Origin of the sequence: Xenorhabdus beddingii, assembly GCF_002127545.1 — a bacterium.
In the GTDB taxonomy this organism is placed as follows: domain Bacteria; phylum Pseudomonadota; class Gammaproteobacteria; order Enterobacterales; family Enterobacteriaceae; genus Xenorhabdus; species Xenorhabdus beddingii.
This window is the reverse complement of the sequence record NZ_MUBK01000015.1, coordinates 57,672-101,775: the sequence shown is the minus strand read 5'-3', so window position 1 is coordinate 101,775 and position 44,104 is coordinate 57,672. Positions and strand designations below refer to the sequence as shown.

The following is a 44,104-nucleotide window of genomic DNA, read 5'->3' as shown; positions in this document are numbered from 1 at the left end:
GAAGAAGCCGCCCGTCGCGCCGCAGAAGAAGCAGAGCAACAACGTCTGGCTGAAGAAGCCGCCCGTCGCGCCGCAGCAGAGGCAGAACAACAACGTCTGGCCGAAGAAGCCGCCCGTCGCGCCGCAGCAGAGGCAGAACAACAACGTTTGGCCGAAGAAGCCGCCCGTCGCGCAGCAGCAGAGGCAGAACAACAACGTCTGGCCGAAGAAGCCGCCCGTCGCGCCGCAGCAGAAGCAGAACAACAACGTCTGGTCGAAGAAGCCGCCCGCCGTGCAGCAGAAGCAGCAGCAGAACAACAACGTCTGGCCGAAGAAGCCGCCCGTCGCGCCGCAGCAGAAGCAGCAGAACAACAAGCCACATTACCTAAGGAGCAAGAGCGCCCAACCAAAGAGGGATTCTTTTCCCGCTTGAAACGTAGTCTGGTTAAAACCCGCCAGAATCTTGGTTCCGGCTTCTTGGGTTTATTCCGTGGCAAGAAAATTGATGATGATCTTTTTGAAGAGCTGGAAGAACAGTTACTGATTGCGGACGTAGGCGTCGAAACGACCCGTAAGATCATTACCAGCCTGACAGCTCACGCCAGCCGCAAAGAATTGAAAGATGCGGAAGCGCTTTACGCTAAATTGAAAGAAGAGATGTCAGATATTCTGGTGAAAGTGGATAAGCCGCTGGAAATTGAAGGTAAATCTCCTTACGTCATCCTGATGGTAGGGGTGAATGGTGTCGGTAAAACGACCACTATTGGTAAATTAGCGCGCCAATACCAGTCTCAGGGTAAATCAGTTATGTTGGCGGCAGGGGATACTTTCCGTGCGGCAGCCGTGGAGCAGTTACAAGTTTGGGGCGAACGCAACAAAATCCCGGTGGTTGCCCAACATACGGGGGCAGATCCCGCCTCAGTGATTTTTGATGCCATTCAGTCAGCCAAGGCCAAAGGTGTTGATATCCTGATTGCGGATACCGCCGGGCGCTTGCAGAACAAATCTCATTTGATGGAAGAGCTGAAAAAAATCGTTCGGGTCATGAAAAAACTGGACGAGGATGCACCTCATGAAATTATGCTGACACTGGATGCCAGCACAGGCCAAAATGCAGTAATTCAGGCTAAACTATTCCATGAAGCTGTGGGATTGACGGGTATTTCACTGACCAAGCTGGATGGTACTGCGAAAGGGGGTGTTATCTTCGCCATTGCCGACCAATTTGAGATCCCAATCCGCTACATTGGTGTAGGGGAAGGCATTGAAGATCTCCGTCCATTTAAGGCAGATGATTTTATTGAGGCTCTTTTTGCCCGAGAGGATTAACTATCAATGATTCGCTTTGAACAGGTCAGCAAAGCCTATCTGGGAGGGCGGCAGGCGCTGCAAGGGGTGGATTTTCACCTCCTTCCGGGAGAAATGGCATTTTTAACCGGTCATTCAGGGGCGGGTAAAAGTACGCTTTTGAAACTTATCTGTGGTATTGAACGTCCCAGCGCGGGTCATATCTGTTTTGCCGGCCATGACATCAGCCGATTAAAACTCAGGGAGACGCCTTTTCTGCGGCGTCAGATCGGCATGATCTTTCAGGATCATCACCTGCTGCTGGATCGCACGGTGTATGAGAACGTTGCCATGCCGCTGATCATCTCAGGAGCCAGTGCTGAAGATATTCGCCGACGGGTATCTGCGGCGCTGGATAAGGTCGGCTTACTGGACAAAGCGAAGAGTTTCCCCATTCAACTTTCCGGCGGGGAACAACAGCGCGTTGGCATCGCCCGCGCTGTGGTGAACAAGCCAACCGTCCTGCTGGCGGATGAACCGACGGGAAATCTGGATGGCGAGTTATCTGAGGGGATCATGCGCTTGTTTGAAGAATTTAACCGAGTTGGGGTGACCGTTCTTATGGCTACCCATGATGTTACCCTCATTGAACGAAGAAATTACCGCATCCTGACCCTGAATCAGGGACGTATGCAAGGAGGACATCATGGCTAAGAATGTCCGTCATCCGACAAAGAAAGTGCCGCCCCAAAAATCTAAAGCCAAATCCTTGAAAGGGGGATGGCGCGTCCAGTGGCGTTACGCATGGAAAAGCACCCTGTCAGATATGCTGCGCCAGCCACTGGCAACCTTACTGACCATTATGGTCATCGCCATTTCCCTGACCTTGCCGAGCGTGTTTTATATCGTTTGGAAAAACGTCAATCAGGCGGCGGTACAGTGGTATCCCGTCCCACAGCTTACGGTCTATTTGGATAAATCACTGAATGACAACAGTGTCAGGCAGGTGATCGATCAGTTGAAAGGTCTGGAAGGCGTGAAATCGGTCAACTATCTCTCCCGTGAAGAAGCGGTAAATGAATTTCGGGCATGGTCGGGATTTGCCAGTGCCTTGGATCTGTTGGAAGAAAACCCGTTGCCAGCGGTTGCCATTGTTTCTCCCCAACTGAATTTCCAGGACTCACAGCCATTAACGACATTGCGTGATCAAGTGTCTCAAATTACAGGCATTGAAGAAGTCAGAATGGATGATAGCTGGTTTTCCCGCTTGACGGCTTTAACCGTCCTGATTGGCCGGATTGCTGCCGTGATAGGGATCTTGATGGTCGTTGCGTTGCTTTTGGTCATTGGTAATAGTGTCCGGTTGAGCATATTCAGCCGCCGTGAGACGATTAACGTGATGAAACTGATTGGGGCGACGGATGGCTTTATTCTGCGTCCTTTCCTGAATGGAGGCGCTTTGCTGGGGATTCTGGGTGCGATTTTTTCGTTAATTCTCTCCTCCCTGCTGGTGTGGAAACTGGCCAATGTCGTCACGGAAGTCGCGAGTGTTTTTGGGACGAATTTTAAACTGCATGGATTGGGATGGGATGAATCACTCTTGTTGGTCCTCATTTCAGGTATGATCGGTTGGATTGCTGCGTGGTTTGCGACAATTCAGCATTTGCGTCGTTTTAGGCCAGAATAAAGAGAGTGCCCGGTTTTTCAGCGAACTTTTGCGCTGAATCGCTGTCGAAATCACAGTTATAGATTTGTATTGCTATTCATACAATCGAGGCGATTTGAATATGATTTTAACGATGGTAAAATAGACGCCTCTTTGGCTTGAAGAAACCGTATGGGTCGATTCAGGCAAACTTCAAAGACCATCAATTTGGATCTGATTTTGAGAGAATTTGAATGACAAAAGAAATGCAAACTTTGGCATTAGTTCCACAAGGTAGTTTGGAAGGATACATCCGTGCCTCCAATGCTTATCCTATGCTCTCGGCAGAAGAAGAGAAGGAACTGGCAGAAAGGCTGCATTACCAGGGAGATCTGGATGCAGCGAAAAAGCTGATTCTTTCTCACCTGCGCTTCGTTGTTCATGTTGCTCGCAGCTATGCCGGTTATGGTCTGCCACAGGCGGATTTAATTCAGGAAGGTAATATTGGCCTGATGAAAGCGGTTCGTCGGTTTAATCCAGAAGTGGGCGTGCGTTTGGTCTCCTTTGCGGTTCACTGGATTAAGGCAGAAATCCACGAATATGTATTGCGTAATTGGCGTATTGTGAAAGTCGCGACGACAAAAGCCCAGCGCAAGCTGTTCTTTAATTTGCGCAAGGCTAAACAACGTCTGGGATGGTTCAATCAGGATGAAGTCGAGCTGGTCGCCAAAGAACTGGGTGTGACCAGCAAAGACGTCCGAGAGATGGAATCCCGTATGTCAGCGCAGGATATGGCATTTGATATGTCTTCTGATGATGACAATCATGATAGCCAACCCGTGGCTCCCGTGTTGTATTTGCAAGACAAAGCCTCTGACTTTGCCGATGGCATTGAGGAAGATAACTGGGACAACCACGCTGCGGATAAACTTTCTGTGGCGATGGAAGGGCTGGATGAGCGTAGCCAGGACATCATTCGGGCGCGTTGGCTGGATGATGAAAACAAAACCACCTTGCAGGAACTGGCAGATAAATATGGTGTCTCTGCTGAACGAGTCCGACAGCTAGAAAAAAATGCAATGAAAAAATTGCGATTGGCGATTGAAGCGTAATACACGGACTCTTAATGATAAAAAGCGATAATTTATTTATCGCTTTTTTTATGCTGGTGCAATTGTACTTGACCATTGACCGCATGGCAGTTTCTTTCATCTTTGGCGGATTCGGTTTCGCTGGCGAGATATGTCACCGGACATATCTCAAAGATAAAAACATAGAGGAACTCGTTATGAAAATTGTCATTGCCCCTGATTCATTTAAGGAAAGCCTGAGTGCTTTGCAAGTCGCGCAAGCCATCGAGCAGGGATTCCGGGAAATTTTTCCACAGGCGGATTACATCAAGTTACCTATGGCGGATGGTGGGGAAGGAACCGTAGAGTCGTTGGTTGCGGCAACCGGAGGAAAACAGATCACCTGTACAGTGACCGATCCCTTGGGGCAACCCGTTGAAGCCTTTTTTGGCTTATTGGGCGATGGAAAAACCGCTGTGATTGAAATGGCTGCGGCTTCGGGATTGCACTTGGTTCCCATGGAACAGCGCAATCCTCTGGTAACAACCAGTTATGGTACGGGAGAGCTTATTCTGGCTGCGTTGGAGCACGGCATACAAAAATTGATTTTGGGCATTGGAGGCAGTGCGACCAACGATGGTGGTGCCGGCATGATACAGGCACTTGGCGCAAACTTATTGGATGGGGATGGTCGTATCCTGCCATTTGGCGGTGCCGCTTTAACTCGCTTGGAAAGCATCGACTTAACCGCTCTTGATCCTCGCCTCCGTCAAATTGAATTTACGGTGGCTTGTGACGTGAATAACCCGTTATGCGGGGAATTCGGGGCATCAGCGGTGTTTGGCCCACAAAAAGGGGCGACACCGAAGATGGTTAAAGCGTTGGATTCTGCATTGCGTCATTATGGAATGAAGATTGAATCCCTGACAGGCAAAAGCGTGATTGATGAAGCAGGAGCAGGGGCGGCTGGAGGCATGGGTGCTGCTTTGCTGGGTTGCCTTGGGGTAAAATTACAATCAGGTATTGAGATCGTTATCAATACTTTGAAACTGGAAGAGGTCATTCAGGGAGCGGATTTGGTCATTACCGGGGAAGGCCGTATAGACAGCCAGACCATACAGGGTAAAACGCCGATTGGCGTTGCCCGTGTTGCCAAGAAATTTGGTATTCCTGCCATCGCCTTAGTGGGGGGAATGAGCCGGGATTATGGCGTCGTGCATCAACATGGGCTGGATGCGGTATTTTCCATCGTACCGGAAGCCTGCTCCCTTTCTGAAGCCCTTGCCAAAGGAGCAGAAAATCTTCGGGTAACGGCACGTAATGTTGCAGCGGTTTGGGCCATGTCTCATTAGAACGGCTTTATGGCTGATTATGCCGTTGAGTCATAATGGCGGCGATGCTAATAGACAAGGCAAATAACACTGCCCCTGCTAAAAATATCCACTCATAGTGATGATTGAATAACAAAAAACTACCCACCATTGGGCCTACTGCCATGCCGGTGTACCTGATGAAATTGTAAAGCCCAATCACAGTTGCCCGCTCTTCCACAAATTTTGCCAACAGCAAAGTGGTCTGTGTGGGGGTAGATAACCACTGGGTAAACTTGAGGGACAGCATTAAGCAAGGGCATGATGAAAAGACACTCCGTGAATATGGGATCAGTGATTACTCATTGTCTGAACTACATGTGATTCAGTGCATTGGGGCATCGGGTTTATTAAATATCACGGCTATTAGCCAAACGATGGCAATGACCAAAGGTGCAATCTCAAAAATTTGTGCAAAACTTCATCAGCGTTCTATCGTTGAGAAGTTGAAAATGGCGGATAACCAAAAAGAGACTTATTTCAGGCTAACGATTGAAGGGAAGCGGATTTTTGATGCCCATGAAAAACTGCATCAACAAGCGGAAGCAAAGTGGTTGCAACTTCTGGAAAATTATTCGGCAGAAGAACTAAAATTGATCAAACGATTTGTTATGGATGTGGTTGGGATGGTTAAGCACGCATGATAGTGAAATACACACTGTAGAGATACCCTCTGACAAAAGTCAGAAGCCTTAAATTTTAGTATGAATCAGATACATAGCAGGCTTCTGACAAATTTATCTTGCCCCATTTAACAACCATTTTTCCCTATAATTGTTTCAGCAATGGGAATATATTGATCCGTGAGTTTATTAACCGTACTGTCTTCTTTTCCACTGGCGTAACAATCTAGAAAGAACCAATCAATGGGAGTGGCCAATATCCTTGTAATATAAACAAGATGGGCTATGTTAATTCGATTAGTCCCTCTTTCGTAACGCGAGAGTTGTTGCTGGCTGATGCCAATTTGCTTTGCCAACGCTGTTGCCGTGATACCCAACTCTTTCCTTTTGGTCTGAATACGTTGTCCGACTAATAGGTTCACATCTTCCATATCTTATCCTTTATTTTATTAATCAGTAAGTTATGGCGTCACCAAGGATAATTGCCCGGAGCTTAAAAATGGTTGGGTTTTTGCCCTGCCAGTTGCTCGCAAAAAAATAGAGCCTACCTTGACGGATTCACTACCGGTCACGGTATGACTATTGTTACCACCTGATTCGCCGTTTTGTTTTCTGACATGCGCCTTGTTTTTTTAATGACATGACCTTTTTATTAACGTCTGGTAAAAAACAGCCCCCCACCGAGGCAAGGTGTGTTCTTCCATGATACGAATTACGTTTCTCTGTTCTGTTGTCATCTCTGCATCTCTTGGCTGCCGTAGGTTAAACCGCATTTTTGTTCTCCTTGCATGAGAGATAACCCGTATGCTCCTAATTTTTACCTTATAGGTTTTTATGTAAATTGAATATTTTACTTGATTGATTTTTAATGATTTTAAAGACATAAAATAAGATAAATATGCAAATAATAATAAGTTTATCACTAATCTCATATTAATTGACATATCGGCTTCTTATCGATGGCTTTTTTGAGGTTATAAACTGGACAAAATATACCAAACTGTAAACATAATCCTACATAATATAACCTAAGTCAAATTTCATTACATATCACAAAACATTTAGTTTAAGCGTTTATAATATATGAATTTTTTTTGTTATTCACACATTTTGTTGCATTGAAATAGTATCAATGGTTAAAAAATGTTACATGATATTGATCAAGCCCATCAAATTAATTAGAATTTATGTTCCAAAAGCATTACATATCCAAAATTAAACTCCATTTAATGGTAATAATATGGATTATAAATCTAAACTAGACAGTTTGGTATAAAATGTTTTGTTTTTTAATAAAATTTTATTGATTTCACTTATATAAAGAGAATTGAACATTTTTGTGTATTATTATTGCCAAATCTCTATATTTTCATTAAAAATATCACTTAAAATCATTTTTTCCACTAAATAAACTTAAAATCTGCCGAAAGCTGGGTTCTACTCGCACTAATGAATAACGAGAAAAACTCTCTCTGGTCTGATATTGGGTTGTTTTGTTCAATAAAAACAATTAAGTGATTATTTGTGTTTAACAGAGGGTTTTTATCAACTCGCGTTATGTTTTCTTTGATGATTGATTAATTAATAATCACTTTATTGAGCTTTTTAGCGGAGGAATTACAGCCAGGGGAATGTAGTTACAAGGAATGCAGGCTTAAGCCCGAATCTCATCTAATAATGATAAAAAAATAGACATTGTAGAATTGAGTTCCGTGATTTGAATGAGTATAAATCTGTTATTAATATCAAATTCGCATTAATACCTGTCATACTTCAAATTGTCGCTTTGTTGTCTGCATCTTGAAATCTATTGGGTATCCAGTAAGGCAAACTGTTTTATAGGTTATCTTTTGAGATCGGATAGTATCCTGAATAAAAACGCTCAGTAACATGTAGTGTCGCTGTTTTAGGAATAATAGCCCCTTTATACTGGATCACCACTCTCGCCAGTTGATGTCCACCATTAACGCTGAATCGTTGATGGGTTTCCCGTTTAATCGCCCCGCGATAAAGCGGTATTAAAGGCATCACCTGCTGCGGTGGTATCAATCACTGACGCAACAGGTTGCGCTGCAATATGCTGTATTTCAGCTTGACTATTATTATCCAAGATATTCTTACCCAAAAAATTCTCTCCTGAGAAAAGTAAGTCGCGATAAAAACAGCCCTGCGCGCCCGCTTTGATAACCTCTTGTTTGACCCCATCTTTTTCAGGTGCTGAAAACTTTCGTCAATCGAACTCTCTTCTCCCCACAGCCGTGCTTCATCATCGTCAGTCATCAAGGTGATATCGGTGATGGCGTACATTTGCTGATAACACTCACGGGCTTGTGATGCGTTTTCCCATAATGCCGGACGATAATTGCTGTCGAAGAAAATAGTACAAGACAACTTGTTCAACTCATTGAGCAACAATTGACGATCACCTTTGGGTAAAATCGCCAAACTGATCCCACCCAGGTAGCACGCGTCCATACCCTGCAATTGCTGACAAAGTTTAGGGTAGTCAGGATGTCGCAATAGATAACGAGCCGCCGAATTATCACGCCAATAAAGAAACGTTCTCTCACCTTGTGCATCAAGCTGGATCAGGTACAAACCGGATTGATGGGCGTTATCGGTTAATACCAAAGAAGTGTTGATTCCCTCTTGCTGCCAGCGTGAAATCATACCCTGACTCAATGGATCAGTACCGCGAAGCGGTCATCATGCTGGAATTAGAGAACCTGATTGAAGTCCGTCAAGGTTATGGTCGGCATTCGGGGATTTATATCATCAACTTACCGAAAGTAGCCAAATCCTATGCAGAAAATGCGGCAGAACCTTTTGAGTTATTACAGGCTCGCCAATTATTGGAAAGTAATATTGCAGAATTTGCAGCAACTCAAGTTACACCAGTCGATATTGCGAATATGCGCCGGGCATTAGAAAAAGAAAGAAATGATCTGGAATCGGGTGAAGATGAATCCGGCGATAGAGAATTTCATTTAGCCATCGCACAAGCGACGCATAACAGCATGTTAGTTGAATTACTAAAACAGTCGTGGTCATGGCGTGAAAATAACCCAATGTGGGGGAAATTGCATACCCGCATCACGAATACCGACTATCGCAGGGAATGGTTGAATGATCATCAGGCGATTTTAGCCGCGATGATAAAAAAAGATCCGGTGGCGGCGAAACAAGCTATGTGGCAGCATCTGGAAAACGTGAAACAGCGATTGCTGGAGTTATCGGACGTCGATGACCCTGATTTTGATGGGTATTTGTTTGAGTCTTATCCGGTTGGGGTTGGGAAGTGATTTTTTTGTGGTAGTTAAAACACTCAACCGTATTGAGGCGTGACTATTGCGTGATTTCGTTCGTCAAAAACAAAAAAATGGTCTATGGTGATTGGTGGGTTGATAGTGCCAAAGAGGAATAATTTTTTGATAAAAATCATTAATGCAGCAGTAAAATTCTTCTAAAACAATCACGCCTGAGGATCTCTATTGTATTGTTATTATTTAATAAAAATTTGATCGTGCTTCAGGCGCTGAGTTTATTTCTTTAGCAAGGTTTAGGTTAATGTAAAAAATTTCCTTCACCTTGTTTCTTATAATTATGAGTATAATAAGATCAATTAAATGCCTTCACAATAACCTCCTGACTTAAAAAGTATATTATGAACCAAAAATTCAATCGATAGAATAAAAATATAAAATCGATAAAATAGTGGACCTAAATGAAATAATAATGTATATTTAAACAGTAATTAGTAACTTATTGGAAGCGTCATATGTTTGATGTCCAGAATGAATATTTTAGTGTAGAAGTATTGGCTGACATCCTGTCCCAATCTAAAACTACTATTGAATCTTGGGTACGAAAGGGAGAGCTTATGCTTAACCCTAAAACTGGTTTAATCCATCAAGCTCAAGTTTTACACCATCCAGAAATACAAGGTATTGTTAATTCAAGCTGGGATGAGGAGTTAAAAATCACACCAAATCGTGAGTACAACTTAGTTGAACTCTTTGCTGGAGGTGGGGGGTTAGCATTAGGTATGGAACAAGCTGGTTTAAAAAGTATTTTTCTTAATGAATTAGATAAACACGCATGTGCAACACTAAGATACAATCGCCCTAGTTGGAATGTTGTTGAAGGTGATATCGGAAAAATAAATTTTAGTCAGATAAAAGAAACAGTGGATATATTAACCGGAGGATTCCCTTGCCAAGCATTTTCTTATGCTGGAAAGAGTTTAGGTTTTGAGGATACACGTGGAACCCTTTTCTTTGAAATGGCTAGAGCAATCAAGGAACTACAACCTAAAGTTTTTTTAGCCGAAAATGTTCGCGCATTATTAACTCATGGCGATGGTAATACGCTTTCTGTTATCAAAAGTGTAATCGATGAACTAGGTTATGAACTTGTAGAACCTAGGGTGCTAAAAGCGATTTTCTACAAAGTACCTCAAAAGCGTGAGCGACTGATATTAATTGGAATACGTAAGGATGTGGCCTCAAAAGGCAAATTCCACTGGCCATCTCCGTATAAACGGGTAATGACATTAAAAGATGCATTTTTTTCTGGTGAGTTATATAGAAAAGATGTACCTGAATCGTTAGGGCAAGTTTACCCAAAACGTAAGCGTGAAATAATGTCTGTAGTTCCACAGGGAGGCTACTGGAGAGACTTGCCTGATGAATTACAACGTGAGTACATGAAAAAGAGCTACTTATTGGGTGGGGGGAAAACAGGTATGGCTCGTCGGCTGTCTTTAGATGAACCCAGCTTGACATTGACAACATCTCCAGCACAAAAACAAACTGAACGTTGCCATCCAACCGAAACTCGACCTCTCCAAATTAGAGAATATGCCCGCATTCAAACATTCCCTGATGAGTGGATATTTCAAGGTCCACTGACAGCCATTTATAAACAAATTGGTAATGCTGTACCTATTAATATGGCTGCAGCATTAGGCCGAGCTTTAGTTAGACTAATGAATGATATAGAAAATTAGGTTCTAAAAGATTTTTTAATAAATTAAATTTAACTTGACAGTTTCTTCATAAGTAACTGGCAGCTGTCAGGTTATAAAAGAAACCATTTGTAATATATTTCCTTGAAAAATATAGAAGTTTTTAGTGGGATATTTTTCTTAAAAAGAAATTTCATAAATTCCTTTAAAATTTATCTCCGCACATGTATTTCCTTCACACAACCATTCTTCAATTCGTCTAGATAATTCCAAACGAGGTAATTTATATCTTCCACGTAAAGAACATTCCCATATTATCAACACCCTCCAACCTTCATTCAATAATGAGTTAATAAAAATATAATCTCTATAAATATTTTTATTTATCTTTTTTAACCAAAATTCAGTTCTAGTTTTAGGGACTTTAAATATATGGCATTCATGTCCATGCCAAAAACAACCGTTGACAAATAATATAGCTTGATATTCGTCTATAATAAAATCGGGTTTTCCAAACAATATTTTTTCTTGCTTTCTATAATTAATTCCTAAATTATCAATAAGTTTCTCAATTTCCTTCTCTATAGATGTTCCACTACTTTTAATTGATCTCATAATTTTACTACGAAGTTCTGGGTCATTGGCTCTTCTCATAACTCTTCCTAAAAAAATTATATTTCAAAAACTAATATCCATGGATGGTTTTATTTATTATATAAATCAACTAACATATGTAAATAAATTCAGTATAAGCTATCTTATAGATAATGTATCATCCAAGGATACTCTTTCTGTATTAATATACAAAAAATTGTAACGTGCAAAGTTGATAGCTGGCTCCCCTTTGGAACATGGTAGCCTTGTAGCGAAAGCGAGTGGGTATTGTCAACAATGCTGTGATTTAGAAGATACATATCACACAATCGATGTATTTAAGTAATAATAAGCTACAATATGGGTATACAATGAGTGTATACTTCCGATTCACTGCATTCTCATTCAGAAAACGATAAAAAACTAACCAGCTAATTTATAAGATATTTTCATGAAAAATAAAGAAGAAATTCTCACAAAAGCGAAAGAATGGTTTTCAGAATCTATTGCGAAAAACCATAGAAAAAACACACTAAAGCTCGTTGACCCCAAAGAATTCAACATAAATCCCTTTCTGACTGTTTACTTAGCCAAATATCTGACAGGAAATGCAACCCCTGAAAGTATCGCAAAGACGCTAATTTTGCCAAGGGTACTAAGTACTTCCATTACCACTTCATTTGGTACTCATATGCAAAATTTTATAAGCATTTTAAAAGAATCATTCGGGAGTACAACATCAGGAATTGACATTGAATTTATAGATCAACTTGATGGTAATAAGAAGTATTGCCAAATCAAGGCTGGCCCCAATACTATCAATAAAGATGATGTTGAATCCATTGCTGGTCATTTTAAAGGTGTAATTAACCTGGCTCGAACAAATAATTTGCGTATCCCACGCGATGATATGATAGTTGGTGTATTATATGGTCAAGATAGTGAACTTAGTGGCCACTACAAACGTATCTCAGAGCAGTATGATTATCCTGTCATTATAGGTCAAGATTTTTGGTACCGTTTAACTGGTGATAAAAACTTCTATAATGAACTTATTGGAGCCATAACTTCAATTGCTGTAGAAACAGATTTTAGCAAGGAATTAGAAGAGGTTATCAAAGAACTATCACAAACAGATAGAATAAGATCTTTATCTTCCGATTAATAATTCCTATTTTCTCACACCCTTTTTTTATAGAAAGGATGTGAGACAAACTATTATTAACCCGCGTTCAAAACACACTATTCTAATTGGGGCTGTCCTAGATAAGTAATTTGATCTAGGATAGCCAAATGAGAAAAAGTCGGATTAGCCAATACAAGTAAAAACGTCTTCAGGAGCTCTTTGTGGCAGGGGCTACAGCTCGCACTGCGGCAGAATTAGTGGGTGTCAACAAAACGACTTCAGCTTACTATTTTCACCGCCTCAGAGTCCTTATCGCTGATTATGTCGATGAACACTCCATGTTTGAAGGTGAAATCGAGATAGACGAAAGTTATTTGGGGGGAAACGTAAGGGAAAATGTGGGCGAGGTTCAGCCGGAAAAGTCCCTGTTTTCGGGCTTCTCAAGCGAGGTGGTAAGGTCTACACTCGCCTCATACCTAACGCTAAATCTGATACCTTGATGCCGATAATCACAGCGAAAATTAAGCCTGACAGCTTGGTCTATACAGACAATTTTGCCAGTTATGATGTGCTGGACGTGTCCGATTTTAAACACTTTCGAATCAACCATAGCACGGAATTTGTAGACGCTAAAAATAGTCAAAACCCTATCAATGGGATAGAGAATTTTTGGAACCAAGCCAAACGTCATATGCGTAAATTTAATGGCATACCATAGGAACATTTTGAACTCTTTTTCAAGGAGTGTGAGTGGAGGTTTAACACACCGAGTGTAAAAGAACAATTACATGCTTTAAAACAAATAGTTAATGGGAAAATATAATTGTTATCTAGGACAGCCCCTTATATTAACTTTATTAAATACAATTTAAATCCAAACAACACCATTCCACCGCACACTTAACCAATTCCTCCGTAGCATCAATATACCTATCCCGATTATCTTCCCTCCTAAGAATCACCGGTATTTCAGTGCACCCCATAATAAACTTTGCAACTCCAGCATGGTTAAGCTGATCAATAACCGATTTTATTAATCGATATGCTCTTTCTTCATCCCCACTTTTATAAGCCAAAATACTCTCCATAATATAATGTTGTTGAGTGTCATCAGGAACCACACAATGGATATTCTCTTTCTCCAACTTGGCTTGATAAAGCCCTGCCTTTATTGTCCCGGTTGTTGCAAGAATAGCAACGTTATTAATTCCCTCACTGATAATTTTATGGCAAGTAATGTCAATCATATTTAGGAAATTCGTTTTAGTTGATGATTTTAATTCATCATACCAATAATGGGCGGTATTACAGGGCATGATAATACACTGAGCACCTGCGGCTTCCAGTATTTTCAATGCAGCCAACATTTGGTTTAACGGTGATTCTCCACCAGAAACAATACTCGTTGTCCTATCCGGTATATCAGGAAAAGAAACAGCAATAACCGGAATATGTTGCTGATCACGATTTGCTGGCGTATTTTTAACGATCTTATCCATTGCATCCACCGTTGCAGCGGGACCCATTCCACCCAGTATGCCAATTATTTTTTTCATATGCCTCTCCATAAATAATCGTTATGATGGCATAGTCATTACAATTCGTAATTGCAATATTTCCATGTGCTATGTTGAATTTGCATAAGGCATTTCACTTATTGAAATAGAAAAGCGTTATTTTATAGGGTGGATCTATGTTTCATAATATTGAGCTAAAGTGGTTATATGATGCGGTAATGTTGGAAGAGTTACGAAGTTTTACGCTTGCCGCAGAACGGAGGAATATATCCCAATCGTCTTTTAGTCGAAGGATTCAGGCGCTTGAGAATGCTGTCGGGTTTGAAATAGTTAATCGTAACTCGAATCCATTAAAACTTTCGTTGCAAGGAAGGGATTTTATTATTTATGTCAGAAATCTTCTGGGTGATATCGAACATCAAATCGGTAAAATACAAGGTGGGGAAATATCTAAATATCGAATTAATATCGCCGCAGCCCATTCACTTTCTATTTCGCTACTGCCTGAGTTAATTTCTGGCTTTTCGGAGAGTCAGGATAAGGTTTTTAATATTGAATCCATTAATGTTGATGAAGCGGTTAATAACCTCAAAAATGGCAAAAGTGATTTTATTCTGTCTTTCTTTAATGAAGAGTTGATGACGTCACCGTTCCTTCATCATAACGTATTGGACGCGAGGTTATACCTTGTCTCTGGCTGTAACGCTGATGGAAAGCCGTTATATCGGCTGGAAAATGCGCCTTTACCGTTGATGAAATACACCGATGAAAGTTATATGGGGCGTCAGGTGAATCAGTTGCTGGAAAAAGATTTCAGGGATAGGTTCACTTATTTTTGTCTTTCATCCATGAGTGAATTACTGAAACGTATGGTGCTGGATGGTCATGGTGTCGGTTGGTTGCCTGATTATTTAATCCGTGAGGAACTTAAGGAGCAGAAATTGTGCTCTCTGGAACCTGGGCAGACGGCAATAAAAATGGGCGTTTTTATTTATCGAACTTATGCCCGCCTTAATCCGTCCTCAGAGCGTTTTTGGCAATATATGCGCAAAAGGTGGACAGCTATCTGACCACCAATCTGCTACCAAATTAACATAACTTGCTGTAATCACTGATGGAGTACAGCAAGTTTGCTCACGCTTCTTGGCGCGCTATTGCATTTTGCTGCGCTTCCTGTTCGTCATTGCCCTGTTTTTCTTCCAATTTAGCAATCACGGCGGTAGAAATGCTGTTGCCCACGACGTTAGTTGCGGTGCGTCCCATATCAAGGAATTGATCAATGGCGAGGATGAGCAAAATCCCCGCTTCTGGCAGGCTGAACATCGGCAATGTCGCTGCAACGACCACCACCGAAGCTCGCGCAACCCCTGCCATGCCTTTGCTGGTGATCATCAGCGTCAACATAATCATGATCTGTTCTGTGACGCTCAGGTCGATGTTGTAAGCCTGCGCAATGAAGAGTACCGCAAAGGATTGGTACATCATCGAACCATCGAGGTTAAAGGAGTAGCCCAAGGGTAATACGAAACTGGAGATTTTTTTCGGTACGCCAAAGCGATTCAGTGCATTCATGGTCTTGGGATAAGCGGATTCACTGCTCGCGGTGGCAAAGGCCAATGTGACGGGTTCCCGAATCAGTTTCATCAGTGAAAACATGCCCTTGCCAAGGAAAAAGAACCCGACGGCTGACAGAATTGCCCAAAGTAAAAATAGGCTAAGGTAAAAGAGTCCAATCAGTTTGCCGTAATCATAAAGCAGACCCAGACCTTGTACGGTAACGGCGGAGGCAATGGCAGCAAACACCGCAATCGGCGCAAATGACATCACATAGTCTGTGATACGAAACATGATGCGCCCCAGATCTTCAATCAAGGTCACGATGGGGCTTTTCTTCTGGCGACTGTGACAAATATAGGAAAGCGCAGCACCAAAAAATAGAGAGAAAATCAGGATCTGCAAGATTTCATTATTGGCCATCGCTGAAGCGAAGCTACTTGGGAAAATATGGCTGATAAAGTTTTTCAGCGAGAACCCACTGGTATTGAGGCCAGTATTGACCTCTTCCTGCTGCATAATGGTCACATTAAGCCCAACGCCGGGCTGGAATATGTTGGCCATCAGCATACCAATGCCAAGTGAGACTAACCCCGCGACAATAAACCATACCATCGCTTTGATAGTAATGCGTCCTACGGAAGAGGAGCCTCCGATTGATATTAATCCACTCACAATCGTGGCAAAGACGAGTGGCGCGATGATCATTTTTATCAGACGCAGAAATATATCGGTGATGATGTTGATGTAGGAGGCGACTTCTTTTGTCTGGTTGGCATCAAGATAATGATGAAAGCCCCAACCGGTAATAATTCCAAGCAGAATGGCGATAATAATTTGCTGCATGAGTTTTTGCTTGTTCATGGTGACTCTCTTATTTTTTTGTTTCCTGATTGTAATGTGATCGGATATTTACATTTTTTTAACTTTCGATGAAATGCAAATAAAAGATGCAGTATGCAGAAAATGCATCACTGTATTTAAGATGGGAATTAATTTGCTGAATGACGGGGCGGAATGAATATGGAAAATGAATAATAAATGTAAAGTTTTTCGTTAAGAGATTGGCTTTATGATTGAATTATCCTTTAGCTATTTTTTTCTTTGGAATTAATATCATTTTATACCACTATTTTTTCTTTGATAAAGATAGCATATTTATCTATAAAATGAACTTTGCTAAGAATTTTCCATAAATGAAGTCAACCTTTTAGGAAAAATTTTTATTAAATCACCATAATCTGACTGATTTATTGAATTTTTTCTGTAAATATTCAATATATAACAAATCAAGTTACCCATGTTTAATAAAACAATATTGATCCTCAGCAATGTATCATATATGATAAGTAAAAAAGGTAGAGATGAACTGGAATATCGATTTTTACCAAGGGGTAGAAGAAAGCATACTTAATATGCCGCCTAAAATTCAGGCAAAGATGCTAAGGTTGCTCGAACTAATGGAAAAGCATGGCGCTAACCTTGGCCCTCCACACACTAAATTTATGGGAGATGGGTTGTTTGAAATACGAGCAAAAGCCAAAGAAGGAATAGGTCGTGGTTTGTTTTGTTACCTTGATGGTCCTAATATTTACATTCTTCATACTTTTGTTAAAAAAAGTGCCAAAACCCCTAGGAAAGATCTGGATCTGGCCAAAGATCGCATGAGACAGGTGAAAAATGAGCAGATTACACGCCCTAAAAACTAAAGCATTACAAAACCCAGAGGTCAAACAAGCTTATGATGAACTGGAACCTGAGTTTGAACTGATCAGTACTCTGCTGAGTATGCGTAAAGAAGCTGGTTTAACCCAGCAGCAAGTGGCAGAACGCATGGGCACCAAAGAGAGTAATATTTCTCGATTAGAAAAAGGGAAAAGTAATCCGACTCTGAGTACGTTACTCGGTTATGCAAAAGCTTGCGGTTTCCAACTCAACTTCAGTTACAAGCATGATGCATAAGTTCACTTGGCGGGGCTTTTTCGGATACATTGTCGTTAAATTATACGAGTAAAATTATCTAAAGAAAAATTCAGAATAGTCGATCACTTAAAAGGAACTCAGTCCGCTTTTTGCGATCGGGTCAATCGCGACAAACCACCAAATGGACTGAGTTATGCTTAATCATGAAAACCGCCTTAATCTTACTTTTTCTTTTTATGAATATTTACCGCCGCCCAAACGCCTCCGGCATCAGTTTCTTTAAATAACAGACTTCTTCTACCTTTGATTTGATGATCTTCAGAAAGATAATTATCATTGTGTAAGTTCAAAAAACGAGCGTAAACAGCAGGCCCAGTCATTTCTACCGTTTTATCAATGCGACGATGTCTGATATCTGTCGGCGTATTTTCGTTTGTGGGGCGGGATGCATCAATGCCGGTTCTCCATATAGGGTCCAGCATACTGCATCTCTTATCCAGAGAGATTTTTCCGGCTTTATGATATTTTAAAGCCTTATCAATTCGCAAATTGTCCTGATAAGGCTGGAGGGGATATTTTATTGCATTGATTTTGTCTGCTTTTTGGGTTTGATCTATTTGCAGTTTTAAGTGTTTTCTTTTCATTTCTGTCGCCATTTTCAACAAAATATTGAAAATGGTTGTTGAATATTGAGGGGCGGAAATAATGGCATTTCCGAACCGGTTTCCCAGAATAGTACTGGTGTAAGAACCTATTTTATGATCATCAGAAATGTTTTCCTTTCTTATTGTATTCCATTTTTCTTCCTCACTGACCTTTCTCCAGCCTCGGCCAGAAGTGTCACCAAAACCCAAGCCTGGCGGGAAATCTGCTTTTTCAAATCTGGCGGTTTTGCCGTTAATATCCTTTCTAAGTGGTTCTCCTTCCTGACTATAGATAAATTTATCAAAAACTTCTGATTTTCTATATTTCATATGAGAGTCAGTGAGTTGAACATCGGCATCAAGATAAATTCCCCCTTCAAGATATAAAATAACGAGTCGGGCAATGTCACTCGCCGCAGCATAATTATGATGGTCTCCGTGTAAATGGAGATGATAGACATGGTGTAAGTAATTTATTAATTCAGAATAGTCGCCATAACGTTTTATATTTTGCTTAAAACAATTAAACTCTATGTTTCTATTGTAATTGTTATTTTGTTTATAATATTTTATTCGGGATTGATAAATGATGTTGGTTCTTTGGATTAATCGGGTGAAAGCCTCTTCAATATTCCGATAGTTAAATAAATTTTCATTTATCATAATCTCACCAATATTAACATTCTGTTGTTTAAATTTAAAGGTGAGTGATCTTAATGTGTTTAGAATAAGTGTATTATCTCCGTTCTTGCTCCAAATGTTTACCTCAAACCCAGGGTTTTCATGTTTCATCGTCATGATATTTCTTAAATCATTTTCTGGTATGTTATTTCCGGTCCAAAAATAATGAATCTTCTTTAGAATATTCATAAATTACCTTTTTATGTTTTGGGTCATTTATTAACAGAAGTCGATTGTATAATGATATTTGATGATTTATTGATCCCGCGCCCGATGTGGCTTGAAATCGATTGACTATATTAAACGCTGAGAGCAATGACGATATTAGTTTCACAACTAATGTATCTTGTTATGATATTGACAGCAAGGAATGAAGAACTGACCCGGCAATCAGAAAATAATGGGTTGGGGCAGTTCAAAAAGTGTTGGGAAGTGATGCTGATAAGGTCACCACGGCAGGGCAACAACATCACTCATCCAGCAGCGCTAAGGCAAACTTCACCGCGCTGATCAGTTTATCCGCATCTTGCTGGTTATTGTAAGGCATAAATGAAGCGCGCAGACAGCCACTGCTCCCAAGGGCATCCAGTAAAGGCTGGGCACAATGTTGCCCTGAACGCAGGGAGATGTTTTGTTCTGCGATCAGCGTCGCTAAATCATGATGATGTATTCCTGCGATATTGAAAGCCAGCAGGCTGGAACCGGCCACGCGGTAGCTGGTAAAGCCCGGCAGAAGGCTGAGTTGTTGTTCGGCGTAATCTGTCAGGGCAACCGCATGGGATTCAGCGAGCGGGATATCAATGGTTTTCAACCATTCCAGAGTTGCGGCAAAGCCAACCACACCGGCGACATTGGGGGTGCCTGCTTCAAAGCGGTACGGTACGGCTTCCGGCGTGAAACCGGCAAATGAGACTTGAGTCAGCATCTTGCCGCCGCCATGCCACGGAGACATCGCATTCAGTAACTCAGTTTTACCATACAATACGCCCAGCCCATTCGGGCCATACAGTTTATGGGCTGAGAAAGCATAAAAATCGATATCCCATTGCTGAACATCGACCGGTGCGTGGACAATGCCCTGCGCTCCATCAACCAGCACCCTGCAATGATATTGGTGGGCGAGCGTCGTGACTTGTGCCAAATCTACCGCTGCGCCAGTCACGTTCGACATTTGGCTAATGGCGACTAATCGGCTTTTTTCATTCAGGAGTTCTGCCAGTTTCCCCATTTCTGGCTGGCGCTGATTGCCAATCGGCCATTTAACGATTTTGGCACCGGTCTGTTCCGCCAGAATCAGCCACGGTAGTAGATTGGAGTGGTGTTCCTGTTCGCTGACGATAATTTCATCACCCGCATTCAGGCGGGGGCGAAAATAACTTTGTGCGATCAGGTTAATGGACTCGGTTGTGCCTTTCGTCCAGACAATATCCTCAGATAATGGCGCATGGATCAATTCTGCCACCCGTGAACGGGCTTGCTCATAACGGACTGTCATGGCCTGTGCAGTCGCGTGCTGGCTGCGATGCACCGTCGCACTGTGGTTTTGATAATAGTGCCCGGTCGCCTCAATCATACATGCTGGTTTTAAGGCTGTGGCGGCACTGTCCAGAAAGATGATGGATTGTTGCAGGGCAGGAAATTGTTGGCGGAATTGTTCTGAGTCAAAGGATTTCATAAACGGTGTAATTTAATCGTTGTGTGATAAAGAATAAGTTTTTTTTTATCAGGGGAAGGGGGAATTCTACAGGAAAGTTGAGAAAAAAAGCACCGCAATTGCGGTGCATTAAAAAAATCACTATGGACAGACAGGGTAAATGTACAGGAAGTGAAAAAAAACAGTAGCATAAGCTACAAAGTCTGGTTTCCCAGACAACTTGCAAACACAACATCACAACCACAAAGCCAAAAATATCAATGCATTGCTACAAAGAGATTTTTCGTTCCGGCTTAGGAAGTGCGCACACTATAGGGATTTGCTGGTATATCATCAATGGACAAATTATAATGATTCGGATTACAAAAACTAATACCTAAACGAAAAGAGTTACCGGTATCGTCACCACTACATAAGAAACGAACATGTCTAAACGTTTGCCTCCACTCAATGCGTTACGCGTTTTTGATGCCGCCGCCCGTCATTTAAGTTTTACTAAAGCGGCAGAAGAATTATTTGTGACCCAGGCCGCTGTCAGCCATCAGATGAAAAGCCTGGAAGATTTTCTGGGATTGAAACTTTTTCGCCGCCGTAATCGTTCACTGCTGTTGACAGAAGATGGGCAGAGTTATTATCTCGATATCAAGGAAATTTTTTCTGCCATCAATGATGCAACCCGCAAACTTCAGGCGCGCAGTGCGAAAGGGGCGTTAACGGTCAGTTTGTCCCCCAGTTTTGCCATTCAATGGTTGGTGCCACGGCTTTCCGGCTTCAATCAGAGTTTTCCGGGGATTGATGTCAGAATTCAGGCGGTGGATCGGGAAGAAGATAAATTGGCGGATGATGTTGATGTCGCGATCTTTTATGGCCGGGGCAATTGGCCGGGCTTGAGAACGGTTCGCCTCTATCCTGAATATTTGTTGCCGGTCTGTTCCCCGGCTTTGCTGGCGGGAGATCGGCCGTTGAAAACGCCTTCAGATCTTGCCAAGCATACCTTATTGCATGATTCATCGCGGAGGGACTGGCAAGCCTATATTCGTCAGCTTGATATGCAGCAGCAGATTAATGTTCAGCAGGGGCCGATATTCAGCCATAGTGCGATGGTGATTCAGGCGGCTGTGCATGGTCAGGGAGTTGCCCTTGCCAATAATGTTATGGCCCAGAATGAAATTGATGCGGGGCGTTTGGTCTACCCATTCAACGATGTTTTGGTCAGCAAGAATGCATTTTATTTGGTTTGTCACGATAATCAGGCAGAATTGGGTAAGATCGCGGCTTTCCGCAAATGGATACTGACTCAAGCTGCGACGGAACAAGAAAGGTTAGGATTTATCACCCAACACACGTAATGGCTATCCAATAGCAGACAGAGAGAAACAGGAAAATGTGATGAGTTATCGAATCATGCTTATTTTTGTTGGGATCAGTGGTTTTTTCTACGTGGCACTGGGCGCGATGGGGGCACATATGTTGGCACCTATCCTGACACCACGTCAGATGGAGTGGATTCATACCGGCCTGCAATATCAAGGGTTGCATACACTCGCTATGATGGCTTTGGCCGCATTGTCGATGCGCCAGCCTAGAGCATCGTTTGGTTGGAGTGGCATTTTTTTCGCGGCGGGAATTGTGCTGTTTAGTGGCAGTCTTTATTGTCTGGCCTTTTTACCGCTAAAATTTATGGTTTATTTGACACCAATCGGTGGGTTCAGTTTTCTCATGGGTTGGTTATGTGTATTAATTGGCGCTCTGCGTCTAAGGAAATCGGCGCCTAGCCATGAATAAAGTTGCTTTATATTGTCGTCCGGGTTTTGAAAAAGAGTGTGCGGCAGAAATTACCGATAAGGCGGGTAAGAAAGAAATTTACGGTTTCGCCCGTGTGAAAGAGAACAGTGGGTATGTGCTGTTTGAGTGTTATCAGCCGGATGATGCCGATCGCCTGATCCGCGAAGTTCCGTTTGGGGAATTGATTTTCGCCCGCCAAATGCTGGTTGTGGGTGAACTGTTGAAAGATTTGCCGCAGGAAGATCGCATTACACCGATTATTGGCATGTTGATGGGGGTGATTGAGCGGGCTGGTGAGCTGCGTGTAGAAGTGCCGGATACCAATGAAAGTAAAGAGTTGATGAAATTCTGCCGTAAGTTTACGGTTCCGCTGCGTAATGCGATGCGTCAGGAAAAACTTTTGCTGGCAAAGGAAAATCCCGGTCGTCCGGTGATCCATGTCTTTTTCATCGCTTCAGGCTGTTGCTATGTCGGTTATTCCTACAGCAACAACAATTCCCGTTTCTATATGGGTATTCCTCGTCTGAAATTTCCTTCAGATGCACCAAGCCGTTCAACGCTGAAACTGGAAGAAGCCTTTCATGTCTTCATTCCCCATGACGAATGGGAAGAGCGTCTGGATAGCGGCCTTCACGCCGTGGATCTTGGTGCCTGTCCGGGAGGGTGGACTTACCAGCTCGTGAAACGCAGTATGCTGGTTCATGCTGTGGACAATGGCCCGATGGCGGATAGCCTGATGGATACAGGGCAGGTGAAGCATCATCGTCTGGATGGCTTTAAATTTGAGCCGTCAGTGAAAAACATTTACTGGCTGGTGTGTGACATGGTTGAGAAACCCGCCAAAGTGGCACAACTTATGACAGACTGGCTGGTAAAAAGCTGGTGTCGTGAGGCGATTTTCAATCTTAAGTTGCCGATGAAAAAGCGTTATGAGGAAGTCGCTCATATATTGCAGAAAATAGAACAGCAATTGAAAGAAAATGGGGTGAATGCGCAGATTCAGGCGAAACACCTGTACCACGATCGTGAAGAGATCACCGTACATGTTCGTCGTATTTGGTCTGTGTATGCCACTTTGCGGGATTATTGATAGACACTCCAACTAATCCAGTTTCTTCTCGGCGGTAAGGGAACGGATTTGTCCAGCCAAAGGCTGGCTCCCAGTGAGAGGCAGGGGCCTCTCACTTATTGTTATTGTCCGGGGAAGCAAGTCTCTCAATCCTAAGATCCTCACGGCACTCAACGGCCATAGGAAATCATTGCCCAAACGGCCAGATAAGACCCTGAAATCGGTCACCCGCAGAACCCATCGTTCAGAAGACTTAGATCTGACTTGTCGGCGAAATGGTGATAAATTTTACCTTATTCGCCGCTGGCTTACCGAAGAAAAACACGTCTGCATTTGGCTAACCAATATAGAAAACTTTCTCCAAAGGGCATGGTCGGAAACTCGTTTTTAGCTGGAAAATCATTCTGTATTAGTTATTAATCATGGCGATTATATTTTCAATAAATATTATATTTATTTGGTTTATATTTTACTGGTTAATTATTTCTGCCCAAATGCCCCGCTAGTTTGAATAACACATCCTGCAGTTTCGCTCCCACTGAATTGGGTAAAAAATTAGTGATATTATGGAAATATCACATAATCTTAAGGATATTCTTTTAAAGAAATAGATGATTTTGATTTTTTATATGTTTTTATCCAAAACGATTTTCTTTTTATAAAATATTTATTGCGTGTTATGGTTGATCATAATTATCATATTGATGTTGTTAATCATTTTTAAACCTTGAATATTAGAAGATTCGCGTTAGCTACAGAATTCTGATGTGGATAACTCAGTTCTCTCTTTTGTGCGCTTTTTGATGATTAATTCAATAAGTTGCAAGACACTGAAATGTTTCATCTGACCATCATTTTGCAAAATGATTTAGCTATCCGTAAAAAAATAACTTCCTGACATCCTATATCGGATGGGTACAAACGCAACTATCTTGTTGTGAGCCAATCAATATTAATTAACAACCAGTTGTAACAGTCATTCCCTATATCGCCTTATGTTTTCAGTTTGCAAAGATAGGTACATACGCAATATGGAAAAAAGCACAAATATGGAAAAAAGCACAAATGAGTACTGAATCGTCCCATTCTTCCCCGGAACTGGATACTGGCCTGATTTGTCTGGCCATGTTGGCCAGATTTCACAATATAGCCCTATCGGTCGAACAACTTTCACACGAGTTCTCTACCACCAATCAAGGTGTTTCCTTACCGGAGCTACTGCTGGCTGCCCGGAAGTCGGGGTTGAAAGCCAAGGCTGTGCGCACCACACTGACCCGGCTTGAACATACGCCATTGCCCGCTATTGCCATTGACCGGAATGGAAAGTTTTTTATTTTAGCCAAGGTGGATCAGGAACAAGCTCTGATTCAGGATCCACATTCAGCGCGTGCCGAAGTTGTCAGCTTCGAGGGGCTTGAGCAGCGTTGGACTGGGCAACTGGTGCTTATCCGCTCCAGTCATAGTGTGTCCGGCGAGACTTCGCGTTTTGATTTCACTTGGTTTATTCCGGCGATTGTCAAATACCGCAAGCTGTTGGGTGAAGTTTTGTTGGGATCTTTTGCCTTGCAGTTGTTTGCCTTAGTGACACCGTTGTTCTTTCAGGTGGTCATGGACAAAGTACTGGTGCACCACGGCCTAACCACACTGGATGTTATTGCGAGCGGACTGCTGGGCATTATGCTGTTCGAGTCGGCGCTGAGTGGTCTGCGTAGCTACGTGTTTGTCCATACGACCAGTCGGATTGATGTGGCGTTGAGTTCGAGGCTGTTCCGGCATTTAATTAATTTGCCACTGGCTTACTTTCAGGCCAGGCGAGTCGGTGATTCGGTTGCCCGTGTACGCGAACTGGAAAACATTCGCAGCTTCCTCACCGGCAACGCCATTACGCTGATGCTCGATGTGCTTTTTTCCGTGGTCTTCATTCTGGTGATGCTCTATTACAGTGGCTGGCTGACCCTCGTTGTGGTGTTGTCTTTGCCACTCTATGCCTTGGTCTCGATGCTGGTGACACCGCTCTTGCGCAAGCGATTGCAGGACAGCTTCACACGAGGGGCTGAAAATCAGGCATTCCTGGTAGAAACGGTAAATGGCATCGATACCCTGAAGTCCATGGCGGTTGAACCGCAGGTCGTCCGCAAATGGGACAACCAGATGGCGGCGTATGTGTCCGCAGGTTTCAAAACACAGATCTTGTCCACGCTTGCCAATGAAAGCGTTTCTCTTATCGGCAAACTCGTGACGGTTGCCACACTCTGGCTCGGGGCTCGCCTTGTGATAGAAGGGCAGTTATCTGTGGGGGAACTGATCGCATTCAATATGCTGGCCGGCCGTGTCAGCGGCCCTATTATGCGGCTGGCGCAACTGTGGACCAGCTTCCAGCAAACCGGCGTTTCGGTGCAGCGTCTGGGAGACATCCTCAATTCCCGTACTGAGTTATCTCAGGATACACGGAGTACCGTACCGCCACTCAAGGGGCAGGTCGCGTTCGAACAAGTGCATTTTCGTTATCGGCCCGATGGTGCTGAGGTACTGTGCGGCATCAACCTCACTATTGGTGCGGGAGAAATTGTTGGTGTGGTTGGCCGCTCCGGTTCCGGCAAAAGCACCCTGACCCGCTTGTTGCAGCGGCTCTATGTGCCGGAGCGCGGTCGAGTGATAGTCGATGGCATGGATTTGGCATTGGCTGATGTGTCCTCGCTGCGCCGGCAGATTGGCGTGGTATTGCAGGACAATATGCTATTTAACCGCAGTATTCGTGAAAACATCGCCTTGAGCGACCCGGGTGCGCCGCTCGAAGTGGTCATGCACGCCGCCAAAATGGCCGGAGCCCATGAATTCATCCTTGAACTGCCTGAAGGTTACGACACGATAGTGGGGGAGCACGGCGCGTCACTGTCGGGCGGTCAGCGGCAACGGGTGGCCATTGCCCGGGCTTTGATCGGTGATCCCCGCATTTTGATCTTCGACGAGGCGACCAGTGCGCTGGACTACGAGTCTGAGCGGGTGATCCAGCAGAACATGAAAAGCATTTGCCAAGGACGCACGGTCATCATTATCGCCCACCGGTTGTCAGCGGTACGCGATGCTCATCGCATCCTTGTGATGGAACGCGGGCAGATCGTTGAGCAGGGTACCCACGCGGAGTTACTGACGCGTCAGGACGGACACTATTCACGATTGTATCAAATGCAGCAGGGCTGAGAGGCTTTCCTCAGACGTATGACGACAAAAAAAAGAAGCAACAGTGATGATCAAGATAAACATACCCCGGTTCAAGGAAAATAACTTCGTATGAGCGTCACCTTATTGCAGCGCTATCGCCACATGTGGCGTCAGGCTTGGGGCCAACGTAAAAGCATGGATACGTCGCCACGGCTTCCCCATGAATTACAGTTTTTACCAACGGCTTTGGAATTACAGGAAACTCCTGTTCATCCGGCTCCGAGAATTTTCATCTGGAGCATCATGGGCTTCGCCGCATTAGCATTGCTCTGGGCTTGCATTGGCAAAATAGAAGTTGTGGCAGTGGCTCCGGGAAAAGTGGTTCCCAATGGCAAAACCAAGCTGATTCAACCCAGCGAAACGGCCGTGGTCCGAGCGATCCACATCAATGACGGTCAGGCAGTGAAAACCGGCGAGTTGTTGATCGAACTCGACCCCACGGCGGCGAATGCCGATGTCAGCCGGCTTCAGAGCGAGCTGCTGGCTGCGCGTATCGACAGTGTGCGGAGCACCGCCATGCTTGAGGCGATCAATCAGCAACAGCCGCCGGCATCTCTGGTAGGGACAATTGCCAACGCCAATCCGGAACAGGTGCTCAGTGCCCAGCGCTGGCTTCAGGGACAATACCAGGAATACCGTAGCAACCTGGAGTTAGTGGACGCCGAAATCCTCCAACGCAGTGCTGAAATTCAGTCTGCTCAGGCTCAGGTGGCCAGCCTACGACAAGCATTGCCGATTGCCACGCGATTGGCAGAGGACTACCAGCGGTTATTGACGAAACAGTATGTGTCGCGGCATGCGTATCTGGAAAAAGAGCAGACCCGGCTGGATCTGCAACGTCAGTTAAGCGTACAGCAGGCCAGTGTCTTGCAGCATACCGCCGCTCAGGACGAGGCACGGCGCCGGCGTGAAGCGGTGGTTGCGCAAAATCGTCGTGCGATGCTTGACTTGCAACAAGGAGCCGACCAAAAAGCGGCAATTCTGGTTCAGGAACTGGCGAAAGCCCGTCATCAGGAAAACCTGACCAGCCTCAAAGCCCCGGTGGATGGTACTGTTCAGCAACTGGCTGTCCATACTGTCGGTGGTGTGGTGACACCAGCTCAACCGCTGATGGTCATCGTTCCTGCCAACCAGCCGGTAGAAGTGGAAGCCATGCTGGAAAACAAAGATGTGGGGTTTGTCCACGTCGGTCAACAGGTCACGGTCAAGGTGGAAACCTTTAATTTCACCAAGTACGGCACGGTTGACGGTGAAGTGCTCAGCGTATCGAACGATGCCATTGAAGATGAAAAGCGTGGGCTTATCTATAGCACCCGAATTCGTCTGAAGTCTGATCATGTGCTGGTTAAGGGGCAGCGGGTCGCATTGTCTCCGGGCATGTCGATCACGGCAGAAATAAAAACCGATCAGCGTCGGGTGATTGATTACTTCCTGAGTCCATTACAGCAGCATATGGATGAAAGTTTGCGGGAGCGATAAGAACCGAAGGCGAGTGAGAGGCTTTATGTCGGGTTCAGCGCGTTATTTTTTTACCGTTTTTCCGGGGTGGGATAAGTGATTATTGAGACTTTTTGTCATCTTACTTTATTGGGAGCAACAAAATGAAGGTATCACCTCGGCACTGGGGCTATCTGCTTATTTTTTTAGTTTGTAGCTGGCTAATCCTCTTTTTTTTGGGCTTTACCGGACTGGTCCGTTGTACCGGGTTCGTCTCGGGATTAAGCGGTTGCCATCAGAAGGCGGAAACAATATACAAGCCCATTGATGTCACCAAGGCCGATCAGTCAGTGACTTTTGATTTTGAAATTCCTCAGGAGGGGGGATATCAGTTTGCTTTGCTGTTTGATAAGGGGAATGACTATGACGAAATGTTAAGACGACTTCGATTATTCGGGAGTAAATTTTTCGGAAGTATTGATGATGACGGGGTTATCACTCCGGTTTCACTCCATATTGTTAAAGATGACCGAATTTTTTTTGACGAAAAAATCAATGCAGGAGGAAACGATGGAGGACTGAGTTTCTATCATGAAGAAAAATATGTGAATGCAGCTATACGGAATATTAAATCATTTTCATTACCCCCAGGGCGTTACTCTGCGGTCATTACCACCTTGGAGAATGTTCCTGCATTTGATGGCATTGAGAGTTTTGTACGGTTCGCCTATTACGATCCTAAGATTTAACGCGAATGACTTTGTTTGGAGTGAAGAGATGAAAGGATTACGTATACACGAAAGGTTCAGACATTGGCGTAAGATTATTGTTTTTTTGAGTTGTGCTTTGTTGGTCGCCTGCTCTAAGCCTATTCATATCTACAAACCGATTGATATAACAAAGTCTGGTCAATCAGTAAAATTTGACTTTGAAATCAGTAAAACTGGGAATTATCAATTTACTCTACTGTTTGATCAGAGTAAGGGTGATGACTACGATGAAATGTTAAGAAGACTTAGATTGTTCGGAGATAAGTTTTTCGGAAGTATTGATGATGACGGGGTAATAACCTCTGTTTTACTCCATGTTGTTAAAGATGGCGAGATTTTTTTTGACAAAAAAATAAATGCAGGAGGGTATGGCTGGATACAGAGAATAGATTATGAAGGAAGAAGTATAAATATGGTGGTGCGAAATATCAAAATACTTGAGTTATCCCCAGGGCGTTATTCTGCTGTTATTACTACCCTAGAGAATGTTCCTGATTTTAATGGTATCGAGAGTTTTGCCGAGGTGAATTATTTTAATCCGAAAATTTAATGCAACTGACTTTATTGGGAGCAACAAAATGAAGGTATCACCTCGGCATTGGGGCTATCTCCTTATTTTTTTAAGTTGTAGCTGGTTAATCCTCTTTTTTTTAGGCTTTAGCGGACTGGTGCGTTGTAACGGGTTCATCTCGGGGTTAAGCGGTTGCCATCAGAAGGCGGAAACAATATACAAGCCCATTGATGTCACCAAAGCCGCTCAGTCAGTGACTTTTGATTTTGAAATCCCTCAGGAGGGAAATTATCAATTCTCCCTGTCGTTTGCTACTGGAGATGATTATGACGAAATGGAAAGACGGTTTGAGTTATTCGGGAGTATTTATGAGGACGGGGTGACGACCCCAGTTTCGTTTCATCTGGTTAGAAACGGTAAAGTTTTTTTTGACGAGAAAATAAATGCAGGAGGATGTGGTTGGGGGAGTGCCCTCTATTATGAGGGAAAATATGTAAATACAGCTGTGAGGGAAATTAAAACATTTTCGTTACCTCCGGGACGTTACTCTGCGGTTATTACCACCCTGAAGAATGTCCCTGCTTTTAATGGCATCGAGAGTTTTGTCGAGTTCGGTTATTACGATCCGAAAATCTGATGTCTGTGGAAAAAACCAATACAATAACAAGTCGAGGAAATAATCAGTATGAAAAAAAAATACACGGTCACCTATAAAGTGGCTCAGCGGGGGGCGGAGTATGTTTATCAGGAAGATAAGGGCAGCCACAAAGCGGGAGACATACATCCGTCCATGGCGGGCCATATGTGGTACGTCATCCGAGATGAGAATGGCAAGGAGCAAAGTTTCGGTTTCGAATCAAAGCTCGGTGAACCAATAGGAGAAGGGAAAGTCACGCAGTATGATAATGCCGCCTATAAACAAACGGTGTATGAAGTCTCCGTTGCGTTGACTGAAGCTCAGGGCAAGAGGTTAATCGACTTTTCAAAAAATCCCGATACAGTCGGGGGATTCAGGAAAACAGAATACAATGTTGCGACCAACAGTTGCGTAGATTTTGTGTATTTCTCATTAACCTCCATTGGATACAATACGCATGGTAGACAAGGGAATCTGGTGCCCGCCAAAAACATTGTTTCTTTGAACAATCTGTTAAAATTTAATGGGGCTGAAATCATTAGTAACCATCTGATTCGTGACGGTCAGCGTTATGAGTATCACGAAGCAAAAGATGTCATTAAAACTTTATACCTGACTCCGGATGAGGGTAAGAGTGTCTCAGGGCCGTCAACAAACTTAATTAACATTGATATCAATTCCTCCCCACAGCCCCAGAAACAGATTCAGGGCGAAAACCAAGCGCAGCAGGATGTGGCTAACGGTTATATCCACAATTCTGCGACACATAAAATATCTGTCATTGATGATATCCTCAATAAAACAGACTTCACCTCCACCCAGATGGCGGGTCTTGCCACCGGGGGCATTCGTCCCGGAGAAATGCAGCTCGACCCCAATGTCCGACCCAACACCTATCTGTCACAGTATTACCTGACCCCGGACGGCAAACCGGACTTAAACTGGCGCAATGCCGCAACATTGAACGGCTTGTCAGCGATGACAACCTTCAACACTTATGTTGACCCGCTGTTATTGGATCTGAGTGGCAATGGTGTGCACATGACTGACATCCGTGACGGCGTGTTGTTCGACATGGATAACAGTGGCACGCTTAAGCGCAGCGGCTGGGCGGATCGCAATACCGGAATATTGGTGATCGACGATGGTAGCGGTCAGATAAAGGATGTCAGCCAGATGTTCTCTGAATACTATGGCGGTAAGGCCGGGGTAAACGGTGCTGCGGGCGAGAAAAAATTCAAGGATGGTTTTGGTGCCTTGGTCAGTGAAGATGCCAATAAGGATGGGGTGATTGACCAAAACGATCCGATCTGGAGCAAATTGCGGGTCTGGGTTGACGGCACACACGATGGGAAAGTCGATGCGGGCGAACTCAAGACCCTGGCGGAACTGGGCATTACCCAGATTAGCGTTCGATCTTCGGATAAAGCAGAAGTACGTGATGGAAACAGAATTGTTGCCAGTGGCTCTTTCACCCTCAATGGCGAAACCCGGGAAATGCTGGCGGTTGATTTTCTTGGTGACCCCGTCAGCAACACGCTGAGCACTCAGGGGGTTGGCACGCGTGTGACCTCTACCTTCAACGATATCACGACCACGGCTTACGCCAGCCAGAGTGAAACAGATGAAACCCTGGATGCGGAACAACTGGGCGTGAACAATCTGTATGGTGGCAGCGGCAATGATACCTTGATTGCCGCAAAAGCCGGCAGTTGGCTGGTTGGTGGTGCAGGGAGCAATACCTATGTGGGGGGTGCTGGCGATGACGTTTTTGTTATCAGCGCTTCTGACGATACGAAAAACATCCACGGTAATGGCGGGAACGATACCGCGATCATTGTTGGCAATAAAGGTGTAGAGCTGAACATGGCTCAGGCCGGTTTAACGGTCGCCCAAGGCGGAGGTGGCAGTGATGTCATCAGAAGCGGTGGAGCCAATGGTGTCTTTATCAAGGGCGGCTCCGGCGATTCGGTGCTGGTCGGTGGAATGGGTAACGATGTTCTGGTTGGCGGCAGTGGGCACAACACCATCATTGGTGGCACTGGCAAGTCAGTTATCTATGCTGGGCCTCAGGGGGACACAATCTATGCTTCCGAAAGCGGCAGCATCATTCACGCCGGTGGCGGAGATGATAAGATTTTCGGTGGCGTGGGTGATGACATTATTGAAGTGGGTCACGGCAATGCCACGATTGATGGGGACGGCGGGGTTAATATCGTCAGCCTGCACGGCAACCACGGTGACTATCAAATCACCCGTACTGATAGCGGATATGTCGTGACCGATAAGGTTGCCGGGCGTGATGGTTCGGTGACGCTGAAAAATATCCAGAAACTCAATTTCGCGGATATTTCGGCGGTTGATTTACAAACACCCAATGCGATGCCTGTCGAGGATGTTCTCACCCATGACAAGGATGGCAAGGTCTTTTCTCGTACTCAGGCTCATCTGATTTCCGCAGAGAGTCTGTTGGCTAACGATCAACGCCTGAACAGTCAGGGCGACCTGCGCATTGCCAATGTTGGGGATGCGATAGGCGGTACGGTTAGCCTCACTGCTCAGGGGGATGTCTTGTTTACGCCGGATGCCGATTACACCGGCTTGATCAGCTTTAAATATGGCGTCACTGATGCCGCCGGTAACCCTTCGGCCTCGGTGGTGGATCTGAGCAGCGGCGAGACAGAGCCGATGCGGGCTGCGGTCACGTTACTGACCCCGGAAGTGCCTCTCGACCCATTGGCAGCCCAGCAATGGTATCTGAGCGATGCCAATATCCTGCCGGTCTGGCAGGATTACACCGGCAAAGGGGTCCGTATCGGTCAGTTCGAACCCGGCGGCAAGTTTGCCACTGCCCCCGAAATTTTTGATATCGCCCACCCCGACCTTGCTGCGAATGTTGACAAAGCCTGGCTGAAAACTCAACAAACCAATGGGACGTTGCCAGACGTGGTTTCCAACCATGCCACAATGGTTGCGGGAGTCATGGTTGCGGCGAAGAACAATACAGGTGGCGTAGGGGTTGCCTATGATGCGACGTTGGGCGGCTATTATCTGGCTAATGACGGTGCCGATCTTGCGGGGCTGGGGCATATGGTCAGTTTTGACATTGCCAACAATAGCTGGGGATTCGCCAACGATTTCGCGCTCAGCAACTTGCAGAACGGTAACATCAATACGGCCGCATCGCTGAGTATGAATGCACAGTACGTGGCGGCGAATGGTCGTGGCGGATTGGGTACGGTGATGGTGGCGGCGGGTGGCAACAACCGGGCGGAAGGCGGCAATGCCCAAGGTTCGCTGACCAATAACAACCGCTTTTCTGTGCAAGTGGGCGCGATCAACGCACAGGGCGATTTGTCGACATTGCAGATTGGTTCCTCACCGTTCTCAAACCCGGGAGCCAGCCTGCTGGTTTCGGCACCGGGCAGCAATGTGGTGTCGACCAGCCATATGCTGAAAACCGAGCGTGGCTCAACCTTTGGCAATGACTATACCAGCATGCAAGGCACCAGTTTTGCTGCGCCGATCGTCTCCGGTATTGTTGCGCTGATGCTGGAAGCCAACCCGAACCTGGGCTATCGGGATGTGCAGCAGATCCTGGCGTTATCCGCTCGCAAGATTAATGACCCTTCCACCGAATGGAATGACAATAATGGCCGCCGCTGGAATGGTGGTGGGATGCACACCAGCCATGATTATGGTTTTGGCGGCGTCGATGCGCGAGCCGCTGTTCGTTTGTCCGAAGCCTGGATGACGCAAAGCACGGCGGCTAACGAGTACGTCTATAGCGCATCCAGCGGTTCCCTTGGGAAAAACCTGACTGCCGGTGAAACGCTGACGTCGTCTATTGCCATGAACGCTGGTCTGAATGTCGAGCATATCGAAATCGATTTTGATGCTGAGGTTGGCCGTCTTGGTGATCTGACACTCAAATTGATCTCTCCCGATGGCACTCAGAGCGTATTGCTCAATCGTCAGGGCAAGGTTCCAGACGGCATGCCGGGCGCGAGTGAAACCGATCTGGGCAGCAACCAGTCGGGATCGTTTAAGTACAGCTTTATGTCGACCCATGATTTTGGTGAGAATTCGGTGGGCAACTGGACCCTGCAAGTGACTAGTGCGAGCACAGGCCTGCCGGTCACATTAAATGCTTGGTCGCTACGTTTGTATGGCAGTAAAAGTACCCCGGATGACACTTACTTTTACACCGACGAATATATCGAGTCGGTGGTCAGACAGGCAAACCGTGCCGTGCTGGATGACGCAGTCAATGGCGTGGCGGGTGGGCGTAATACCCTCAATGCTGCGGCGGTTTCGCGGGATACCTCGGTTAACTTGCTGACTGGTGTTGCCAGCATTGGCGGTGCAGCGTTGACCATAAAGAACCCGTCGAGCATTCAGAATATCGTCACCGGGGATGGCAACGATACGCTGGTCGCGGGTAATGCGGACGCCTTGCTTGATGGCGGGCGTGGGAACAATACGCTGGTTGGCGGTGCGGGTAAGGACTTCTTTGTCGTCCACCGCCGTGAGGCAGGCAGCGATGTTATCAGCAACTTTGAAGCCGCGCGTGGCGAAATCGTTGATCTGGTTGGATTTCGTGGAAAAACATTTGCCGATCTACTGCTGACGCAACAGGGGGAGGATGTTAAGGTCGATCTGGGTAACGGGCAGAGCGTTGTCCTGAAAAACCAGCCACTCGCTGGGATCAGTGCGGCGAACTTCAAGTTCCAGGACACTTTTATCGCCCCGCAGGCTTACACCAGCAGCGATACTTCAACACTCCAGCCACAAGAAGGGCTGGGAACCGTGATCCTCAAAGGCGGCGGTAAGGGGGTCATGATGACGACTGATGCTCAGGGGCAGATGAAATTCAGCCTGAATGGGACGATCTATAGTCGTGACAGTGCGGCGTCAGACGTTTTTGTCGTGGCTGCCCAACCGGGCGTTAAGGACTACAAGAACGCCTTACGTGGGTTCCGTCATGGTGTTGATAAAATTGATTTGCGTCAACTCGGCATTACTGATTTCAGCCAACTCACCATCACTAAGAGCAATCGTGGCACGATCAACGGCCTGTCACAAATTCATGGTGTCAATGTGACGTTCAATAGCGTCAGTGGGGCTGATTCAAACGTGAATCTGCTGTATCTCGATACACTGGATATTTCGCAGGTCGATGCGAACGACTTCCTCTTTGCGGAGCCTTCACCGGATCTGGTTCCCACAGTCGAACTGATGGTAACGGAAACGCCCGATAAACCGACGGTTAGCATTCCTCCTTTTGAACGGAAGCCGATTGAAATTCCTCCTATTGATTGGGAGCCGATTAAAATTCCGTCTGTTGACCTAAAACCGATTGAAATTCCTCCTGTTGATCGGAAGCCAATTGAAATCCCTCCTATTGACTGGGAACCGATTAAAATTCCTCCTCTTGAACGACACCCTGTGCCCGGTATTCCGAACACTGAGCCGACAGTAGAAACGACACCGGTGCCCTCTGACCCCAATGCCATTACCGTCAAAGAAACCTTTGCCGAAGTCACCTTGGGGGACGAGAGTAAAACGATAAACGTGGAAGCTTCAAGTAACAAAGTCGTTGCTGGTCACGGTGATAATAAGGTGAATGTGACGGGACGGGGCACTGATATCACGCTGGGGGATGGTAATAATATCATTGTCGGTAATTTCCGTAAGTTAACCGTCGGGCATGGCGATAACTATATCGAGACCAGCAGTAGTATGCCGAAGGTGAACGCCGGGGATGGGAATAACCATATCGTGGCGAGCGATAGTATGCCGAAGGTGAAAGTCGGGAATGGCAATAACCATATCGAGGTCAGCGGTAGTATGCCAACAGTGGAAGTCGGGGATGGGAATAACCATATCGTAGCTAGCGGTGGTATGTCGAAGGTGAAAGTCGGGAATGGCAATAACCATATCGTGGCGAGCGGTCGCATGTCGACGGTAGAAGTCGGTTATGGGATCAATAACTTGGAATTTATCGGTGAGATGGGGCGCTTGGTTTTAGGAAAGGATATCAGTCCTGAGCATCTGCGCTTTCAGCATGAAGGGCAGGATTTGCAGATTTCAGTCATTGGCAGTAAGCAGGAAGTGACGCTGCAGAATTGGTATGCCAGTTCTCCTGAACGGCCAATAATCACGGTCGGTGACGACCATCGATTGATGGACAGAGATGTCGAACATCTTATTCAGTCTATGGCGGCATTTGCACCGCCAGCACCTGCAACCGCAATGCTCGGCGATGTCGAGCAACAGCGGCTGCAACCTGTGCTGGCCGCTAACTGGCACTGATAGGTAATCAAGTTGGGTGAGGCGTTAGCGCCTCACCCCTTACTACACATCTGTCATTCCATCACCCCACACCACAACAATTTGACATCCAGAGATGTGGAATAAATCTCAGGTTGGATGAAAAATCACCTGCTTTAAAAAAACAGATAACCGTCAGTTAAAAAATAGCTCAAGAGATAATGCTTTTTTAAGATCAATTTTTAGCAGATAAAAACAACTTTATTTATTACTGAATAATGTTATTTTTTTGTTATCAAAAAAATTTCATTGAGAGATTAATAGTTAATTACATAAATTAAATTTGTTCAATATGTATTCTAAAAAGATCTATGAATTATTTTTACACAGGCGATAACTAACGCTATTTTATTCTGGAGTTTTATTTCTAAGAGGATCTTAGAAAGCATTTAAAACTTTTACTCCCGTTATTATACCCAATGGATTTCAAGATACTGCCAACAAAGCGGCAACTTGAAAGACGACGGGTATATAAATATTTCGGGTTTTAGAATACTTGTCTTGTTTTTACAGGAGATTGATATGACCTCAAAGAAAAAATATACCTATGTGGGGTTATCTGATTCCCATTCCGTTCAGGAAGTTAACTCACTTCTCACCGCCTATGTCCCCAATTCTGATCCGGGTGTTCGGGTTGCGCATAAGGTATTGGCAGATGGTGCGCCGGATGAGCTTGTGCGTGGCCATTATCATTGGGCCAAAAAATATGTTAATTCTTCTGGCTCGTTGGAATTATCGTACCATTTTCTGGAATCTCAACCTGCCATAATGCCATTGTTTAAGATTTCTGGTTTCAGTGCTTTTAATGACGATCAAAAAGAAGCGGCGAAACTTTCTTTGCAATCCTGGTCTGATGTTGCCAATATTAAATTTACCGAAGCGAGTAGCGTAAATAAAGCAAATATGACTTTTGGTTTCTTTGATTATAGCGCCAACGGGGATTATGCATTTGCCACTTTGCCGCAAGGACAGAAAAAGTCTTATACTTGGTATAATTCTGAAAGCCATACTTTTACCGATAATGACATTGATGTGAATGGTTATGCCCGTCAGACTTTCACACATGAAATTGGACATATATTAGGGCTGGAACATCCTGCCGATTATGATGCGTCTGATAAAGTGCGTCCGAGCTATACCAAGTCAGCAAAATATTTCGAAGATTCTCGTGCCTATACGGTCATGAGTTATTTCGGTGAGAAATTCACGGGTCAGGATTTTAAATATCAGTATTCATCGGCACCTTTGCTGAATGATATCTCTGCCATTCAGGATCTGTATGGCGCGAATATGGAAACCCGTAAGGGAGATACCATCTATGGTTTCAATTCCAATACGGATCGCGACTTCATGACCGCAACGGATGCCAACAGCAAATTAGTCTTCAGTGTCTGGGATGCGGGTGGTGAAGATACTTTCGATTTCTCTGGTTTTACCCAAAATCAGCGCATTAACCTGAATGAAGGCGCTTTCTCTGATGTTGGCGGCTTGAAAGGCAACGTTTCCATCGCTCGTGGTGTCGTCATTGAAAACGCGATTGGCGGCAGCGGTGACGATATTCTGGTGGGTAACAGTGCAGATAACATCCTGAAAGGCGGCGCAGGCGATGACATCATTTATGGTGGCCTGGGCGGTGATCATCTGTGGGGGGGTGAAGGTAACGATACCTTTGTTTATCTGGACGGCAAAGAGTCTCTGAAAGACAATCCGGACTGGATCCACGATTTTATCTCTGGTGAAGACAAAATCGATCTGTCAGAGTTTAACTTCGGCGGTACCGGCGATATCAAATTTGTAGACTCGTTTTCAGGTAAGGCGGGTGAAGTATTGCTCTCTTATGATAAAGCGAATGATGTCACCGATCTGGAAATCAGCCTTGGTGGTGATCTGGCCGGTAATGATTTTCTGGTGAAAGTTATCGGTCAACCGTTGGTTGAAGCCGATTTCCTCGTCTGATTGATCTCATCATATTAATGGAATACTGCCGTATGCCCTCTGGATACGGCAGTATTATCTAACTCATGGAAAGTGGAAAATTGTTTTTATCAAAGTCGATTTTATCGATCATTTTTTCTCTCTTGTTGGTAGGAGGATGTATGGCCAGTAGTTTGAGACTGCCATCCGCTGGTGAGTTGAAAGGATTATGGCAACTCTCCGATGGGAATAGGCTGTGCAGTATTGAATTGACCGATACCCGTTTATCCGAAGATTCAATTTGGGCATTAAAAAGCGATGCTTGTGTCACTGAGTTGATTGGGCAGCCGGTTGCAGGATGGTATCCATCGCCCGATGGCCTCACATTGACTGATGATGATGGCAATAGTCTGGCCTTTTTTAGTCATGAGTCGGAACAGTGGATCGCCTACTTTGTTGATGGCAGAGAACTGGTGATGACTTTCAGTGGCACAGCGAATGCGGTGACAAAATAACAACAACGATAAAGGGATTGCAGTGAAATTAGGCTTTCCGAAGGATGAAATCACGGAGGTTATCCGTGCACGCAGCAAAGTATTCTGGACTATTGGTTTATTTACGGCATTCATCAATCTGCTGATGCTGGTTCCCTCTGTTTATATGCTTCAGGTATATGATCGGGTACTGCCATCCAGTAATGAAATGACCTTGCTGATGCTGACACTGTTCACACTGGGTATGTTTGCCATCATGGGTGGGCTGGAATATATCCGCAGTCAGGTGGTGATCCGCATTGGCAGCCAGTTTGATATGTGCCTGAACCAGCGGGTTTACACCGCTTCGTATGAGTCCAACCTGAAAAGCGGCTCAACCGATGCGGGGCAGATGCTCAATGATTTGTCGACCATCCGCCAGTTTCTGACAGGGAATGCCCTGTTTGCTTTTTTTGATGCCCCTTGGTTCCCCGTCTATCTTGGTGTCATTTTCCTGTTCAGTCCGTATCTGGGGTTGTTGGCCTTGGCTGGGGCCATCATGCTTATCATGCTGGCGGTATTGAACCAATGGCTATCCCAGGCACCTTTAGCCGAAGCCAATAATCTCTCTTTACGATCGGCCAACTTAGCCAGTACCAACTTGCGCAATGCCGAAGTGATCGAAGCGCTCGGCATGTTGCCGACGTTGCGTCGTCGCTGGTTCGGCCTGCATGAGCGCTTTCTTAATTTCCAGCGTATTGCCAGTGAACGGGCCGCATCCATCACCGCCATATCCAAAACCGTACGCCTCGCCTTGCAATCCTTAATCCTGGGGTTGGGCGGCTGGCTGGCGATTGAAGGGAATATCACACCGGGCATGATGATCGCCGGTTCCATTTTGATGGGGCGGGCGCTCTCCCCGATTGAGCAGTTGATACAGGCATGGAAGAGCTGGAGCGCTGCCCGTTTATCATGGCAGCGGCTGAATAAATTACTGAAAGATCAACCCGAACGCAAAAGTGGGATGTCTTTACCCACACCCAAGGGGGTCTTGCTGCTGGAAAAAGTATCGGCAATCCCGCCCGGTAAAATACGTCCGGAACAGACATCACAAAATAACCCGCCTGTCTTGCAGGATCTCAACTTTGCCTTGAATCCCGGTGATGTTCTGGGGGTGATTGGACCCAGCGCTTCGGGAAAATCGACCTTGGCGCGTTTGCTGGTGGGGATTTGGCCGGCACAGGACGGTGTCGTGCGGCTTGATGGTGCGGATATTTACCAGTGGAATAAAGATGAACTGGGTGCCTCCATCGGTTATCTGCCGCAGGATATTGAGCTGTTTGCTGGCACGATTGCCGAGAATATCGCGCGTTTCAATGAGATTGAACCGGAAAAAGTCATTGAGGCGGCAAAAAAAGCCGGTGTTCATGAATTGGTACTCAATCTTGAACAGGGTTATGACACGGTAATCGGTGCCGGCGGTAGGGGGCTGTCTGGTGGGCAGAAACAGCGAATTGGGCTGGCTCGCGCTTTGTATGGTAATCCGTCGCTGGTGGTATTGGATGAACCTAACTCGAATCTGGATGATCTCGGAGAAAAAGCGCTGGGTCATGCGATTGCTCAATTACGGGAGCAGGGTAAAACGGTCGTGGTCATTACCCATCGTCCTTCATTGCTGTCGCAAACAACCCAAGTTTTGTTGTTGGTACAGGGAAAAATGAAAATGTTTGGCCCTTCCCGGCAAGTCATGGCGGCGTTATCGCCGTCTGCGTCTGCGTCACAGACACAATCACAGTTAAAACCGGTCGAACGTGCCTCGTAACATGATTCAGCCCGATTTAAATTCTTGGGATATTGCTATCTGGGAGTAAAAATGTCCTATCAGACCAACGCAAAAGATGCCCAAAATGAGGCATCAGGATTATTGCCGCTGGATGCGAATCGTTACCTGCGAATAGGCTGGTGGGTGATTGGCATCGGCATTCTGGGGTTTTTCCTCTGGGCGGCATTTGCGCCGCTTGATAAAGGGGTCGCTTCCTCGGGTACTGTCGTTGTGGATGGAAACCGCAAAACCGTCCAGTCCCCGGTCAATGGCATCATCAGACAAATTCAGGTGAAAGAGGGCGAGCAAGTCAAGGCCGGGCAGGTTTTGGTTCAGCTCAGTCAAGTACAGGTTAATGCTCAGATTGATTCCCTGAAACAGCAACTTTATACCACACTGGCAACGGAAGCCCGGCTGTTGGCCGAGCAACAAGGACAGGATGCGATTGTTTTTCCATCCACGTTACTGAATCAGCCATTGGAACCCCGTATTCAGGATATCCTTGCGTTGCAAAAACAGCTCTTTTTGTCACGTCGTGAAATGTTGCGCAGCGATTTGGCGGGAATGCAACAAGCTGAGGAAGGGGTAAATTTCCAGATCCGTGGGTTGCGTGAAGCCTTGGGGAGTAAACAGCAACAGCAGGTTTCGCTCAAGGAGCAGGTCACTAATCTGCAACCTTTGACAGAAGAAGGCTATTTTCCCCGTAACCGTTATCTGGAATTACTGCGTAACCAAAGTGAATTAAGTGGCAGTATGGCAGAAATGATGGGGCGGATAGGCCAGCTTGAAAAGCAGCGGCAGGAAACGCAGCAGCGCGTGATTCAGCGTCAGGCTGACTATCAACGTGAAGTCCGCAGCCAATTGGCGGATGTGCAGGTATTGGCGAATGAATTAAGCAATAAGCTGGAAACAGCACAATTTGATCTATCTCATACGTCAATCACTGCTCCGGTGGATGGTTCAGTGGTAGGTTTGACCGTGTTTACCCAAGGTGGTGTGGTGGCTTCCGGCGAAAAACTGATGGAAATTCTGCCCGCCCAAAGTGCCTTGGAAGTGGAAGCGCGTTTAATGGTACACCTGATTGATAAGGTGACTGTAGGTCAGGATGTTGATTTGATGTTCACGGCATTCAACCAAAACCGGACGCCGAAAGTGACGGCTAAGGTAGCCGTGGTTTCGGCTGACCGTTTGGTGGATGGCGTGACGAGGGAACCTTATTACCAGATGCGATTGAAAGTCACCTCTGAGGGTATGGAAAAATTGGCGGGATTGAATATCAAGCCGGGGATGCCGGTCGAGGTGTTCGTGAAAACGGGATCGCGCTCATTGTTGAGTTACCTGTTCAAGCCGTTGATGGACAGGGCATCTACGTCGCTGATTGAGGAGTAATGACAATGTTGGGGTATCGCGGTTTTGCCAATAAACGTACTTTGCTATTGCCGCTGTTTTTAACGGGTTTGTTGGGGATGTTATTTTCTGGTTCCACCCGCGCGCTTTCCCTGACGGAGGCTTATGCGCTGGCATTGCAGCATGACCCCACCTTTCAGGCAGCCATCAAAGAACAGGAAGCCGGACAGGAAGAGAAAAACCTTGGGCTGGCCGAATTGCTGCCCAAGGTAATCTTGAGCTACCAGAATGCCCCACAAAACTGGCAGCAGATGGGATCTCATTCTTTAGATAGGCGAGGGAATGCGGTCAAAGAAAGTCGTGATCGGCAGTATCACAGCTATAGTGGTGCGATTATTTTGACCCAGCCTTTGATCGATTTTGAAGTGTGGGCACGTTATCAGACCCGTCAGGCTTATGCCTTGATGAGTCATGCCCGCTTTCGGGCGGACAGCCAGCAATTGGCGGTCAGGGTGGTGAATAGTTATATGGCTGTCGCCTATGCACAGGACCGGCTGGAGCAAGTTGTCCGGCAGCGGGTTGCCTATGAGGAACAACTGGAACACAATCAGAAACTGTTTTCCTCCGGTGAAGGCACCCGCACCGATGTGGCAGAAACGCAAACACGTTATAGTCAGGTCTTGGCCGATGAATTGAGGGGACAAGATGAGTTGGATGCCGCAATCCGTGACTTGCAGCTATTGGTTGGCATCCCGTTGCCAGCAGATTTGCCGGTTAATCGCTTGTCTAACGCTGCGCAGTTCACAACAATCCAACTGGATACAGAACACTATGCGGATTGGGAACAGTTGGCATTGGGCCAGAACCCTCAATTGGCGGCGGCGCGGCAGAAAGTTGATGTCGCGCTTCATGATATCGCGCGCAATCGGGCGGGATATCTGCCGAAACTGGAGTTATATGCTTCCCATAGTGAGAATAAATCCAGCAGCGATAATAGCATTGACCAAAAATACCGGACAGATTCCATTGGGTTGCGTGTTTCCATGAACCTCTATAATGGCGGAGGAACGGCGGCGGCGGTGCGTCAATCGGCGGCAAACTATGGCAAAACAAAATATGAGATGGAGGCTCAGGCAGGGGAGATCCTGAATGCCCTGCGGCGCAACTATAATGCCTGTGTTAATGGTGAAAAGCGGATACGAGCCTATGAAATGGCCGTGGAAGCGGCTGCATTACAAGTGAAAGCGACGCAAAAGAGTGTTGCCTTGGGGCAGAGAGTGAATGTCGATATATTAAATGCGGAGCAACAACTTTATACCGCGCGCCGTGAACTGTCTCAGGCAAAATATGACTATATGAAAGCGTGGATTGGGTTGCTGAATGAATCCGGTCAATTAAAGGGTGAACACATTAATCTCATTGCTGATTATTTTGGCTGAGTGATTTTATAATTGGTATGACTATTGAATAATACAACCATAATTCCAAATTAATTCATAAGGAAGGAAAGGCAGCATATTCTGTTATCAGTTTATGCTGCTTTTTTATATTTTTATTTTAATAATTGAAATTAATGTGGTGATCTGTTTTATCAAGAATAGAGTAATATGGAACTTCAATAAAAGTTAAACGAGGCATGAGATGATGTCTCATTTATATCAGTTGAAACTATAATTTATATTATTCCCATCGAGTCTTACATGACTATGGGTTATGTCTGCTTATATTTTTTAAATATATTTTTTCTTGGTTGGAGAATTAAATATGAATGACTTGGATACGCCTGAAATTGAAGAATTAACAGGTTTTTGGATGTTGTTAAATGAAGAGGAACATCATTTGACTAATATTGAACTGACAGGAATTCGTTTGCCTGAAGGAACAATATGGGAACTGAGAGATATAGAATCCATTTTGAGTTCTATTCTGGGAAAGGCCGTAGTAGGTTGGCGTCCTGCTCCTGATGGCATTACTGTCACTGATAAAGAGGGTTATCGATTAGCTTTCTTTGGGGCGCTGGGAGGGCAGTGGGTTACACATCTTATTAATGGAAAGAAATTGATTATAAAACCATTTCCTCAAGAATAATAAAATGGTGTTTTTTGATTTTATGGAGGTGAAGATGTCTTCAATAAATAAATCTAATGATAA

36 protein-coding genes and 2 pseudogenes (1 of these 38 running past the window's edge) are annotated in these 44,104 nt (G+C 45.1%); 29 read left to right on the top strand and 9 right to left on the bottom strand.

Annotation, left to right across the window (positions count from 1 at the left end; translation table 11 throughout):
• From ftsY to Xbed_RS10465, 5 genes are all read left to right on the top strand, one after another.
• A partial coding sequence (gene ftsY / locus Xbed_RS10485) for a signal recognition particle-docking protein FtsY (protein WP_086112871.1) occupies positions 1–1,308 on the top strand: 1,308 nt, incomplete at its 5' end.
• Positions 1,309–1,314: 6 nt separating this feature from the next.
• A complete protein-coding gene (gene ftsE / locus Xbed_RS10480; RefSeq protein ID WP_086112870.1) occupies positions 1,315–1,980 on the top strand; it encodes a cell division ATP-binding protein FtsE in 666 nt (221 codons plus the stop codon).
• Positions 1,973–2,953, top strand: coding sequence for a permease-like cell division protein FtsX (gene ftsX / locus Xbed_RS10475; RefSeq protein WP_086112869.1), 981 nt, complete (start codon positions 1,973–1,975; stop codon positions 2,951–2,953). Before ftsE ends, ftsX begins: the two co-directional genes overlap by 8 nt.
• A gap of 212 nt (positions 2,954–3,165) precedes the next feature.
• On the top strand, positions 3,166–4,023 hold the full coding sequence (gene rpoH / locus Xbed_RS10470; RefSeq protein ID WP_086112868.1) for an RNA polymerase sigma factor RpoH: 858 nt from the start codon (positions 3,166–3,168) through the stop codon (positions 4,021–4,023).
• A gap of 176 nt (positions 4,024–4,199) precedes the next feature.
• Positions 4,200–5,333 carry a glycerate kinase gene (locus Xbed_RS10465; protein ID WP_086112878.1) on the top strand — a complete coding sequence of 378 codons (1,134 nt, stop codon included), beginning with the start codon at positions 4,200–4,202 and terminating at the stop codon, positions 5,331–5,333.
• A 7-nt stretch (positions 5,334–5,340) separates the two neighbouring features.
• Here the strand turns inward: Xbed_RS10465 and Xbed_RS20590 are convergent, their stop codons facing one another.
• Positions 5,341–5,601, bottom strand: coding sequence for an MFS transporter (locus Xbed_RS20590; RefSeq protein ID WP_339373802.1), 261 nt, complete (start codon positions 5,599–5,601; stop codon positions 5,341–5,343).
• Between Xbed_RS20590 and Xbed_RS10455 the strand changes: the two genes are divergently transcribed.
• Positions 5,561–5,995, top strand: a complete 435-nt coding sequence (locus Xbed_RS10455) for a MarR family transcriptional regulator (RefSeq protein WP_244182463.1) — start codon at positions 5,561–5,563, stop codon at positions 5,993–5,995. The two genes, Xbed_RS20590 and Xbed_RS10455, sit on opposite strands and share 41 nt — an antisense overlap.
• A gap of 107 nt (positions 5,996–6,102) precedes the next feature.
• Here the strand turns inward: Xbed_RS10455 and Xbed_RS10450 are convergent, their stop codons facing one another.
• The 3 genes and pseudogenes from Xbed_RS10450 to Xbed_RS10445 form a co-directional block, all read right to left on the bottom strand.
• Positions 6,103–6,405, bottom strand: coding sequence for a helix-turn-helix domain-containing protein (locus Xbed_RS10450; protein WP_086112865.1), 303 nt, complete (start codon positions 6,403–6,405; stop codon positions 6,103–6,105).
• A 1,405-nt stretch (positions 6,406–7,810) separates the two neighbouring features.
• Positions 7,811–8,002, bottom strand: coding sequence for a hypothetical protein (locus Xbed_RS20175; RefSeq protein ID WP_244182466.1), 192 nt, complete (start codon positions 8,000–8,002; stop codon positions 7,811–7,813).
• Positions 7,968–8,644: pseudogene (locus Xbed_RS10445) on the bottom strand (sugar kinase). Before Xbed_RS10445 ends, Xbed_RS20175 begins: the two are co-directional and overlap by 35 nt.
• An 11-nt stretch (positions 8,645–8,655) precedes the next feature.
• Between Xbed_RS10445 and Xbed_RS10440 the strand changes: the two are divergent.
• Together Xbed_RS10440 and Xbed_RS10435 are read left to right on the top strand one after the other, a co-directional pair.
• A complete protein-coding gene (locus tag Xbed_RS10440) occupies positions 8,656–9,276 on the top strand; it encodes an FCD domain-containing protein (protein ID WP_086112877.1) in 621 nt (206 codons plus the stop codon).
• A gap of 476 nt (positions 9,277–9,752) precedes the next feature.
• Positions 9,753–10,982, top strand: a complete 1,230-nt coding sequence (locus Xbed_RS10435; RefSeq protein WP_086112864.1) for a DNA cytosine methyltransferase — start codon at positions 9,753–9,755, stop codon at positions 10,980–10,982.
• A 138-nt stretch (positions 10,983–11,120) separates the two neighbouring features.
• Here Xbed_RS10435 and Xbed_RS10430 read toward each other — a convergent pair whose 3' ends face one another.
• On the bottom strand, positions 11,121–11,594 hold the full coding sequence (locus Xbed_RS10430; RefSeq protein WP_086112863.1) for a very short patch repair endonuclease: 474 nt from the start codon (positions 11,592–11,594) through the stop codon (positions 11,121–11,123).
• A gap of 391 nt (positions 11,595–11,985) precedes the next feature.
• Here Xbed_RS10430 and Xbed_RS10425 point away from each other — a divergent pair, with 391 nt between their 5' ends.
• Positions 11,986–12,699, top strand: coding sequence for a PmeII family type II restriction endonuclease (locus Xbed_RS10425; RefSeq protein ID WP_086112862.1), 714 nt, complete (start codon positions 11,986–11,988; stop codon positions 12,697–12,699).
• 182 nt (positions 12,700–12,881) lie between these two features.
• Positions 12,882–13,483, top strand: a pseudogene (locus tag Xbed_RS10420) (IS1595 family transposase).
• Positions 13,484–13,517: 34 nt separating this feature from the next.
• Here the strand turns inward: Xbed_RS10420 and cuyB are convergent.
• On the bottom strand, positions 13,518–14,216 hold the full coding sequence (gene cuyB / locus Xbed_RS10415; RefSeq protein WP_086112861.1) for a cysteate racemase: 699 nt from the start codon (positions 14,214–14,216) through the stop codon (positions 13,518–13,520).
• 137 nt (positions 14,217–14,353) lie between these two features.
• On the opposite strand from cuyB, the gene Xbed_RS10410 reads away from it, so the two are divergent.
• Positions 14,354–15,247 (top strand): LysR substrate-binding domain-containing protein, encoded by an 894-nt coding sequence (locus tag Xbed_RS10410; RefSeq protein ID WP_086112860.1) that lies wholly within the window; start codon positions 14,354–14,356, stop codon positions 15,245–15,247.
• Positions 15,248–15,311: 64 nt separating this feature from the next.
• Here the strand turns inward: Xbed_RS10410 and Xbed_RS10405 are convergent, their stop codons facing one another.
• Positions 15,312–16,595: a dicarboxylate/amino acid:cation symporter gene (locus Xbed_RS10405; RefSeq protein WP_086112859.1), complete on the bottom strand. Its 1,284-nt coding sequence runs from the start codon at positions 16,593–16,595 to the stop codon at positions 15,312–15,314.
• 500 nt (positions 16,596–17,095) lie between these two features.
• Between Xbed_RS10405 and Xbed_RS10400 the strand changes: the two genes are divergently transcribed.
• Complete coding sequence (locus tag Xbed_RS10400) at positions 17,096–17,440, top strand: type II toxin-antitoxin system RelE/ParE family toxin (RefSeq protein WP_086112858.1); 345 nt, start codon at positions 17,096–17,098, stop codon at positions 17,438–17,440.
• Complete coding sequence (locus Xbed_RS10395) at positions 17,412–17,693, top strand: helix-turn-helix domain-containing protein (protein WP_086112857.1); 282 nt, start codon at positions 17,412–17,414, stop codon at positions 17,691–17,693. The genes Xbed_RS10400 and Xbed_RS10395 overlap by 29 nt, the downstream gene beginning before the upstream one ends.
• 182 nt (positions 17,694–17,875) lie before the next feature.
• On the opposite strand, the gene Xbed_RS10390 is transcribed toward Xbed_RS10395, so the two are convergent.
• Complete coding sequence (locus tag Xbed_RS10390) at positions 17,876–19,168, bottom strand: glycosyltransferase (RefSeq protein ID WP_086112856.1); 1,293 nt, start codon at positions 19,166–19,168, stop codon at positions 17,876–17,878.
• A 280-nt stretch (positions 19,169–19,448) separates the two neighbouring features.
• Positions 19,449–20,654 (bottom strand): cysteine desulfurase CsdA, encoded by a 1,206-nt coding sequence (gene csdA, locus Xbed_RS10385; RefSeq protein ID WP_086112855.1) that lies wholly within the window; start codon positions 20,652–20,654, stop codon positions 19,449–19,451.
• Positions 20,655–21,058: 404 nt separating this feature from the next.
• Here csdA and Xbed_RS10380 point away from each other — a divergent pair, with 404 nt between their 5' ends.
• The 16 genes from Xbed_RS10380 to Xbed_RS10305 all read left to right on the top strand — a co-directional run.
• On the top strand, positions 21,059–21,982 hold the full coding sequence (locus tag Xbed_RS10380) for a transcriptional regulator GcvA (RefSeq protein ID WP_086112854.1): 924 nt from the start codon (positions 21,059–21,061) through the stop codon (positions 21,980–21,982).
• A gap of 40 nt (positions 21,983–22,022) precedes the next feature.
• Complete coding sequence (locus Xbed_RS10375; RefSeq protein WP_086112853.1) at positions 22,023–22,418, top strand: DUF423 domain-containing protein; 396 nt, start codon at positions 22,023–22,025, stop codon at positions 22,416–22,418.
• Positions 22,411–23,508 (top strand): 23S rRNA (cytidine(2498)-2'-O)-methyltransferase RlmM, encoded by a 1,098-nt coding sequence (gene rlmM / locus Xbed_RS10370; protein ID WP_086112852.1) that lies wholly within the window; start codon positions 22,411–22,413, stop codon positions 23,506–23,508. The genes Xbed_RS10375 and rlmM overlap by 8 nt, the downstream gene beginning before the upstream one ends.
• A gap of 1,044 nt (positions 23,509–24,552) precedes the next feature.
• Positions 24,553–26,688, top strand: coding sequence for a type I secretion system permease/ATPase (locus tag Xbed_RS10365; RefSeq protein ID WP_086112851.1), 2,136 nt, complete (start codon positions 24,553–24,555; stop codon positions 26,686–26,688).
• A 90-nt stretch (positions 26,689–26,778) separates the two neighbouring features.
• A complete protein-coding gene (locus Xbed_RS10360; RefSeq protein WP_086112850.1) occupies positions 26,779–28,188 on the top strand; it encodes an HlyD family type I secretion periplasmic adaptor subunit in 1,410 nt (469 codons plus the stop codon).
• 122 nt (positions 28,189–28,310) lie between these two features.
• On the top strand, positions 28,311–28,895 hold the full coding sequence (locus Xbed_RS10355; protein ID WP_139837479.1) for a DUF5625 family protein: 585 nt from the start codon (positions 28,311–28,313) through the stop codon (positions 28,893–28,895).
• A gap of 28 nt (positions 28,896–28,923) precedes the next feature.
• Positions 28,924–29,466, top strand: coding sequence for a DUF5625 family protein (locus Xbed_RS10350; RefSeq protein WP_086112849.1), 543 nt, complete (start codon positions 28,924–28,926; stop codon positions 29,464–29,466).
• 28 nt (positions 29,467–29,494) lie between these two features.
• The gene (locus tag Xbed_RS10345; RefSeq protein ID WP_139837478.1) at positions 29,495–30,064 is read left to right on the top strand and encodes a DUF5625 family protein; all 570 of its coding nucleotides are present in this window, start codon (positions 29,495–29,497) and stop codon (positions 30,062–30,064) included.
• Between the two features lie 48 nt (positions 30,065–30,112).
• Positions 30,113–36,379, top strand: a complete 6,267-nt coding sequence (locus Xbed_RS10340; protein WP_086112848.1) for a S8 family serine peptidase — start codon at positions 30,113–30,115, stop codon at positions 36,377–36,379.
• 540 nt (positions 36,380–36,919) lie between these two features.
• Positions 36,920–38,353 carry a serralysin family metalloprotease gene (locus tag Xbed_RS10335; protein WP_086112847.1) on the top strand — a complete coding sequence of 478 codons (1,434 nt, stop codon included), beginning with the start codon at positions 36,920–36,922 and terminating at the stop codon, positions 38,351–38,353.
• Positions 38,354–38,493: 140 nt separating this feature from the next.
• On the top strand, positions 38,494–38,826 hold the full coding sequence (locus Xbed_RS10330) for an AprI/Inh family metalloprotease inhibitor (protein ID WP_086112846.1): 333 nt from the start codon (positions 38,494–38,496) through the stop codon (positions 38,824–38,826).
• Positions 38,827–38,848: 22 nt separating this feature from the next.
• Complete coding sequence (locus Xbed_RS10325; protein WP_086112845.1) at positions 38,849–40,606, top strand: type I secretion system permease/ATPase; 1,758 nt, start codon at positions 38,849–38,851, stop codon at positions 40,604–40,606.
• A gap of 51 nt (positions 40,607–40,657) precedes the next feature.
• Complete coding sequence (locus Xbed_RS10320) at positions 40,658–41,995, top strand: HlyD family type I secretion periplasmic adaptor subunit (protein ID WP_086112844.1); 1,338 nt, start codon at positions 40,658–40,660, stop codon at positions 41,993–41,995.
• On the top strand, positions 41,995–43,392 hold the full coding sequence (locus Xbed_RS10315) for a TolC family outer membrane protein (protein WP_422641351.1): 1,398 nt from the start codon (positions 41,995–41,997) through the stop codon (positions 43,390–43,392). The genes Xbed_RS10320 and Xbed_RS10315 overlap by 1 nt, the downstream gene beginning before the upstream one ends.
• 325 nt (positions 43,393–43,717) lie before the next feature.
• Positions 43,718–44,041 carry an AprI/Inh family metalloprotease inhibitor gene (locus Xbed_RS10310; RefSeq protein ID WP_086112842.1) on the top strand — a complete coding sequence of 108 codons (324 nt, stop codon included), beginning with the start codon at positions 43,718–43,720 and terminating at the stop codon, positions 44,039–44,041.
• A gap of 34 nt (positions 44,042–44,075) precedes the next feature.
• Positions 44,076–44,104: the 5' portion of a M10 family metallopeptidase C-terminal domain-containing protein gene (locus tag Xbed_RS10305; protein ID WP_167371896.1), read on the top strand. The gene runs 1,498 nt beyond the window's last position; the window shows 29 of its 1,527 coding nt (coding positions 1–29); it begins with the start codon at positions 44,076–44,078; its stop codon lies off the right edge, out of view.

What these genes read in the sequence shown, in the direction of transcription:
- Xbed_RS10375 (WP_086112853.1), top strand. Translation starts at nt 22,023, where the DNA reads ATGAGTTATCGAATCATGCTTATTTTTGTTGGGATCAGTGGTTTTTTC.
- Xbed_RS10345 (WP_139837478.1), top strand. Translation starts at nt 29,495, where the DNA reads ATGAAGGTATCACCTCGGCATTGGGGCTATCTCCTTATTTTTTTAAGT.
- Xbed_RS10360 (WP_086112850.1), top strand. Translation starts at nt 26,779, where the DNA reads ATGAGCGTCACCTTATTGCAGCGCTATCGCCACATGTGGCGTCAGGCT.
- csdA (WP_086112855.1), bottom strand. Translation starts at nt 20,654, where the DNA reads ATGAAATCCTTTGACTCAGAACAATTCCGCCAACAATTTCCTGCCCTG.
- Xbed_RS10390 (WP_086112856.1), bottom strand. Translation starts at nt 19,168, where the DNA reads ATGAATATTCTAAAGAAGATTCATTATTTTTGGACCGGAAATAACATA.
- Xbed_RS10405 (WP_086112859.1), bottom strand. Translation starts at nt 16,595, where the DNA reads ATGAACAAGCAAAAACTCATGCAGCAAATTATTATCGCCATTCTGCTT.
- Xbed_RS10395 (WP_086112857.1), top strand. Translation starts at nt 17,412, where the DNA reads ATGAGCAGATTACACGCCCTAAAAACTAAAGCATTACAAAACCCAGAG.
- Xbed_RS10355 (WP_139837479.1), top strand. Translation starts at nt 28,311, where the DNA reads ATGAAGGTATCACCTCGGCACTGGGGCTATCTGCTTATTTTTTTAGTT.
- Xbed_RS10430 (WP_086112863.1), bottom strand. Translation starts at nt 11,594, where the DNA reads ATGAGAAGAGCCAATGACCCAGAACTTCGTAGTAAAATTATGAGATCA.
- Xbed_RS10350 (WP_086112849.1), top strand. Translation starts at nt 28,924, where the DNA reads ATGAAAGGATTACGTATACACGAAAGGTTCAGACATTGGCGTAAGATT.
- ftsX (WP_086112869.1), top strand. Translation starts at nt 1,973, where the DNA reads ATGGCTAAGAATGTCCGTCATCCGACAAAGAAAGTGCCGCCCCAAAAA.
- Xbed_RS10380 (WP_086112854.1), top strand. Translation starts at nt 21,059, where the DNA reads ATGTCTAAACGTTTGCCTCCACTCAATGCGTTACGCGTTTTTGATGCC.
- Xbed_RS10310 (WP_086112842.1), top strand. Translation starts at nt 43,718, where the DNA reads ATGAATGACTTGGATACGCCTGAAATTGAAGAATTAACAGGTTTTTGG.
- Xbed_RS10320 (WP_086112844.1), top strand. Translation starts at nt 40,658, where the DNA reads ATGTCCTATCAGACCAACGCAAAAGATGCCCAAAATGAGGCATCAGGA.
- Xbed_RS20175 (WP_244182466.1), bottom strand. Translation starts at nt 8,002, where the DNA reads ATGCCTTTAATACCGCTTTATCGCGGGGCGATTAAACGGGAAACCCAT.
- Xbed_RS10335 (WP_086112847.1), top strand. Translation starts at nt 36,920, where the DNA reads ATGACCTCAAAGAAAAAATATACCTATGTGGGGTTATCTGATTCCCAT.
- Xbed_RS10315 (WP_422641351.1), top strand. Translation starts at nt 41,995, where the DNA reads ATGACAATGTTGGGGTATCGCGGTTTTGCCAATAAACGTACTTTGCTA.
- Xbed_RS10425 (WP_086112862.1), top strand. Translation starts at nt 11,986, where the DNA reads ATGAAAAATAAAGAAGAAATTCTCACAAAAGCGAAAGAATGGTTTTCA.
- Xbed_RS10440 (WP_086112877.1), top strand. Translation starts at nt 8,656, where the DNA reads ATGGATCAGTACCGCGAAGCGGTCATCATGCTGGAATTAGAGAACCTG.
- Xbed_RS10365 (WP_086112851.1), top strand. Translation starts at nt 24,553, where the DNA reads ATGAGTACTGAATCGTCCCATTCTTCCCCGGAACTGGATACTGGCCTG.
- Xbed_RS10435 (WP_086112864.1), top strand. Translation starts at nt 9,753, where the DNA reads ATGTTTGATGTCCAGAATGAATATTTTAGTGTAGAAGTATTGGCTGAC.
- Xbed_RS10465 (WP_086112878.1), top strand. Translation starts at nt 4,200, where the DNA reads ATGAAAATTGTCATTGCCCCTGATTCATTTAAGGAAAGCCTGAGTGCT.
- Xbed_RS10340 (WP_086112848.1), top strand. Translation starts at nt 30,113, where the DNA reads ATGAAAAAAAAATACACGGTCACCTATAAAGTGGCTCAGCGGGGGGCG.
- Xbed_RS10400 (WP_086112858.1), top strand. Translation starts at nt 17,096, where the DNA reads ATGAACTGGAATATCGATTTTTACCAAGGGGTAGAAGAAAGCATACTT.
- Xbed_RS10450 (WP_086112865.1), bottom strand. Translation starts at nt 6,405, where the DNA reads ATGGAAGATGTGAACCTATTAGTCGGACAACGTATTCAGACCAAAAGG.
- Xbed_RS20590 (WP_339373802.1), bottom strand. Translation starts at nt 5,601, where the DNA reads ATGCTGTCCCTCAAGTTTACCCAGTGGTTATCTACCCCCACACAGACC.
- ftsE (WP_086112870.1), top strand. Translation starts at nt 1,315, where the DNA reads ATGATTCGCTTTGAACAGGTCAGCAAAGCCTATCTGGGAGGGCGGCAG.
- Xbed_RS10410 (WP_086112860.1), top strand. Translation starts at nt 14,354, where the DNA reads ATGTTTCATAATATTGAGCTAAAGTGGTTATATGATGCGGTAATGTTG.
- rpoH (WP_086112868.1), top strand. Translation starts at nt 3,166, where the DNA reads ATGACAAAAGAAATGCAAACTTTGGCATTAGTTCCACAAGGTAGTTTG.
- rlmM (WP_086112852.1), top strand. Translation starts at nt 22,411, where the DNA reads ATGAATAAAGTTGCTTTATATTGTCGTCCGGGTTTTGAAAAAGAGTGT.
- Xbed_RS10330 (WP_086112846.1), top strand. Translation starts at nt 38,494, where the DNA reads ATGGCCAGTAGTTTGAGACTGCCATCCGCTGGTGAGTTGAAAGGATTA.
- cuyB (WP_086112861.1), bottom strand. Translation starts at nt 14,216, where the DNA reads ATGAAAAAAATAATTGGCATACTGGGTGGAATGGGTCCCGCTGCAACG.